Here is a 52,762-nt window from a genome sequence, read left to right on the forward strand (position 1 = left end):
GGCGAGCGTCCCCGCGCCCCTGGAAGCGAGCTTCGCTCGCCCAGGGGCAGGGGAAGGCGCGCGCAGCGCATGCCTTCAGGGGCGCGGGGAACTGCGCGACCAGCCCCCACCGGCCCGCACCCGACGACGCACCGAAAAGGCCCGCCCCCCGAATCGGGAGACGGGCCTCGGAGAAGGCTCGGGTCAGTGCGAGTGACCGTGGCCGTGACCGGCCTCGGGCTCTTCCTCGGCCGGCTTCTCGACGACCAGCGTCTCGGTCGTCAGCAGCAGCGAAGCGATCGACGCGGCGTTCTCCAGCGCGGAGCGCGTCACCTTGACCGGGTCGATGACGCCGGCCTTGACCAGGTCGCCGTACTCGCCGGTCGCGGCGTTGTAGCCCTGGCCCTTCTCCATCTCCTTGACCTTGGAGACGATGACGTAGCCCTCCTGGCCGGCGTTCTCACCGATCCAGCGCAGGGGCTCGACGACGGCGTTGCGGACGACGGAGACGCCGGTGGCCTCGTCGCCCTCCTTGCCGAGGGAGCCCTCGAGGACCTTGGAGGCGTGCACCAGAGCGGAGCCACCACCGGAGACGATGCCCTCCTCGACCGCGGCGCGGGTCGCGGAGATGGCGTCCTCCAGACGGTGCTTCTTCTCCTTGAGCTCGACCTCGGTCGCGGCACCGACCTTGATCACGCAGACGCCGCCGGCCAGCTTCGCGAGGCGCTCCTGGAGCTTCTCGCGGTCCCAGTCGGAGTCCGTGTTCTCGATCTCGGCCTTGATCTGGTTGACGCGGCCGTCGACGTCGGCCTTGTTGCCGCCACCGTCGACGATCGTGGTGTCGTCCTTGGTGATGGTGACGCGACGGGCGGAGCCGAGCACGTCCAGACCGGCCTGGTCCAGCTTGAGGCCGACCTCTTCGGCGATGACGGTGGCACCGGTGAGGGTGGCCATGTCCTGGAGCATCGCCTTGCGGCGGTCGCCGAAGCCGGGGGCCTTGACCGCGACGGCGTTGAACGTGCCGCGGATCTTGTTCACGACCAGGGTCGACAGGGCCTCGCCCTCGACGTCCTCGGCGATGATCAGCAGCGGCTTGGAGCCACCGGCCTGGATGACCTTCTCCAGGAGCGGCAGCAGGTCCTGGATGGACCCGATCTTGCCCTGGTGGATCAGGATGTACGGGTCGTCGAGGACGGCCTCCATACGCTCCTGGTCGGTGACGAAGTACGGGGACAGGTAGCCCTTGTCGAAGGCCATGCCCTCGGTGAAGTCCAGCTCCAGACCGAAGGTGTTGGACTCCTCGACGGTGATGACACCGTCCTTGCCGACCTTGTCCATCGCCTCGGCGATGAGCTCGCCGACCTGGCTGTCCTGGGCGGACAGACCGGCGACGGCCGCGATGTCGGACTTCTCGTCGATCGGGCGGGCCGTGGCGAGCAGGTCCTCGGAGACGGCCTTGACGGCGGCGTCGATGCCCTTCTTCAGGGCGGCCGGGGAGGCACCGGCGGCGACGTTGCGCAGACCCTCGCGGACCAGGGCCTGGGCCAGCACGGTGGCGGTGGTGGTGCCGTCACCCGCGATGTCGTTGGTCTTGGTCGCCACCTCCTTCACCAGCTGGGCGCCGAGGTTCTCGTACGGGTCCTCGACCTCGACCTCGCGGGCGATGGTCACACCGTCGTTGGTGATGGTGGGGGCGCCGAACTTCTTGTCGATGACGACGTTGCGGCCGCGGGGGCCGATCGTCACCTTCACCGTGTCGGCCAGCTTGTTGACGCCGCGCTCAAGGGCGCGACGGGCGTCCTCGTCGAACTTCAGGATCTTCGCCATGGGAGCGTTTCAGCCCTCTCGGAAAACTAGGGTGAAGCATGGTGTGAAAACGAACCGCGCCCCCGACCCCGGCTCATGTGAATCGCGGGTGCCAGGGGCGCAGATCGAAAGCAGAAGCAATGTCGCTTCGGTGAAGCCGGTAATCCGAAAGTGGACTACTTCTCGACGATCGCGAGCACGTCGCGGGCCGAGAGGACGAGGTACTCCTCGCCGTTGTACTTGACCTCGGTGCCGCCGTACTTGCTGTACAGCACGATGTCGCCGGTCTTCACGTCGAGCGGAAGACGCTCGCCGTTCTCGAAGCGGCCCGGGCCCACGGCGAGGACGACGCCCTCCTGGGGCTTCTCCTTCGCGGTGTCCGGAATGACCAGGCCAGAGGCGGTGGTCTGCTCGGCGTCGAGCGGCTGGACCACAATGCGGTCCTCGAGCGGCTTGATGGCAACCTTGGAGCTGGTGGTCGTCACGATCCGACCTCCCCCTTCGGAGATCTCACGGGGTTAACTGTCTGAGGTGGCGACCAGGTGGATCCGTCGTCGCGGGTGCCGGACCTGCCCGTCGCTGTTGGCACTCTCCTACGGGGAGTGCCAGAGCCGAGACTATGACCGCGATTAGCACTCGGTCAAGCGGACTGCTAATCGAGCTCTTCGCGCGGCGCCCTTTCCGACCGCCGCGACGCCCCCTCGACGCCCCCGCCGACGGCCACCGACGGGCCACGGATCGGTCTCGGTCGGGGAACGTACGGGTGGAGGCCCGGGTTCCGTACGAGAGTCCTGGCATGACCGGTCACCACCACACCCCGAAGTCCCTGGCGGGCGATGCCGCGCTCGCGCTGTTCGTCCTGTTCACGGACGCGATCGGCTGTCTGACCGTGGTCGTCTGGTCCTGGGGGGCGCACCTGTCGTCCAGGGGATTCGCCCTGTGGGTCCTGCTGCTCGCCGGGCTGATCCTCGCGTCGTCGTTCGCCTTCCGGTTCGGGCGTGTGCCGCTGCCGGTCACGGCGGGGATCCAGGTCGTCGCGGGCTCCCTGGTGGCCTTCGGCGGTCTGCTGCTGCTCTTCGGGGGGAACTGACGTGCTGGAACGGCCGGACGAGGACTGGTTCGCGAGCGGCTGCCTGCTGGCCCTGGTGCTGCTCCTGGAGGCCGGCTACCTGGCCCTCGTGATGTTCTCCCTGATGCTGCGCGGCCTCGGCGGCACGGACCCCGGGTCGGCGAAGCCGGGGAGTCCGCCGCCCGCTCCGGACTGGACCGAGGTGTGGTGCTGGGGCGGCGGCGCGGGGGCGGCGCTGTTCTTCGGGGCCGTGTTCCTGTGGCTGCGGCGCCCGTGGGCCGCGTCCTTCCAGCTGTTCGCGGCCGTGTGGGCGGCGACCTTGGCGGCCGCCGCCTGGCAGCGGGTTCAGACGTAGTCCTCCAGGCGGGCCACGGTGAACCCCTGTTCCTGGACGCGCCGCAGCATCCGCGAGGTCATCTCCGTCAGGGTCGTGCCCTTCAGCTCCTCGGGGCCGCGGAAGTGGGCCAGGATGATGTCGCCGGGGCGCAGCCGGTCCCCGTCGGCGTAGCGCAGGTCGTTGATCTGCATCGAGGCGCGCCACAGGACGATCGCGTCGATGCCGCAGTCGCCGGCCGCGCGCAGGGTGTCCGCGTCGTAGTTGCCGTAGGGCGGGCGGAACAGCCGCGGGGCCGCTCCGAAGCGGGACTTGAGCCGGGTCTGCTGGCCGCAGATCTCGGCGTGCTGGTCGACGTAGCCGAGGCCGGGCAGGAAGGGGTGGGTCAGGGTGTGGTTCTCCACCTGGGCGCCGAGCCGCCGCAGCCTGCCGAAGTGGTCGTAGCCGGCGCCCGCCGCGGCGTCGGCGAGGAACATCGAGATCGGCAGCCGCAGTTCGCGGACCATGTCGACGAAGCGCGGGTCCTTCTCGGCCCCGTCGTCGAAGGTGAGGAAGACGACCTTGTCGCGGGTGGGTACGTGGTCGATGACCGGCGGCACCGTGCCGGGGGCGCGGGCCGCGAGCGCCCGGTGCGGCCGGGGCGCCGGGGCCAGCGGGGCGGCCAGGCCCCAGCGGCGGTGGGCGTCGGGCGCGGGCGCGCCGGCCGCCGGGGCCGGTTCGGGCCTGCGGACCTTCTGCGCCGCCTTCCGGCCCATCCGCTCGATCGGGTCGACGGACTGCGCGCACCCGGTGAGCAGCGCGGCGGCCAGGGCACAGACGATCGCCGCCCGTGCCCCCGGCCGCCGGACACCGCCCCCCGCCCCATGAGCTGTCACAGGTAGTCCTCCAGGCGTGCCACCGCGTACCCCTTGTCGGTGACGTACTTCATGAACGTGCGGATCATGTCGGGCATCGTGCCCTTCCAGTCCTCGCGACCGCGGAAATGCGTGAGGATGATGTCGCCCGGATGGATGTCGCGGTCCCACTCGCGATAGTCCATTCGGTCCACGAAGACCTCGGCGTTCCAGATGGGCGCGTACTTCACGCCGCAGGACTTGGCGGCCTTGAGGGTGGCCTGGTTGTAGTTGCCGTAGGGCGGGCGGAAGAGGGCCGGGCGCTTGCCGTAGTGCTTCTCGATGACGTCCTGCATGCCGCAGATCTCGCGCTTCTGTCCCGCGTAGGACAGGCCCGGCAGGTAGGGGTGGTGGAGCGTGTGGTTGTTCAGGCCCACCCCGGCCCTCTGCATCGTCTTGAAGTACCCGTAGTCCTCCTTGGCGAGGTAGTCGCTGAGGAAGGCGGTGTACGGGATCTTCAGCTCGCTCATCATCTTCACGAACGCCGGGTCCTTCTCGGCGCCGTCGTCGATCGTGAGGAAGACGATCTTCTTCTTGGTGGGGATCGTGGTGAAGACCGGGGGCAGGCCGAGTTCCTTCTGGCCGTCGACCTCGAACCCCTTGCGCGGCTCGATGTGCGGCTTGTGCGCGGGCGGGGCGGGCGCGGTCAGCGGCGGCTTCGCCAGACCCCAGCGCTTGGCCGCCGCGACGACACGGGCGCGTTCGGCCTTGAGGCGGGTGGCGTACGAGTCGAGGGCCTGGGCCGGCGGAGCCTTCAGCGGCTGCTGGCCGGGGGCCGGCGGCACGGCCTTCTCACCGCCGCCGACGGTGCAGCCGGAGGCGAGGGCGCAGGCCGCCAGGGCCGCGACCGAGACCCGTCGCACTGTCCCTCTTCTGCCGCTTTTCTCATTTTGTCTTACTAGTTGCATGGCGCCGGATCCTTGCAGCTCAACGCCCTGGTCAGGGGCCGACACCGCCGCCGGGCGCGCACCATCCACCGACTGGCCCACAATGGGCCGGGTGAACGACCCCGCTTCCCTCGCCGCCCTCCTGACCCCCGCGGGACAGGCCCTGCTCGACACCCTGCGCGACCACGACCCGGCGCAGGAGCTCGCGCTCGCGACCCGGCTGCGCCGCGAACACCCGGCCGACCTGGTCTCGGCCGCGCTCGCCCAGGCCCGGCTGCGACAGCGGGCGGCGGCGAAGTTCGGGGCACGGGACGCGGCCCGGATGTACTTCACGGCGAACGGCGTCGAGCAGGCGACCCGGACGAGCGTGGCCACCTACCGCGCGGAGTCCTTCAAGGCGCTGGGCGTACGGTCCGTCGCCGATCTGTGCTGCGGCATCGGCGGCGACGCGATCGCGCTGGCCCGCGCCGGGATCTCCGTCCTCGCCGTCGACCGCGATCCGCTGACCTGCGCCGTCGCCCGCGCCAACGCCGAGGCGCTGGGGCTCTCCGAGCTGATCGAGGTGCGGGAGGCGGACGTCACGGAGGTGGAGACGGCGGCGTACGACGCGGTGTTCGTCGATCCCGCGCGCCGGGGCGGCCGCGGCCGCATCTTCGACCCCGAGGCCTACTCCCCTCCCCTGTCCTGGGCCGTCGCCGCCGCGCTGAAGGCGCCGCGCGCCGCACTGAAGATCGCGCCCGGCATCCCGCACGAGGCGATCCCGGACGCGGCCGACGCCGAGTGGATCTCGGACGGGGGTGACGTGAAGGAGGCCGTGCTGTGGTTCGGCACCGCGCCCGGGAGGATGCGGGCCACACTGCTGCCGGGCCCGCGGGCGCTGGCCGGGCGCGGGCTGCCCGATCCCGAAGTGCGGCCCGTGGGGCGGTACTTGTACGAGCCCGACGGAGCCGTCATCCGGGCGCACCTGGTCGCCGAGGTGGCCGAGCAGGTCGGCGGCGGTCTGCTCGACGAGACCATCGCGTACGTCACGGCGGACGAACTGCGGCCGACGCCGTACGCGGCCGCGTACGAGATCACCGACCAACTGCCCTTCAACATGAAGAAGTTGAAGGCGCTGCTGCGGGAGCGCGGGGTCGGCGTGCTCACCGTGAAGAAGCGCGGGTCCGCCGTGGAACCGGAGGAACTGCGCCGCAAGGTCATGCCGAAGCCCTACGGCAAGGCTTCGGCGACGGTGTTCCTGACCCGGGTCGCGGGCGCCCCCACCATGTTGCTGGGCCGGAGCACCCGCTGAGGTCTCGGGGCTCCGCCCCGGCCCCCGCTCCTCAATCGCCGGAGGGGCTCGATCTGCCGAGCAGAAACTCCCGCTCCCGCTCATTGCGGGCCAGCGCCGCGGCCCGCACAAACTCCGCCCGCGCCTCCTCCGCCCGCCCGAGCCGCTCCAGCAGATCCCCGCGCACGCTCGGCAGCAAGTGGTAGTCGCGCAGGGCCGGTTCACCGGCGACGGCGTCCACGATCGTGAGCCCCGCCGCCGGCCCCTCGGCCATGGAGACGGCCACGGCCCGGTTCAGCTCGACCACCGGTGACGGGGCACGCACGGCGAGCAGGCCGTACAGGGTGGCGATGCGCGGCCAGTCGGTCTCCTCGTACGTGTGCGCCTGCGCGTGACAGGCGGCGATGGCGGCCTGGAGGACGTACGGGCCGGGCCCGCCGCCCGTGAGGGTCGCCTCCGCGCGGGACAGGGCGGTGAATCCGCGGCGGATCAGGAGCTGGTTCCAGCGGGTGCGGTGCTGGTCCTTCAGCAGGACGGGCGCGCCGTCGGGCGTCGTGCGGGCGGCCGCGCGGGACGACTGGAGTTCGAGCAGCGCGGCCAGGCCGTGCACCTCGGGCTCCTTCGGCATCAGCGACTGCAGGACGCGGGCCAGCCGCAGGGCGTCCTCGCACAGCCCCGGGCGGAGGTAGTCGTCGCCCGCCGTGGCCGCGTACCCCTCGTTGAAGATGAGGTAGATGACTTCGAGGACCGAGCCGAGGCGGGCCTCCCGGTCCGGTCCGCAGGGCACCTCGAAGGCGATGTCGCGGGTGGCGAGGGTGCGTTTGGCGCGCACGACGCGCTGGGCGACGGTCGCTTCGGGGGCGAGGACCGCGCGGGCGATCTCGGCCGTGGTGAGGCCGCCGAGCAGGCGCAGGGTGAGGGCGGCGCGGGCCTCGGCGGACAGCACCGGGTGACAGCTCATGAAGACGAGCCGGAGCAGATCGTCGTCGATGTCGTCGGGATCCGGGACCGCTTCCTGCTCGTACGCGAACGCGGTCGCCCGCCCGACCTCCTCCAGCTTGCGCGCGTAGTTCTCCCGCCGCCGCACCAGGTCGACGGCGCGGCGCCGGGCGGTGGTCGTCAGCCAGGCGCCCGGGTTGTCCGGGACGCCCGTGCGCGGCCAGGTCTCCAGCGCGGCGACCAGGGCGTCCTGCGCCAGCTCCTCCGCGATGCCGACGTCCCGGACGAGCCGGGTGACGGCGGCGATGATCCGCGGCGCCTCCATCCGGAAGACGGTCTCCACGGTCTCCGCCGTCCCCGCCGTGTCCGCCGTGTCCGCCGTGTCCGCGAGGTGGGCCGTGCTGTCGTCGCGTCGCTCTGTCACGGCCCACATCAGACACCCGGGAGCGGCCCGGGCCAAGGGGCTCAGCCCTCGGCGAGCTGGCGGACCTCGCAGGTGACGGTCCAGAACTCCTCGTGGACCTGGAGGAACCGCTTGGCCCACTCGACGGCCTCGGCCATGTCCTTGCACTGCATGAGGGCGTAGCCGCCGACGACCTCCTTGGACTCGGTGAACGGGCCGTCGGTGACGGAGGTGCGGCCGCCCTCCCAGTGCACCCGCTTGCCCTGGGCCTGTGGCAGCAGCCCGGCCGTGTCGAGCATGACGCCCGCCTTGGTGATCTCCTCGAGCAGTTCCTCCATGCGCCGCCCCAGCTCGGGGCTCGGGCCCTCGGCGGGCGCGGTGGACTCGTCGATGTGGATGAGGGAGATGTAGCGCGGCACGGTGACTCCTCGGTTCGGCGGGCCGGTCCTTCCCGGTCCCTTCACCCTTGCGTCGAACGGGCCGGGCCCGGATCGACACCCGCGAGGATTTTTCTTCGGGAAGTTTCCGGGCCGCTAGCGCAGCGACTCCCACAGCTCCTTCGCCTCGGGTTCGTCGGCCACCACCCGGTTGTGGTCGGACGGCGCCTGCACCACGGGCATCATCACCGTCTTCACCGAGTCGCCGGACAGGTCCTGGAGGCTGCGCGCCAGGCCCGACAGCTTGCTCAGCGAGTCGAGGCCGGTGTCCGTGGTGAGGGCGCCCGTCGCCGCGTCGGCGACCTGGTAGAGGCGGGTCGGGCTGGTGAGCAGCCCGGAGCCCGAGACCTGGTCCGCCAGCGCCTTCACCAGCTGCTGCTGGAGCTTGATGCGGCCCAGGTCGCTGCCGTCGCCGACGCCGTGCCGGGTCCGGGCGAAGGCGAGCGCGGTCTTGCCGTCGAGGTGGTGCGGGCCGGCCTCCAGGTGGAGCTGGCTGAGGTCGTCGTCGATGTCCTCGTCGGTGGTGATGTCGACACCGCCGAGCGCGTCGATGAGCTCCGCGAAGCCCGCGAAGTCGACCTCCAGATAGTGGTCCATGCGCACCCCGGTCATGGTCTCGACGGTCTTCACCGCGCAGACCGGACCGCCCAGCGAATAGGCGCTGTTGAACATGACGTTGTACGCGACCGCCGACGTCCCGCCGGACTCCGTCGGGCACGAGGGGCGTTCCACGAGGGTGTCGCGCGGGATGCTGACGACGGTGGCCTCGGACCGGTCGGCGTTCAGGTGCAGGACCATCGCGGTGTCGGACCGCGCGCCGCCGCTGTCACCGCCGCCGAGCTTCTTGTTCTCCTTGCCCGTGCGCGAGTCGGAGCCGAGGACGAGGATGTTCAGGACGCCCTTCTCGACCGGTTCCTGCGACGCGGAGGCCGACGGTGCGGGCGAGGGGTCCGTCCGGTCGGCGCGGGCCGGGCGGTTGTCGCCGAGCGCGCTGTCGATGTCGACGCTGCGGATGTTGTGGTCCAGGTGCCAGTACACCCAGCCGGCTCCCCCGCCGCCGAGCACGAGGGCGCAGCCGAGCACCACACCGGCGGCCTTCACCGCACGCCCACGGAACCGTTTCTTCTCAGTCACTCAGGGAACGTAAGTCCGAATTATTACAACGGTAAACCTCTCGCCCCGACTCTTCGGAAAATCTCAGAAAATCTCGGATACACACCACCGCGAAACGGCCCTTATCGGGCCGCCGCCGTGCGCCGCGGCTCAGGCGGTCTCGAACCGCCAGCGGTGCACCGCCCGCATCACCAGCTCCCCGTCCGGCTCGGGCAGTTCGGGGAGTTCGGCGTCGTAGGCGGCGTCCCACCACGTGATGACGAGGACCCGGTCCTGGGGCGCGCGCAGCGTCTCGCGGCGCAGCGGCGCGCGCTCGGACGACAGCGTCTGCGCCTTGGCCCAGGCGAGCAGGTCGTCGCCGCGTCCGGCGACCGCCCGGGCCTCCCACATCAGGGCGACGCTCACGAGTAGAGGTTCTCCTTGCTGACCTCGTGCACGTGGTCGTGGCCGTGATGGTGGCCCGGCACGTGCGTCTCGGTCACCGGCAGCGAGGAGTCGGCGGACAGGTCCCACGAGGAGGCCGCCCGGTTCCTGGCCACCATCTCGGCGCCCAGCGCGGCGACCATCGCGCCGTTGTCCGTGCAAAGCTTGGGGCGCGGCACCCGCAGCCGGATCCCGGCCCGCTCGCAGCGCTCCTGGGCGAGGGCGCGCAGCCGCGAGTTGGCCGCGACGCCGCCGCCGATCATCAGGTGGTCGACGCCCTCGTCCTTGCAGGCGCGGACGGCCTTGCGGGTCAGCACGTCGACGACGGCCTCCTGGAAGGACGCCGACACGTCCCGCACCGGCACGTCCTCCCCCGCGGCCCGCTTGGCCTCGATCCAGCGGGCGACGGCGGTCTTGAGGCCGGAGAAGGAGAAGTCGTACGCGGGGTCGCGCGGGCCGGTCAGTCCGCGCGGGAACGCGATGGCGGTCGGGTCGCCCTCCTTCGCGTACCGGTCGATGACCGGGCCGCCGGGGAAGCCGAGGTTGAGCACCCGGGCGATCTTGTCGAAGGCCTCGCCCGCCGCGTCGTCGATGGTCGCGCCCAGCGGCCGCACGTCGGAGGTGATGTCGGTGGACAGCAGCAGCGACGAGTGGCCGCCGGAGACCAGCAGCGCCATCGTCGGCTCGGGCAGCTTCCCGTGCTCCAGCTGGTCGACGCAGATGTGCGAGGCGAGGTGGTTGACGCCGTAGAGCGGCTTGTCGAGCGCGTACGCGTACGCCTTCGCGGCGCTCACGCCGACCAGCAGGGCACCCGCGAGACCGGGCCCGGCCGTGACGGAGATGCCGTCGAGGTCCTTGGCGCTCACCCCCGCGTCCTTCAGGGCGCGCTGGATCGTCGGGACCATCGCCTCCAGGTGCGCGCGGGAGGCGACCTCGGGGACGACGCCGCCGAAGCGGGCGTGCTCGTCGACGCTGGAGGCGACGGCGTCGGCGAGCAGGGTGGTGCCGCGGACGATGCCGACGCCGGTCTCGTCGCAGGAGGTCTCGATGCCGAGGACGAGCGGTTCGTCAGCCATGGTTCTTCTCTTCAGTCACGGTGGTGGTGGTCAGGCGCATCACGAGGGCGTCCACGTTGCCCGGCTGGTAGTAGCCGCGGCGGAAGCCGATCGGCTCGAAGCCGAAGCGCTCGTAGAGCTTCTGCGCCCGGGTGTTGTCGACGCGGACCTCGAGCATCACCTCGGCGGCCTCGAAGGCGGTGGCGTGCCGCAGCAGTTCTTCGAGCAGCCGGGCGCCGAGGCCGGTGCCCCACTGGTCGCGGGCGACGGCGATGGTCTGGACGTCGGCCAGGTCGTCGGCGGCGGCGAGCCCGCCGTAGCCGAGCAGCCGGTCCCCGTCGTACGCGACGACGTAGCGGCGCGTCGACCCGACCCCGCGCGCGTGCGCGAGCTCGGACCAGAACATGCCGCGCGACCACGCGTCGTCCGGGAAGAGGTCCTTCTCCAGGGCGAGCACGGGATCGATGTCCCACCAGCGCATCTCGCGGATGTCGACGTCCACAGTGGTCACTGGGGGGTGACCACCTTGTAGTTCTTGGGGACCTGGGCGTCGGGCCTGCGCAGGTACAGCGGCCGGGGCTCGAGCAGCTCCTCGCCCGCGGCCAGCCGCTCGGCGGCCAGCGCGGCGAGCGCGGCGGCGCTGACGTGCTCGGGGCCGTGCGGGTCGGGGAAGACGTCGGGGTAGAGCAGCGCGCCCGCGCCGACCACGGGCAGCCCCGCGACCTGCTCGGCGATGTCGGCGGGCCGGTCGACGGCCGCTTCGGTGGTGCGGGTGCGCGGGTTCTCGTAGCGCGCCCAGTACACCTCCTTGCGGCGGGCGTCGGTGGCGACGACGAAGGGGCCCTCCACCTGCGCCTCGAACGCGAGGCCGTCCAGCGTGCACACACCGTGCACGGGCACGCCGAGCGCGAGCCCGAACGTGTCGGCGGTCATCAGGCCGACCCGCAGTCCGGTGTACGGTCCCGGGCCGACGCCCACGACGATCCCGGTGACGGCGTCCAGCTTCAGCCCGGCCTCCTGGAGCACCCGGTCGACGGCGGGCAGCAGCAGCTCCCCGTGTCTGCGGGCGTCCACCTGGCTCGACTCCGCGACGACGGAGGAGCCGTCGTGCAGGGCGACGGTGACGGCGGGGGTGGCGGTATCCACAGCGAGCAACAGCACGCGAACAGCCTACGACCACACAAGAGCGGACACGTCCGGACCGCCGACAACCAGGGGAGCGCCCGCTCCCGGCTGCTACCGTCACCTGGAGAAGTCGAACACCGAGAGGCAGGCACCTGGTGGCACGGAGCAGCACCGGATTCGTGACCGCGCTGACGGCGGGCGCGCTCGCCGTGGTCGGCTTCCTCGCCTACCAGGCCTCGGCCAGCGCTCCGGCCGATCCCGGCAAGTCGCCCTCCGCCACCTCGTCCTCCTCGGCGTCCGCCACCCCGAAGAAGAAGGCCGACCCGAAGGCGCTGCCCGCGCAGTCCGGCAAGGGCGAGCGGGTCGTCTACGCGCTGGACGCGGACCGCGTCTGGCTGGTGGGCGGCAACGGCAAGGTGCAGCGCACGTACGAGGTGACGCCCGGCACCCTCGACCCGGCGCCCGGCAAGTACACGGTGGACTCGCGCTCGGGGGCCATCCCGGGCACGGACGGCACGCCGGTCGAGCACGTGGTCCGCTTCGCCAGTACGAACGGGGTGGTGATCGGGTTCAGCGCCGCGGTCGACGGCTCCACGCCCGAGCCCGACCCGACGAAGCAGACCGGCGGCATCCGCGAGTCGCGGGCCGACGGCAACGCGATGTGGGAGTTCGCCACCGTCGGGCGGCTCGTCGTCGTGGTGCCCTAGGGCCTGTCCTCGGCGGAGTTCGCCGGCGCGACGGCGCGGGCCGGCGGCGTCGACACCAGCCGTGCCGCCGCGCAGGAGGCCAGCAGGTCCCCCATCGACACCCCGCGCACCACGTCCCGTCCGGCGCGCGGCAGCGGCGCCGTACGGGTCTCTACGTCACGTTCCGATGTCGTCATGGACGCCTCCCGGGGCCGCCTCGGCGATCGAGGTTAGGTAGACCTAACCAAGACGTGCTTCCATGTGAACACGCCGAAGGGGCGTCGCGCAACATGTTGCCGACGCCCTGTCGGGATGTCCGGAGGAAGCCGCCCGGGGTGCGGGTTCAGCCCGCCAGCGACGCCAGGTCCGCCTCGGTCCAGCGCGCCCCGATGCCGTGCAGCGTCACCACGCGCACCTCGTCGGTGGTGTCGCCGGTGGCCCTGTCGATGAGCACGTGCAGCCGGTCGTCGGAGAGCTCCTCGACCTTGCCGTCGCCCCACTCCACGACGACCACGGAGTCCGGGAGCGAGACGTCGAGGTCCAGGTCCTCCATCTCGTCGAGACCGCCGCCGAGCCGGTAGGCGTCGACGTGCACCAGCGCCGGGCCCTCGCCGAGCGGCGGGTGGACGCGGGCGATCACGAACGTCGGCGAGGTCACCGCGCCCCGCACGCCCAGGCCCGCGCCGAGACCGCGGGTCAGGGTCGTCTTGCCGGCGCCGAGCTCACCGGTGAGCATCACGAGGTCGCCGGGGCGCAGCCGGGTGGCCAGGGCCAGGCCCAGCCTTCCCATCGCGTCCGGGGAGCTGACGGTGACCGTGACGGTAGAAACGGGTGCGCCGGGAGAGGCGGGGGTCTCGGGGGTGGCGGGTTCAGCCGCCGGGTCGTGCGGTGCTGCCGGTGTCTCCATAGATCCCCACGGTAGCGGCTGCCGATACCGCTCCCGTACGGGCCAGGAGATCGGCCAGCCGGTCGGTGACGACCTCCGGGTGCTCCAGCATCACCAGGTGCCCGGCGTCCGGCACGAGCACGAACTCGGCGTCGGGCAGCAGCTCCGCGATCGCCTCGCTGTGCCCGCTCGGCGTCACCAGGTCCTGCTCCCCCGCGAGGACGAGGGCGGGCACCTGGGCGAAGCGGCTCAGCGCGGCCGTCTTGTCGTGCTCCTGGAACGCCGGGTAGAACTCGGCGACCACGTCGATCGGCGTGCCCTCGATCATCCGCTCGGCGAACCGGGCGATCGCCGGGTCGACGTCCCGGGTCGCGAACGAGTACCGCTTGATGATCCCCGCGAACAGGTCGGCGGTGGCCCTGCGGCCGCGCTCGACCAGTTCGGCGCGCTGTCCGAGGACCTTGAGGACGCCGGGCAGGACCCGCCGCACCACGTTCACCCCCGCCACCGGAAGTCCGTAGTTCACCTCGCCGAGCCTCCCCGACGACGTGCCCACGAGCGCCACGCCGACGACCCGGTCGCGGACCAGCTCGGGGCACTGGTCGGCGAGCGCCATCACGGTCATGCCGCCCATGGAGTGACCGACGAGGACGACCGGCCCCTCGGGCGCCGCCGCGTCGATGACCGCCCTGAGGTCGCCGCCGAGGGTGTCGATGGAGACCGGCCGGCCGCTCTCCGTCTGCTCCACCCCGCGTCCGGAGCGGCCGTGGCTGCGCTGGTCCCAGTACACGCACCGCACGACACCGCGCAGGGCCGCGCGCTGGAAGTGCCACGAGTCCTGGTTCAGGCAGTAGCCGTGGCTGAAGACGACGGTGACCGGCGCGGGCGCCTTGCGGCCGAACAGGCGCCGTCTGCGGGTGCCGGTGGTGGCCTCCGGCGCCGCTTCGTCGATCTCGTCGGTCTCGTAGTACAGCTCGGTGCCGTCCGCCGCGTACGCCTTGCCGGGCAGGCCGCGCAGCGAGCCGTAGGGCCCGGACGCGTCCAGCGCGAGCCGGGCCTTCCTGCGCATCCCGCGCCCCACGGTGAGCCGCTCCACGGCGACTCCGGCGGCGGCGCCCGCGGCGACCACCCCCACCGCGGCGCCCGCGAGGCCGGCCCGCCGCCAGCTCCCCGAAGCCGCCGCGGCAGCCTCGGTGACGGCCGCCGTGGCCTGTGCGCTGGTCTCGCTCACGTGCCGCTCCCTCGCTGTGCGCGCCGCTGCTCCGCAGTGCTGTGACACCCGGTTCCCCCGGGGTTCCCGGTCGGTTCGAGATTCACACGGCGGGGGTCCGTCCGGCCCGCTCCCCCGCTGCCCCGTCGACCGCCTCGTCGACATAGACGCGCGGGACGCGGGAACCGATCCGCGTGACGATCTCGTACGCGATGGTGCCCGATGCCGCCGCCCAGTCCTCGGCGGTCGGCTCCCCGGCGTCACCGGGGCCGAACAGCACCACGTCGTCGCCCGCGGCCGGCTCGTCACCGCCGAGGTCGACGACGAACTGGTCCATCGCGACCCGGCCCGCGACCGTGCGCCGCTTGCCGCCGATCAGGACGGGGCCGGTGCCGGAGGCGTGCCGCGGGATGCCGTCCGCGTAGCCGAGCGGCACCAGGCCGAGGGTCGTGGGGCCCGGCGTGACGTAGTGGTGCCCGTAACTGACGCCGAGGCCGCCCGGCGCGTGCTTCACGAGCGCGAGCGACGCCTTCAGGGTCATCACCGGGCGAAGACCGAAGTCCTCCGGGGTGCCCAGCTCGGGGCTGGGCGAGATGCCGTACATGGCGATGCCCGGCCGGACCAGGTCGAAGTGGGTCTCGGGGAGGGTGAGCGTGCCCGGCGAGTTGGCGATGTGCCGCACCTCGGGGGTGACGCCCTCGGTCTCCGCGTACCCGACCATCTCGCGGAACTCGGTCAACTGCGCGGCGATCGAGGGGTGTCCGGGCTCGTCGGCGCAGGCGAAGTGCGACCACAGGCCGGTGACGGTGACCAGGCCGGCGGCCTGCGCGGCGAGCGCCTCGCGCACCAGCTCCGGCCAGTCCGCGCGCAGACAGCCGCCCCGCCCGAGGCCGGTGTCGGCCTTGAGCTGGACGCGGGCGGTGCGGCCCAGCTCCCGCGCGGCGGCGGTCACTTCGCGCAGCGCCCACAGGCCGCCCACCGACATGTCGAGGTCCGCCTCGACGCCCTCGCGCCAGGGTCCGCCGGGCACCCAGAGCCAGCACATGATGCGGCCCTCGACACCGGCCGCGCGCAGCGAAAGGGCCTCTTCGGGGGTGGCGGTGCCGATCCACTCGGCACCGGCCTCCTTGGCGGCGCGGGCCACCGGGAGCATCCCGTGCCCGTACGCGTCGGCCTTCACGACGGCCATGAACGCGGCCCCCGGCGCGTGCGCGCGCAGGGACCGCACATTGGCCTTGAGCGCGGCCAGGTCGATCTCGGCGCGGGCGCGAAGCGGGGCAGTCACGTTCTCGTTCATGGTGCGCCCAGTGTCTCAGAGGGGTGCGACAACTCCCCGGAGAGTCAGGTGCCGGGCTTGCGGCCCCACACGTAGACCCGGTCGCCGCCCTTGAGGACGCCCCACAGCCGCTTGGCGTCGGAGAGCCGCAGATTGACGCAGCCGCGCGAGCCGGGCGGGCTGTAGACATTGCCGTAGATGCCGTGGAACGCCTGGCCGCCGCTGAAGAACTGGCTGTAGGGCATCGGACTGTTGTAGATCGACGACCAGTGGTTCTTGTGCCGCCAGTAGACCTTGTGCCAGCCGGTGCGGGTGCGGTTCCCGGCCCGGCCGCTGCGGATCGGGACCGGCCCGTAGACGATCTTCTTGCCCTTGCTGACCCACATCAGCTGGCGCGGCAGGTCGACACAGGCGAGCCGGTACGCGCGCGTGGGGCACTTCTTCGCCGCGTTGGGGTTCTTGCGGGCGCTGATGGCGCGCATCCGGCCCCAGGTGACGGGTCCGGCGAAGCCGGCGTTCGGGCGGATGCCCTGCTTGGTCTGGAAGGCGCGGATGGCCCGGCAGTCGGCGGGCGACTGTTTTCCGTCGGCCTTGCGCTTCAGCCAGCGTTCGACCTGGCGCTGATAGGGCCCCGTCTTCTTGGTGCAGGCGGCCGCCGCGAGCGGTCCCGGGGCGCCGCCGGACGCCGCCGGGTACGGCACGTCGCCCGGCGGCACGTACTCGATGAGCGCGTCGGACCCGGGCGGCGCGGGCGGCGGCTCGGTCGCGTCCTCCTCGGCGGTGGGCCGGTAGACGTGCGGGGGCAGCGTCTGGTCGGGGGTGTCCTGGGGCCAGTCCCGGTGCGGGGCGAGCCGGACGCCGGGGACGAGGCCGGCCTCCGGGGCCGGTGCGGGCGCCGAGGCCGCGGGCGGCACCGGTGGCCCGGGGTGCGCGAGGGCCTCGCCCGCGGGCAGGGCCACGGCGAGGGCGAGCAGCGCGGCGAGTCCGCCGCGCACGGAAGTGCTGGTCATGGGCATGAGGGGAACCCGGCGCCGCGCCGGTTCCCGGTCAGCCGCGCGGCACGGAACCCGAAAAGCGGTTGATCGGCCTACGCGTCCCTACGTATCGTAAGCAAAAACCTAGGGGTCATAGTTTCTGACGAAGGGGTCGTAGGAAGATGATGGCCAGAGCGGGCCTGACCAGCGAGCGGGTGGTGGCGGCCGCCGCCGACCTCGCCGACACGGTCGGCTTCGAGAACATCACCATCGCGGCGCTCGCCCGCGGCTTCGGCGTGAAGGACGCGAGCCTGTACGCGCACGTCCGCAATCTCTCCGACCTGAGCGAGCGGGTCGCGGTCCTCGCGGGCCTCGACCTCGCGGACCGGATCTCGGACGCGCTGGCGGGCCGCGCCGGGCGCGACGCGCTGCTCGCCTTCGCGCACGCCTACCGCGCCTTCGCCCGCGAGCACCCCGGCCGGTACGCGGCGACGCAGGCGGAGCTCGGCCCGACGGCGCTCGACGACCACCCGGGCCTGCGCCGCAATCTCACCGGCCCCTACGCCCTGCTCCAGGGCTACGGCCTGGCGGAACCGGCGCTGACCGACGCGGTCCGCCTGCTGCGCAGCACCTTCCACGGCTTCGTCGCCCTGGAGCTGGCGGGCGGCTTCCGGCACAGCAGGGACGTGGAGCGGTCCTGGGCGGCCGCCCTGGAGGCGCTGCACGTGGCGCTCTCGAACTGGCCGGAAGGAGACGGCAGTTGATCACCGCGAGCACACTGCGCGTCCCCGGCGCGACCCTCCACCACGAGCTGCGCGGCAGCGGCCCCGTCCTGCTCCTGCTGCCCGGCGCGGGCGGCGACGCGGCGGTCCTCGACCCGGTCGCCGACGCGCTGGCGGACACCTTCACGGTGCTCACCCACGACCCGCGCGGCTACTCGCGCAGCGCCCTCGACGGCCCGCACACCGAGCAGCTGGTGGAGGTCCACGCCGACGACGCGCGCCGCCTCCTGGACGCCGTCTCCCCCGGCGAACCGGCGTACGTGGCCGGGGCGTCGAGCGGTGCGATCGTCGCCCTCGACCTGCTCGCCCGGCATCCCGGCCGGGTCCGCCGGGCGGTCGCGCACGAGCCGCCGTCGTGGTCGGTGCTCCCCGACGCGGCGGAGCAGCTGGCGTTCTTCGACGAGGTGCACGAGCTGTTCGCGCGGGACGGCCCGGAGGCGGCGGGCGCGCGTTTCCTGCGCGGCATCGGCGGCGCGATGGGAGCGGCCACGTGGATGCGGGGGCCCGGGCTGCCGCCCCGCACCCGGGAGATGCTGCGGCGCCTGGCGGTGAACGCGCCGCTGGCCGTGGAGTTCGAGTACCGCAGCTTCGCCGCGTACGTCCCCGATCTCGACGCCCTCGCGGCGGTGCGGGACCGGCTGACGCTCGCGTACGGCGCCGCGACCCGGCCGCACCTCCCGCACCGGCCGGCGGCGCTGCTGGCGGCCCGCCTCGACCGGGAGCCGGCGGTGTTCCCGGGCGCCCACAATGGCTGGTCCACCCACCCTGCCGAGACCGCCGATCTGCTGCGCGCCCTGCTCCTGGGGGAGACTCGGTGACATGCGCACTGCCTATGACGTGGAAACGGTCCGGTCCGCCGAACGCGCGCTGATGGCACGCCTCCCGGACGGCGCCCTGATGCAGCGCGCCGCCGCGGGCCTGGCCGTGGCCTGCGCGGACCTGCTCGGCAAGGTGTACGGATCCCGGGTGGCCCTGCTGGTCGGCTCCGGCGACAACGGCGGGGACGCCCTGTACGCGGGCGCCCGCCTGGCCCGTCGCGGCGCGGGCGTCACGGCCCTGCTGCTGTCCCCGGACCGGGCGCACGCGGGCGGCCTCGCGGCCCTGCGCGCGGCGGGCGGCACGGTGGCCGACGCCGAGTCCGACGCCGCCGAGGAGACGGTGTCCCGGGCGGACCTGGTCCTGGACGGCATCGTCGGCATCGGCGGCCGGGGCGGGCTGCGCCCCCGCGCGGCCCGGCTCGCGGAGGCCGCGCGGGGACTCGTCGTGGCGGTGGACCTGCCGAGCGGCGTGGACGCGGACACCGGCGAGGTGCACGGCGACGCGGTGCGGGCGACGGCGACCGTCGCCTTCGGCGCGTACAAGCCGGGCCTGCTGGTCGATCCGGCGCGCGAGTACGCGGGCGCGCTGCGCCTGGTGGACATCGGCCTTGAGCCCCCGTACGAGCGGGCCGCGCTGGAGGCGCTGCACCACGCGGACGTGGCGGCGCTGCTGCCCGAACCGACCGGCGAGAGCGACAAGTACCGGCGCGGTGTGGTCGGCGTGGTGGCCGGCTCGGAGCGCTACCCGGGCGCGGCGGTCCTGGCGGTGGCGGGCGCCCTGCACGGCGGCGCGGGCGCGGTGCGCTACGTGGGCCCGGCGGCGGACGCGGTCCTCGCCCGGTTCCCCGAGACGCTGGTGTCGGCGGGGCCGCCCGCGAAGGCCGGGCGCGTCCAGTCGTGGGTCATCGGCCCCGGTCTGGGCGACGACGCCACTGGGCTGCTGGACGTCCTGGACTCCGATGTGCCGGTGCTGATCGACGCCGACGGGCTCCGGTTCGCGGACGCGCGCACCGTCCGCGCCCGCACCGCGCCCACCGTGCTCACCCCGCACGCCGGGGAGGCGGCGGCGCTCCTCGGCGTCGCCCGCGACGAGGTCGAGGGTCAACGCCTGTCCTCCGTACGGGCGTTGGCGGAGCACTACGCCGCGACGGTGCTCCTGAAGGGCTCGACGACTCTGATCGCGCCCCCGGACGCCGCGGCCCCGGCCCGCGTGAACCCGACCGGCACGCCCTGGCTCGCCACCGCGGGCAGCGGCGACGTCCTGTCCGGCCTGACCGGCTCCCTGCTGGCGGCGGGCCTGCGCCCGCTGGACGCCGCCTCGGTGGGCGCCTACCTCCACGGCCTGGCGGCCCGCTTCGCGGCGGACGGGGCGCCGGTGACGGCCCAGGACGTGGCGGGGGCCGTCCCGGCGGTGTGGCGGGACGTGCGGGGGGCCTAGCCGGCCCCCCGACGTGGTCACGGTGGACGGGCACCCGCCGTCACGCGGTGTTGTTGGCCAGGGCCAGCAGGCGGGAGCGGCCACCGCTGATGCGGTCGCGGTCGACGTACCCGGAGATGCCGCGCACCGAGCCGGTGGCCGTGTACTGCCAGACGGTCCAGAACGGGAAGCCCGACGGGATGCGGGGGCCGCCCGCGGAGGTCCAGTGAGCCACCCACAGCGGGCTCCTGGCGGAGAGGCCGGCCCAGCCGCCGGTGCAGAGGTCCCACCAGCTCGCGCTGGTGTAGACCGCGACGTCGCGGCCGGTACGGGCCCTGTACGTGTCGGCGAAGTCGAGGATCCAGGACCGCATCGCCGCGCGCGTCTTGCCGTAGCAAGAGCCCTCGATGTCCAGTACGCCGGGGAGCGTCATGTTGTCGCGGGACCAGGCGCCGCCGTTGCCGACGAAGTGGTTCGCCTGCGCCGCGCCCCCGGACGCGTCGGGCCGCGCGAAGTGGTACGCGCCCCGGATCACGCCCGCGTTGTGGGCGCCGCGGTAGTTGGTTCCGAACGTGGGGTCCTTGTACGTGGTTCCCTCGGTCGCCTTCATCCAGGCGAACTCGATGCCCGCGCCACGGACCGCGCTCCAGTTGATGCCGCCCTGCCAGCTGGAGACGTCCACACCCACGGAGTTGGCCAGGGGGTTCGCGTCCGGCTTCACGTCAGGGCTGAACCGGCGTGTGTCCGCCTTGAAGTCCTTGGCGTCCTGGACATAGCCCACGCCCATGTATCCCATGCCCGGCGGAATCGCGCCGTTCGACGGCAGTGGCGTCGAGGAGGCCGTGCCCGACATCAGGCCGAGGGTCAGTGCGGCGCTCACGCCGACGACACCGGCCGCGGTGAGCGTTCGCTGTGCGGATCTGAGAGAGAGACTCCGGGGGAACAAGGCATCCTCCTGCTTGGTGGGGGGTGAGATGCGGTGGTGACGAGTGGTCCTTCGGCGGGTGGATCCGGGCACGGCAGACAGCGAGGAGGCATGCGTCGGACCGGGAGCGGTCGACTGCACGCTTCTTGCAGAGGGATCTACGCGCGCCTAGCTGACGCGAACACGACACAGCTGGTCAGGGAGTGAGCGCGCGTGAAAAGTTCTCCGCTCCGGTGAGCTGCCACGGAGCCGGATCCATATCAGCAGTACTTCTTCAAGTGCCACAAGCGGAACGTCGGTTGGCGACACAAGACAGCGAGCCGATCGGCGCGAAAACCGCGCGGAACCCGCTTGGGACAGCCAGCCGTGACACGGCGGAGGGGGGACACCCTGCTCATGCCCACGACGAAGCGGAATCCAAACCGCTGCGGGGGAACGGGTCCGACGAGCTCGCTCTCAGCGGAACGGCGCGAGAAGCCCCACCGGCCGTCAGCCACCCGACAACCGCCCGACAGCCACCGTCACCCTTCGGCCACCACCACGGAGGACGCCACCCCCGCGTCGTGGCTCAGCGACACATGAAACGACCGCACCCCCAGCTCGGCCGCCCGCGCCGCCACGGTCCCGCTCACCCGCAACCGCGGCTGCCCGCTCTCCTCGACGTACACCTCGGCGTCGGTCCACCGCAGCCCCTTGGGCGCACCCAGCGCCTTGGCCGCCGCCTCCTTGGCCGCGAAACGGGCGGCGAGCGAGGCGATCCCGCGCCGCTCACCACTGGGCAGCAGCAGCTCGCCGTCCGTGAACAGCCGCGCAGCCATCCCCGGCGTACGCTCCAGCGCCGCCGCGAACCGCTCGATCTCGGCCACGTCGATCCCGACCCCGATGATGCTCATGCCGAGCACCTTACGGTCGAGAACTCAGCCGGCGTCCACGAAGAGGTCCGCGGCGTCGGTGGCGTGAACGGCCCGCCGGGCCCAGACGGTGAGCCGGTGGGAGGAGTACCGCCGGCCGCCACCCACGCCCTTCCTGGACATCCCCTGCCTGGCTGTCATCCAGGCCCAACTCGCCGCGTTTCGAACGCTCTTCCGTAAAGTGGAGTCCGTGGCCCTGGACGCCGGACGTTCACGTGCCGTCATCCACACCCTGGCCAAAGAGCTGTGAGGCACGCCGTGACCACCACCCCCACCTTCGTCGCCGCCCTCAAAGCCACCCCGTGACCGACGACACCCCGGAGGCCTGGCACGCCCGCCTCGGCTGGACGTACGGCCTCCTCGCGGAGAACCCCGCGCAGCGCGCGACGGCGCTCGCGCAGCTGGACGCGGCGCGGGCCAGGGTTGAAGCCGCGCTGGACCAGGTCAACGCGCGGTGGTTCAGGACGCGCCGGCTCGGCCCCGACGGGCAGTACCGGAACACAGGCTTCCGGAGGGCGCTGGACGCCTACCGGCGCGCCACGGAACACAGCCTCCCCGGCGGCCTGTGGGGCACGGGCCCCTGGACCGACATCACCATCTGGCCCGGACTGCCGTACGCCCTGGTCTTCCTGGAGTGGGAGGCGCGCCATCCCCAGGAGTGGACGGAGCGCGCCAAGGCCTGGGGGACGAAGCAGAGCCTCATCCGCGCGCTGGCCGTCACCGGTCACACCGAGCCGGTCCGCGCGCAACTCACCGAGCTCGTCGAGCTGGCCGTCCTGCGGGCCTACCGCTGCAAGGACCGCGAGTACATACGTGTGGCGCGCGCCGTCGACAGCCCGGACCTGCGCGCCAGGCTCGCCCGGGCCGCCGCCTCGGACGAGCCCTGGGCGCGCACCCACGCCGGCTACGTCCTGTGGGCGCTCGACCACCCCGGCACACCGGCGATCACCCGGCACGCCTGGCGCGCCTGGCTCTCCGGCACCCCCGACTGCCGCTGCCCCGCACACCACGACTGACCTACTCCACGGTCACCGACTTGGCCAGGTTGCGAGGCTGATCCACCTCGTTCCCCCGCGCCGTCGCCAGCTCGCACGCGAACACCTGCAACGGCACCGTCGCGACCAGCGGCTGGAGCAGGACCGGAGTGACGGGCACCCGGACCAGATGGTCGGCGTACGGGACGACCGCCTCGTCGCCCTCCTCCGCGATGACGATGGTCCGCGCCCCGCGCGCCCGGATCTCCTGGATGTTGGAGACGATCTTGTCGTGCAGCACCGAGCGTCCGCGCGGCGACGGGACGACGACGACCACCGGCACCCCGTCCTCGATCAGCGCGATCGGCCCGTGCTTCAGCTCCCCCGCCGCGAACCCCTCGGCGTGCATGTACGCCAGCTCCTTGAGCTTCAGGGCGCCCTCCAGGGCCACGGGATACCCGACGTGCCGCCCGAGGAACAGCACGGTGTCCTGCCCGGCCAGCGACCGCGCCAGCTCGCGCACCGGCTCCATCGTCTCCAGGACCCGCTCGACCTCCTCGGACATCCGGCCCAGCTCCCGTACGACGGCCAGGATCTCGTCGCCCCACTTGGTGCCCCGCACCTGGCCCAGGTACAGCGCGACCAGATAGCACGCGACCAGCTGCGTCAGGAACGCCTTCGTCGAGGCGACGGCGACCTCGGGACCCGCGTGGGTGTAGAGGACCGCGTCCGACTCGCGCGGGATCGTCGACCCGTTGGTGTTGCAGATGGCGAGCACCGTCGCCCCCTGCTCGCGCGCGTGCCGCAGCGCCATCAGCGTGTCCATGGTCTCGCCGGACTGCGAGATCGCGATGACCAGGGACCGGGCGTCGAGGATCGGGTCCCGGTAGCGGAACTCGCTCGCCAGCTCGACCTCGCACGGGATCCGGGTCCAGTGCTCGATGGCGTACTTCGCGATCAGACCGGCGTGGAACGCCGTCCCGCACGCCACGATGACGACCTTGTCGACCATCCGCAGCACCTGCGCCGGGATCCGCAGCTCGTCCAGCGTGAGCTGCCCCTCGGCGCCGATCCGGCCCAGCAGCGTGTCCGCGACGGCCTTCGGCTGCTCGGCGATCTCCTTGAGCATGAAGTAGTCGTAGCCGCCCTTCTCGGCGGCCGAGGCGTCCCAGTCGATGTGGTATTTGCGCACATCGGCGGCCCGCCCGTCGAAGTCGGTCACCGTCACCGCGTCCGGCCGCAGCTCGACGACCTGGTCCTGCCCCAGCTCGATCGCCGAGCGGGTGTGCGCGATGAACGCCGCCACGTCCGACGCCAGGAACGCCTCGCCCTCCCCGACGCCCACCACGAGCGGCGAGTTCCGGCGCGCGCCCACCACCACGTCCGGCGCGTCCGCATGCACCGCGACCAGCGTGAACGCGCCCTCCAGACGACGGCAGACCCGGCGCATCGCCTCCGCGAGGTCCCCCGCGAACTCCTCGCCCAGCAGGTGCGCGACCACCTCGGTGTCGGTCTCGGAGACCAGCGTGTGACCGCGCTCGGCCAGCTCGTCGCGCAGCGCCGCGAAGTTCTCGATGATGCCGTTGTGGACGACGGCGACCCGGGACGCGTTGTCCAGATGCGGGTGCGCGTTGGCGTCCGTGGGGCCGCCGTGGGTGGCCCAGCGGGTGTGCCCGATGCCCGTGGACCCGGCCGGCAGCGGCCGGTCGACCAGGGCCTTCTCCAGATTGGCCAGCTTGCCGGCCTTCTTCACGGCGGCCAGCGATCCGTCCGCGAGGACCGCGATCCCCGCCGAGTCGTACCCCCGGTACTCGAGGCGCTTGAGCCCGGCCAGCACCACGTCATGAGCCGACTGTGAACCTACGTATCCCACGATTCCGCACATACGTCGCAGGGTAGGCCCGCGTCCGCCCCGATCAGTGGCCCCACGCGATCCGGTCCCGCGCGTCCTGCACCATGTGCAGGTACTCGGCCTCCTCGCAGCGCGGCTTGCTGCCCATCTCGTACAGGTCGAGGCAGTCGTCGAGGTCCTCGCCTATGTCCTCGTCGGGCAGCTCGTCCGCCAGCTCACTGCGGACCCGCCCCGCCCACTCCTCTTCCTCCTGACCGGCTCCCACCCACGTACGGACGAACGCGGGCACCCGGAGTACGGACATCACGTCTTACCTCCCGCCCGGCGGGACCGGCTCTGTCCCGCAGGTCTTCGGAACGTATCGCCGCCCCCACGGAAGGTCCATAGGTGTGCACGACATGTGACGGCGGGAAGGTGAAGGGCCACCCGGCGTGACGCACCCCACCTCCACGTCGCGCCACACAGCCGTAACAATGGACTGTGATCTCTCCGGTCTCCGAAAACCTGCGGAGCGCCCACCGGCACAGGCCGGAGGCGACTCCCTACGTCGACCTCACCCGCGGCGAGTGGAGCGCCCTGCGCGACAAGACTCCACTGCCCCTCACCGCCGAGGAGCTGGAGCGGCTGCGCGGCCTCGGTGACGTGATCGACCTCGACGAGGTCCGCGACATCTATCTGCCGCTCTCCCGCCTGCTCAATCTGTACGTCGGCGCCACCGACGGACTGCGCGGCGCGCTCAACACCTTCCTCGGCGACGCCGGCAAGAAGGGCTCCCAGTCCGGCACGCCCTTCGTCATAGGGGTCGCGGGTTCGGTGGCGGTCGGCAAGTCGACCGTCGCCCGCCTCCTCCAGGCGCTGCTGTCCCGCTGGCCCGAGCACCCGCGCGTCGAGCGCGTCACCACCGACGGCTTCCTGCTGCCCACCAAGGAGCTGGAGGCCCGCGGCCTGATGGCGCGCAAGGGCTTCCCCGAGTCGTACGACCGGCGGGCCCTCACCCGGTTCGTCGCCGACATCAAGGCGGGCAAGGACGAGGTGACGGCGCCCGTCTACTCGCACCTGATCTACGACATCGTGCCGGACGAGCGACTCGTCGTGCGCCGCCCGGACATCCTCATCGTCGAGGGCATCAACGTCCTGCAGCCCGCCCTGCCCGGCAAGGACGGCCGCACCCGGGTCGGCCTCGCCGACTTCTTCGACTTCAGCGTGTACGTGGACGCCCGCGAGGAGGACATCCAGCGCTGGTACCTCAACCGCTTCAAGAAGCTGCGCGCGACGGCCTTCCAGAACCCGTCCTCGTACTTCCAGAAGTACACGCAGGTCTCCGAGGAGGAGGCGCTCGACTACGCGCGCTCCACCTGGCGCACCGTCAACCGGGTCAACCTGCTGGAGAACGTGGCACCCACGCGCGGACGCGCGAGCCTCGTCATCACCAAGGGCCCCGACCACAAGGTGCAGCGGCTGCGGCTGCGCAAACTGTGACCCGCGCGTCCGGCCGGGGCTGTTAGAAAGACGTCATGCTGCATCTGCGCCTGATCACCCCGGCCGACGCGACGGACGACGTGGTGCGCCTGATCGAGAAGACGGTCGGCACCACCCACCTCGCGGTGCTGCCGGGCGCGGCCCGCGACCCGGCGGGCGATGTCGTCATGTGCGATGTCGCCCGCGAGGCAGGCGACGAACTCCTCGCTCGGCTCCGGGAGTTGGGCATCGCCGAGTCCGGGGCGATCACCGTCGAGAACATCGACCTCTCGCTGTCGCTGCGTGCCGACAAGGCGGAGCGGGACGCACCGGGCGAGGGCGCGGACGCGGTCCTGTGGGACCAGCTCACCGAGGCCACGCACGAGGAGTCCACGCTCTCCTTCACCTACGTCGCCTTCATGCTGATCGCCACCATGATCGCTGCCTGCGGTGTGGTACTCGACAACGCGATCCTGATCGTCGGCGCGATGGCCGTCGGCCCCGACTTCGGCCCCGTCGCCGGGCTGTGCACGGCCCTGGTGCGCCGCGCCCCGCGACTGGCCCTGCGGGCGCTGATCGCACTGCTCGTCGGCTTCGCGGTGTCGATGGTGGTGGCGGTGGGGTTCAGCTACTTCATGGACGCGGTCGGCCTGTTCAGCCGCGCCCAGTTGGAGGCGGACCGCCCGAACACCAGCTTCATCTTCAATCCGGACTGGTTCTCGTTCGTGGTGGCGGTCCTGGCGGGCGCCGCGGGCACCCTCTCCCTCACCTCGGCGAAATCGGGCGCCCTGGTCGGCGTCGCCATCTCGGTGACGACGGTCCCGGCAGCGGCCAACGCGGCGGTGGCCTTCAGCTACAGCGAGTACAAGCAGGCGTGGGGCTCGACGGAACAGCTCCTCCTGAACCTGCTGGGCATCGTCCTCGCGGGCACGCTGACGCTCGTCATCCAGAAGATCCTCTGGCGGAGGGCGAGGAGAAGCGCCCCGTGAGGGGCGCGGGGAACTGCGCGACCAGCCACAACGAAAGCGGCATCCGGCACCGCACAGTCCCCCGCAGCCGCCGAACCGCTACCCCAGCACCGACTTCACGACATCGGCAAGCCGCCCGGCGACAGCGCGGGCCTGCTCGATGTCAGCGGCCTCGACCATCACCCGCACCAGCGGCTCGGTCCCCGAAGACCGCAGCAACACCCGCCCGGTGGCCCCGAGTTCCCCCTCGGCGTCCGCCACGGCGGCAGCGATCTCCGGCGCCGACCCGACCCGCGACTTGTCCACGTCCGGCACATTGATGAGCACCTGCGGCAGCCGCTCCATGACGGACGCGAGATCCTGGAGCGAACGCCCGGTCTGCGCGACGCGCGCGGCGAGCAGCAGCCCGGTGAGCGTGCCGTCACCGGTGGTCGCGTGGTCCAGGACGATCACGTGCCCGGACTGCTCACCGCCCAGCGCGTACCCGTGCTCCTTCATGTTCTCCAGCACGTACCGGTCGCCCACCGCGGTCTGGACGAGCGTGATGCCCGCCCGCTCCATGGCCAGCTTCAGGCCGAGGTTCGACATGACGGTCGCGACAACGGTGTCGTGGCGCAGCGCACCGCGCTCCTTCATCGCCAGCGACAGCACGGCGATGATCTGGTCGCCGTCGACCTCGGAGCCGGTGTGGTCCACGGCGAGGCAGCGGTCGGCGTCCCCGTCGTGCGCGATGCCGAAGTCGGCGCCCTGCTCGATGACGGCGGCCTTCAGCAGGTCCAGGTGGGTCGAGCCGCACCCGTCGTTGATGTTGAGCCCGTCGGGGTCGGCGCCGATGGTGATGATCTCGGCCCCGGCCCGGGTGAACGCCTCGGGCGAGACCCGCGAGGCCGCGCCGTGCGCCTCGTCGAGGACGATCTTCAGCCCTTCGAGCCGGTTCGGCAGCACGCCCACCAGGTGCGCGATGTACTGGTCGAGCCCCTCGTCGTACGACTTCACCCGGCCGACGCCGGCGCCCGTCGGACGGTCCCACGGAGCGCCGGTGCGGTGCTCCTGGTAGATCGTCTCGATGCGGTCCTCCAGGGCGTCGTCCAGCTTGTGGCCGCCGCGCGCGAGGAACTTGATGCCGTTGTCCGGCATGGCGTTGTGGCTCGCGGAGAGCATCACGCCGAGGTCGGCGCCCAGCGCGCCGGTGAGATACGCCACGGCGGGGGTCGGCAGCACGCCGACGCGCAGGACGTCGACGCCCGCGCTCGCCAGGCCCGCGACGACCGCGGCCTCCAGGAACTCGCCCGAGGCCCGCGGATCTCGGCCGACGACCGCGACGGGCCGGTGCCCCTCGAACGAACCGGCCTCACCGAGTACGTGCGCCGCGGCGACCGACAGACCGAGCGCCATCTCGGCGGTCAGGTCGGCGTTGGCCACGCCGCGCACACCGTCCGTGCCGAAGAGTCGTCCCACTTGGTGTCCTCCGAACTGAAAACAAGTCGACCATAAGCCGAACGCCCCGGCAGCACGCGAAGTGCCGCCGGGGCGAACGGGAAAAACAAGCAGGCAGCGAGCTTTAGCGCTTGCTGTACTGCGGGGCCTTGCGGGCCTTCTTGAGACCGGCCTTCTTGCGCTCGACCGCACGGTCGTCACGCTTGAGGTAACCGGCCTTCTTGAGGGCCGGACGGTTGTTGTCCACGTCCGCCTCGTTCAGCGCGCGGGCCACGCCGAGGCGCAGGGCACCGGCCTGACCGGAGACGCCGCCACCCGAGATGCGGGCGATGACGTCGTAGCGGCCGTCGAGCTCGAGCACCTTGAAGGGCTCGTTGACTTCCTGCTGGTGGACCTTGTTCGGGAAGTAGTCCTCGAGCGTGCGCCCGTTGACCTTCCACTTGCCCGTGCCCGGCACGATGCGGACGCGCGCGATGGCGTTCTTGCGACGGCCCAGGCCGGCGGCGGGCTGCGGGTCGCCGAAGCGCGCCGGGTTGGACTCCGAGGTGTACTCGCCCTCGACAGGCGCGTCCGACTCGGTGGTGTAGCTCTCGACGTCGACGATCTCGGTCTCTTCGACCGGCGTCTCGGCAGTGGTCTCGGCCACGATTCTCCTCAGATTCTTTTCTGTCTTTGGGGGTGTGGCCGGAACTACTGCGCGACCTGGGTGATCTCGAACGGCACCGGCTGCTGGGCAGCGTGCGGGTGCTGGTCGCCCGAGTAGACCTTCAGCTTCGAGATCATCTGACGGCCGAGCGTGTTCTTCGGGAGCATGCCCTTGATGGCCTTCTCGACGGCCTTCTCGGGGTTCTTCTCCAGAAGCTCGTCGTAGCGGACGGAGCGCAGACCACCCGGGTAGCCGGAGTGGCGGTACGCCATCTTCTGGGTCTTCTTGTTGCCCGACAGGTGCACCTTGTCGGCGTTGATGATGACGACGAAGTCGCCCATGTCCATGTGCGGGGCATAGGTCGGCTTGTGCTTGCCACGGAGGAGGGTCGCGGCAGTGGTGGCCAGACGGCCCAGGACGATGTCCTGCGCGTCGATGACGTGCCACTGGCGAGTCACATCGCCGGGCTTAGGGCTGTACGTACGCACTTAGCAGCCTTCTTCTTCAGTGGATGGGTGCTGAAACATGGCATCACTGAAGCGATCGTGCAGCTGGGGACGACAGTGCCGGGTTCAGCGCCCGTATGCCGCCCACTGGTAACTGCTCCAGGGAACCCGTGTACGGATCTCTCACTTGAGAATGAGCGAGCCAATACACATAACGACTAGGCACGATACCCGCGGGGCCCCGCACGGGTCAAAACGCGCTCCGACTCCCGGCACTCATGTGCCACGTTTAAGATGCGCCCCATGAGCTTCGGGCAGGGGGGACCCCCGTGGGGGCCCAATGACAACGGAAACGCTCCGGACTGGGCGGCGCTCGCCGAGGCCTCGGAAACACGCGCGCGCAAGCGACGCTGGCTGCTGATCGGCGCCGCCGTGGTGGCCACGATCGCCGTGGGGTCGGCGGTGGCCTGGGGAATCGTCTCGGCGAACAAGAGCAGCAACGCCGGCAACAAGCCGGCCGACCAGCTGCCGAGCACCGCGGACATCCCGAGCGAGGAGAAGAGCGCGCAGCCGTCCTTCGCGCCGACGTCCGCGCCGCCGCCGCTGGATCCCAACGACTTCATCGACAGTGCGGCCAAGGACACGGCCCCGCTCACCGCGGACACGCTGTTCCCCGGCAAGACGCTCACGTTCGGTGGCCACACCTATACGAAGGGCGCCACGAGCCGCATCGCCGACTGCACCGCCGCGGCACAGAAGGGCCTGGCCGGCGTCCTGAAGAAGAACGGCTGCACCCAGGTCATCCGCGCGACCTACTACAAGAGCGGGTCGGCGGTCACCATCGGCGTCGCGGTCTTCGACAACAAGAAGCAGGCCACGAGCGCCAAGGAGCAGTACGACTTCGACGGCGGCGTCCTGTCGCTGCCCGGCTCCGGCGTCCCCACGTTCTGCCGCACGACCGTGTGCCGCCAGACCGCGAACGCGGTGGGCCGCTACGCGTACTTCACCAACGGCGGCCGCACCAACGGCACGGACGCCACCAAGAAGGACAGCGTCCTGTTCGCGCTCGGCGACGACCTTCAGGAGTACACGTTCCAGAAGATCAAGCAGCGCGGCGAGGTCCAGGCCTCGGCGGCCGCCCGGGGCTGAGCGCAGCGGCGCTCAGTGCGCGGTCCTGACCCAGATCCGGTACCGGCCGGTGCCGGCGGAGTTGCGGAACGGCAGGGCGCCCAGCAGCCGGTAGTGGGCGTTGCCCCTGACCGCGGCCGCGACGATGTCGTCGACCCGGGGATTGGTCAGTCCGTCGAGGACGATCAGGTCGAACGCGCCGTCGCGGACCGCGGAGCGGTAGGCGTCGTCCCCGGCGTGGTACCCGCCCTTCCTGTCCTTGTACTCCATGCCGAAGACGCTCTGCCACTGCCGGTGACTGGTCTTCCCGCGCAGGTAGTAGGCGGGCACTTCGGGCGTCGAGCTCAGATAGCGCCCCTCCGCGTCCACCCGCGGGGAGATCGTCCGGATCATCCGCGTGGAGTCGGGCCAGAGGCCGAACCGCCAGTCCGCCTGCTGGATGCCCAGACAGAGCGCCGTCGTCCACAGCAGTATGCCGAGCTGGGGATGGCGGAAGTGCGCGCCGATCAGCCGGGTCACACCGACGCCCGCCATCGGCGCCGCGAAGAACAGCCCGAACCCGATGTGCTTGAACAGCGACACCACGGTCGCCAGATGGATCTGGTAGGCGGGCGCGAGCAGCGCGGTGCCGCACAGCAGCAGCCCGAGCAGCACCCGCCAGCTCCGGCCCGGGTTGCCGAGCCTGCGGGCGAGCGGCGACTCGTTCAGCCGGCTGCGCCACACGTACGAGACCGCGCCGCCGACCGCGGTGAGGAACATCAGGCCACCCCACTCGGCGGACTGTTCGAGCAGGTAGCGGGTGCCGTCGCTGCCGTGGACACGGTTGGTCGTGGTCTGCTGGACACCGGCGAGCAGATCGGTGGCGTGCGCGCCCGCGGCGAGCAGGCCGCCGGTGCTGAGCGCCAGCAGCAGCACCCGGAGGATCGCGGATCCGGCGCCGCGCCGCGGCCACGCCGTGAGCAGCGCGAGCCCCAGAATCGTCGGCAGGTACAGGGCGGACGCGTACTTCACGCCGACGGCGAGCACGGCGACGGGCGTGGCGAGCAGCACCGCGACGGCGGGCAGCCGGTCGGTGCGCACCACGATCCAGGTGGCCACCGCGAGCAGGAACAACGCCATCGCGTCGTACGTCGCGTAGTGCCCCATGACGATCGTGGACTGCATGACGGCGAACAGCCCGGCCGCGGCGAGCGCCGCCCGCTCGCTGAAGAGGCGCCGCGTGATCGTGTACAGCAGGCCCGTGGTGCACAGCATGAGGACGAGGCTCAGCGAGCGCGCCCCGGCCAGCCCGAACCGCCCGTCGACCACGGCCGCGAGCACCGGGTACAGCTGCGGCGAACCCGAGAAGTAGGCCGCGTAGTCCTTCGGCAGCGGGGTGCCGTGGAGCAGGTGCGCGATCTCGGCGTGCCCGGCGGTCAGATACAGCGCCTCGTCCTGGAACGCGGTGTTGGACAGCCGCAGCGACAGGACCGCCTGGATCGCCATGATCAGGAACAGCACGCCCCGGCTGACCCAGGCGCGGCGGCCGCTGGCGGCCATGTCCCAGCCGGCCTCGGGCGTCTCGGGTATCTCGTAGCCCGGCTCGGGTGCGACGGCCGCCGGCGGCGGCGTCACGGTCCGTAGCGCGTACGTCTCGTCGTCGGGTCTGCGCGGCGACGGCACGCGGAACGGCTCCGGCAGGAAGGAGGCGCCGCCCGCGTTCATCGCGGATTCCGGACGTCGAAGCCGAAGCGGTCGTCGGCGGCGAGCTTCCTGAACAGTTCGAGGCCCGACGGGCTCGCCTCGAGCCGCCAGTCGGCGCGCTTGTCGTAGTTGAACCAGACGAACCCGATGACGTCGTCGTCGCCCTCGACGCCCTCGAACAGGTGGCGCACGTCCGCGGGGCGCCGGGCCCCCGGGTCCGCGGCGGTCTCCAGGAGCAGCACCGGCTTCGCGGTGAAGTCCCGGACCTCCCGGATCGTGCGGCCGAAGACGGCGTCGAACGAGGTCGCCCGCGGACCCGAGAAGTAGCCGACCAGGCCCACCCAGTCCACGTACGCGTCACCCGGGTAGTAGGGCTTCAGCCGCACGTCCGGCATCGGCTCGACGACGTTCGGCGACCAGGCCCAGATCACGTTCGTGGCACCGGCCGCGGCGAACGTGTCGTGGATGTGCCGCCAGGCGGCGACGTACTGCCGCGGGGTGACGTGCCGGGTGCCCCACTTCTCCCAGGGGCCGTTCATCTCGTCGGCGAAGTCGATGACGACGGGCAGGTTCAGCTTCCGCACCGCGGCCGCGTACGACTTCAGGTACGTGTCCTCCTTGCCCGCGGCGATGTCGGCGAGCGTCACGTCGAAGGGCTCCCAGGACATCAGCGTCAGCGCGCCCGTGCCCCAGGCGTTGCGCACCCCGGCGGCGTTGAAGCCGTCGCCCCAGGCCGCGTAGTACTCCACGAGGTTGGGCCGCTTGCCGGTCATGCTCGTGTACGCCTCGACGGGCTTCATCGAGGTCGGGGCGCCGTCGACGGCCGCGCCGAAGTACTTCCCGGCGGGCTCGATCAGCGGGGCCACGTCGTACGGCGCCCGCGCCTCGGCCGGCGCCGACGGACCGCCGTCACCGCCGCGCGGACCCGAACCGGCTCTTTCCGTACCGGAGTTGCCGCCGCCCAGGGAGCAGCCGCCGAGCGCGAGGACCGCGGCCAGGACGAGCCCCGTGCCGCGCAGGGCCTTCCGAGTCGTACGCGTCGGCATCACGTGGCTCTCTCCGCTCGGGGCTGCACGAGGACCCGGCCCACGACGAGGGCGTAGAACAGGCCGGAGGACAGGATCAGGGCGAAGTCGGGGGCGTTCATGGTGAGCATCCGCCAGACCGCGGCGCCCACCCACAGCACCGCGGTGCCGCCGCTCCACACCCACATGCCGATCCAGAACCTGCGGGTCCTGTCCGTCTTCGCGCCGGAGGAGCCGGTGGCCCGCCAGCCGACGCGGTTCTTGCGCAGGATGTCCCAGATGGCGAAGACGTGCGCCCAGCCGTACATCATGCGGGCGGCCCAGGCCTCCAGGCGGTAGGGCGTCCGGTGCCACATCGGGAAGACGATCGTGGTGTAGACGATGCTCGGGAGCACCAGGTGCAGGTTCTCGACCAGCAGCTTGCCGGGCAGGACGAGCAGCAGCACCAGCGGCACGACGGGGGCGGCGAAGGTGAACACCGCCGTGTGGATGTAGTAGAGGAACCCGGACAGGTAACAGAGCCGGGTCGACAGGCTGATCCTCTGCTGCCAGAACTTGGCGCTGCCCAGCAGGCTCATGGAGCCCGAGCACCACCGGTACTGCTGGTTGAAGAAGGCGCCCGCGCTGTCCGGGCACACCCCGGTGGACAGGGCGACCGGCACGTACCGCAGGTCCCAGCCGAGGCCCCGCAGATCGAACCCGGTGTGCACGTCCTCGGAGTGCTCGATGAGGGTGCTCCCGCCGTTGGCCTCCAGGGCGGTCCGCCGGTACACGGCACAACTGCCCACGCAGATGGCGCCGTCACTGCCCTGCCGGGACACCTGCACCGACCGGTAGAACAGCTCCTGCACGGCACCGGCGCCGCGCTCTATCCAGTTCTGCGAGTCGAGCACCCGGAAGTACTGCGGGGACTGCACGATGCCGACGCGGTCGTCGGACTCCAGGTAGGGCAGCAGTTCCTGGAGCAGATCGGCGCGCGGGGTGAAGTCGGCGTCCAGGATCAGGATGTACGTGCCGTCGGAGCGGCCGAAGCCGAAGTGCAGATTGCCGGCCTTCTTGAACCAGCCCCGGTTCTCCCGGGTGCCGTACCGGAACCCGAAGTCCCGTGCCATGGCGGCCAGTTCGGGGCTCGCGCCGTCGTCCAGGACGAACGGTACGCACGCGCCCGGGTAGCGGTCGGCCATCGCCCGTACGTGCCGCCAGGTGTTGTGGAGCACCTGGATCGGCTCCCCGCACACCGGCAGGAAGACGTCGACGGACGGATGGCTCTCGGGCCGCCAGCTCCGCACCAGCCGGCGGTGGTGCTTGAGGTCGAAGTCCCGGGAGAAGCCGTTCACCCGCAGCGACACGAGGTAGTAGACGACGGTGAACAGCAGCAGCGGCGAGTACGCCCACAACAGCGGTGCGGACCAGGCCAGTTCGACCTGGCTGACCGCCAGGCAGCAGAAGCTGACGAGCGAGCCGAGCGTCAGGACCCACAGCCGCCGACGGGCATAGGAGTACTTCTCCCTGTCCGAGGGCGGCAGCGGCAGCAGCCCGAAGTGCTCGACGTCATGCCGAGGTGCGGCGCGGCGTCCCCTGGTCCGCACCGAAGTGAATGAAGCCATCGACGGAAACCCCCCAGGTCCCGCGCAACCACATTGTCACCCGACCACCCCATTCGTTTCCCCGTGGCCGGATCGCGGAAGCATATCCAAGTTGCCTGGGATGTACACGAGTTACGTCAGCAACAGCCCGCCCCCGGCAGCGTCCGCTTGTTGCGCGCCTCGCGGTTGCGGGCGGCGAGCAGCTCGTCGGCCGGGTAGCCGACCTCCTCGAGCGTGAGCCCGTGCGGCCGCACCACGTGCACGGCGGAGTCCCGCACCCCGGCGGCGAGCACCTTGCCCGGCCAGTCCGGTCCCCGGTGTCCGTCGCCGACGAACAGCAGCGCGCCGATCAGCGAGCGCACCATGTTGTGGCAGAAGGCGTCGGCGCGCACGGTCGCGGTGATGATCCCGTCGTCCCCGCGCACGAGGCTCAGCGCCTGGAGGGTCCGGATGGTGGTGGCACCCTCGCGCCGCTTGCAGTACGCGGCGAAGTCGTGCTCCCCGAGCAGCTCCGCCGCGGCCGCGTTCATGGCCTCGACGTCCAGCGGCCAGTCGTGCCACAGCACATGCCCCCGCAGCAGCGGGTCGACGCCGCCCGGGTGGTCGGTCACGCGGTACGCGTAGCGCCGCCACACGGCGGAGAACCGCGCGTTGAACCCGCTCGGCGCGGGCGCCACGGACCACACCCGTACGTCCTTGGGCAGCCGTCCGGCGAGCCGCTTCAGCAGCTTCTCCTCGTGCTCGGCCCACACGCTCTCCGGCAGGTCGACGTGCGCCACCTGCCCGCGCGCGTGCACCCCGGCGTCGGTGCGTCCGGCCACGGTCAGCTCGTACGTCGTCTCCGACCGGGTCACGGTCCGCAGCGCGCTCTCGATCTCCCCCTGCACGGTCCGCCGCCCGCCGGCCTGCTTGGCCCACCCGGAGAAGTCGCTGCCGTCGTAACTCAGGTCGAGCCGTACCCGCACGAACCCGTCTGCTGCTTCATCACTCACCCGAAGATCCTCTCAGCAACACGAAGCGGGCCCGCCCCCTAGGGAACGGACCCGCTACGAAGCGCCCCTAAGGGGCGCGGGGAACTGCGCGATCAGCCACGGAGGACCCGCAGCCGCGAACGCACAGCCCCCGGCAGACGACTAGGCGTCCTTGGACTCCTCAGCGGCGGCCTCGGCCGGCTTGGCGTCCTCGACGACCTCGGCGGCCGGAGCGGCGGCCTCGGTGTCCTTGGCGGCACGCTTGGTGGCGGCCTCGGCCTCACCAGTGGCCTGCTGCGCGACCGTCAGGGCCTCGACCAGCTCGATGACAGCCATGGGCGCGTTGTCGCCACGGCGGTTACCGATCTTGGTGATACGGGTGTAACCACCCGGACGGTTCTCGTAGCGCGGGGCGATCTCGGTGAAGAGCGTGTGGACGACGCTCTTGTCCGTGATGACCGTGAGCACCTGACGGCGGTTGTGAAGGTCGCCCTTCTTCGCCTTGGTGACCAGACGCTCCGCGTACGGGCGCAGACGACGGGCCTTGGCCTCGGTCGTCGTGATCTTGCCGTGCTCGAAGAGCGACTTCGCGAGGTTCGCGAGGAGCAGCTTCTCGTGCGCAGCGCTGCCGCCCAGACGGGCACCCTTGGCGGGCTTCGGCATGATGTTTCTCCTTGGTGTCTGCCCCGGCCGTATCAGGTACCGGAGTCAGTGTCCGAGCAGACGGCCGTCTGTCGGAGATCCGAGCGCCCCTTTCGAGGCGCCCGGAGGATCCGCGCCCCGTCAGGGGCGCGGGGAACTGCGCGACCAGCCACGACGGACCGGCAGTCGAAGAACCGGCTCCCAGCGGAGCGGCTCAGTACTGCTCGGTCTCGACGAAGCCCGCGTCGGCGTCGTCGTCGGCACCGAAGGCGTCGGCGGCGGCGGTCGGGTCGAACCCGGGAGGCGAGTCCTTCAGGGCGAGACCCATGCCGGCGAGCTTGGCCTTGACCTCGTCGATCGACTTCGCACCGAAGTTGCGGATGTCGAGCAGGTCCGCCTCGGAGCGGGCGACGAGCTCACCCACGGAGTGGATGCCCTCGCGCTTGAGGCAGTTGTACGACCGAACGGTGAGCTCGAGCTCCTCGATCGGCAGCGCCAGATCGGCGGCCAGGGCGGCGTCCGTCGGGGACGGACCCATGTCGATGCCCTCGGCGTCGATGTTCAGCTCGCGGGCGAGACCGAACAGCTCGACCAGCGTCTTACCGGCAGACGCCATGGCGTCACGGGGACGCATGGCCTGCTTGGTCTCGACGTCGACGATCAGCTTGTCGAAGTCGGTGCGCTGCTCGACACGCGTGGCCTCGACCTTGTACGTGACCTTGAGAACCGGCGAGTAGATCGAGTCGACCGGGATGCGCCCGATCTCCTGACCGACCTGCTTGTTCTGCACCGCGGAGACGTAGCCGCGACCGCGCTCGACGGTCAGCTCCATCTCCAGCTTGCCCTTGCCGTTGAGCGTGGCGAGGACGAGGTCGGGGTTGTGCACCTCGACACCGGCCGGGGGCGCGATGTCGGCGGCGGTGACCAGACCCGGGCCCTGCTTGCGCAGGTACATCACGACCGGCTCGTCGTGCTCCGAGGAGACGACCAGCTGCTTGATGTTGAGGATCAGGTCGGTGACGTCCTCCTTGACGCCCGGCACGGTGGTGAACTCGTGCAGGACACCGTCGATGCGGATGCTGGTGACAGCAGCGCCGGGGATCGACGAGAGGAGGGTGCGGCGGAGGGAGTTGCCGAGGGTGTAGCCGAAGCCCGGCTCCAGCGGCTCGATCACGAACCGGGAGCGGAACTCGTCGACGACCTCTTCGGTCAGCGAGGGACGCTGAGCAATCAGCATGTTGCGATCCTTCAGTCAGGGGCACCCACTATTTGATGCCCTGAGGTAGTACAAGGGTACGGGCGGCACGACCCGAAGGAGCCGTACCGCCCGAAAACCTCAGACCAAGCAGTCGTACGTCAGATCAGACGCGGCGACGCTTGGGCGGACGGCAGCCGTTGTGCGGGGTGGGCGTGACGTCCTGGATGGAGCCGACCTCAAGACCGGTCGCCTGAAGCGAACGGATGGCGGTCTCGCGACCCGAACCCGGGCCCTTGACGAACACGTCGACCTTGCGCATGCCGTGCTCCTGCGCGCGGCGGGCGGCCGACTCGGCGGCCATCTGCGCGGCGAAGGGGGTCGACTTGCGCGAGCCCTTGAAGCCCACGTGGCCGGCGGAGGCCCACGAGATCACGTTGCCGGTCGGGTCCGTGATGGACACGATCGTGTTGTTGAACGTGCTCTTGATGTGCGCGTGGCCGTGAGCGACGTTCTTCTTTTCCTTGCGGCGCACCTTCTTGGCAGCGCCCTGACGTCCCTTGGGGGGCATGTCGTTCTCCTACGGGAGGTGGTCGGTCCTACAGCGAAGACCGCTGAAAAGCGTCCGCTGAGGACTACTTCTTGCCCGGCTTCTTCTTGCCGGCGATGGCGCGACGCGGGCCCTTGCGGGTACGAGCGTTCGTGCTGGTGCGCTGGCCACGGACCGGCAGACCACGACGGTGGCGCAGACCCTGGTAGCAGCCGATCTCGACCTTGCGGCGGATGTCGGCCTGGATCTCGCGACGGAGGTCACCCTCGGTCTGGAAGTTCTGGTCGACGTACTCGCGGATCTTGACGAGGTCTTCCTCGCTCAGGTCGCGAACACGGATGTTGCGGTCGATACCGACCGTGTCCAGCGTCAGCTGGGCGCGCGTACGCCCGATGCCGAACACGTAGGTGAGGGCGACCTCGATGCGCTTGTCGCGCGGGAGGTCAACGCCTTCAACGCGTGCCATTCATGGCTCCTGTTGATATTCGGAGGTCTACAGCAGAACCGGTCCCAGGCGCCGTATGAGGTACGAACTGGGTCCTCAGCCTCCGACTGAGGGTGTCGCCACGGTGGAGTGATCCACCGCCGACGGGCTCTGCATATGTACTCAATGTGTTGCGTGCGTCGCGCGAATCTCTGCGAACGAACTGCAGTAAGTCGTGCGTCAGCCCTGGCGCTGCTTGTGGCGCGGGTTGTCGCAGATCACCATGACCCGGCCGTGACGGCGGATCACCCTGCACTTGTCGCAGATCTTCTTGACGCTCGGCTTGACCTTCATGGGTGAGGTTCTCCGGGTCAGTTGCCGGCGGCCCGCAGGAAGCGGGACTCGGGCAAGATCTACTTGTACCGGTAGACGATCCGGCCACGCGTCAGGTCGTACGGAGACAGCTCCACCACGACCCGGTCGTCAGGGAGGATACGGATGTAGTGCATGCGCATCTTGCCGCTGATGTGTGCCAGGACCTGGTGGCCGTTCTGGAGCTCGACCTTGAACATGGCGTTCGGAAGAGACTCGACGACAGTGCCCTCGATCTCGATGGCACCTTGCTTCTTGGCCACGCTTCGCCCTTCGAATCGACTACCTTGATCGACTCCCGCTTCGCATGCAGACATGCCAATACACGAGAGCCGACGCGTCAGTCTACGTCAGTACCCCCGGAAAGACGAATCCAGGGATTCTCCCCTACCAGAGAGATCACTAAGCCCGCCACTCGGGCGTCTTTTCACTTCACCCCAACGGGTCGGGCGCCGCCGTGATCCCCATTTCCGCCAGCTTCGCCTTGCCTCCATCGGGGGCCGTCAGTACGAGCGGGCCCTCCTCGGTCACCGCGACCGAGTGCTCCCAGTGCGAGGACCAGGTGCCGTCCGTGGAGACGACCGTCCAGTCGTCCTCCAGGACCGCGGTGCGCGGGGTGCCCAGGGCGACCATCGGCTCGATGGCGAGGCAGAAGCCGGGGACCAGCTTCGGGCCCTTTCCGCGGCGCCGCTCGACGTAGTTCAGCAGGTGCGGGTCCATGTGCATCTCGGTGCCGATGCCGTGGCCGCCGTAGTCCTCGACGATGCCGTACTTGCCGCCGCCGGGCTTGGGCTGGCGGCGGATGTACGTCTCGATCGCGCGGGAGATGTCCACCAGGCGGTTACCGGCCTTCATGGCCGCGATACCGGCCCACATCGACTCCTCGGTCACCCGGGACAGCTCGATCAGCTCCGGAGCGTGACCCGAGCCGACGAACGCGGTGTACGCGGCGTCGCCGTGCCAGCCGTCCACGATCGCGCCGCAGTCGATGGAGATGATGTCGCCGTCCTCCAGGACGACCTTCTCGCTCGGGATGCCGTGGACCACGACCTCGTTCTTCGAGGTGCAGATGGTGGCGGGGAAGCCCCCGTAGCCCAGGAAGTTCGACTTCGCGCCGTGCTCGTCGAGCACCTTGCGGGCCACCTCGTCCAGGTCCCGGGTGGTGGCGCCGGGCACGGCCGCCTCACGGGTCGCGGCGTGGATCGCCGCGACGACAAGCCCCGCCTCCCGCATCTTGCGAATCTGGTCGGGGGTCTTGATCTGCACCATGGGGGCCTGCGCTCTCCGTCATCCGATACGTGGTGTACGTACACCAACACTAAGGCCGCGGCCCCCCGGACGGGGAACCGCGGCCTCAGCCACGTACAACAAGGGGCGTCAGCGGCCCAGGGCCTCCATGGCCCGCGCCGTGACCTCCTCGACCTTGCCGAGGGCGGAGATCGTCACGACGAGCCCCTGCTCCCGGTAGTAGTCGATGATCGGCTCGGTCTGCGTGTGGTAGACCTCGAGCCGCTTGCGGACGGTCTCTTCCTTGTCGTCGTCGCGCTGGTACAGCTCCCCGCCGCAGACGTCACAGACGCCCTCGGCCTCGGGCTGCTTGTACACGACGTGGAAGACGTGCGCAGAGTCGTTGCGGCAGATGCGGCGGCCGGCGATGCGCTTGACCACCTCGTCCTCGGGGACCTCCAGGTCCAGAACCGCGTCCAGCTTCACGTCGTCGGCCTTGAGGGCGACGTCGAGCGCCTCGGCCTGCGAGACGTTGCGAGGGAAGCCGTCGAGCAGGAAGCCGTTCACGGCGTCCGGCTGCTCCATGCGGTCCTTGGCCATCCCGATGGTGACCTCGTCCGGTACCAGCTGGCCCGCGTCCATGTAGGACTTCGCCTGCTTGCCGAGATCCGTGCCCTTGCTGATGTTGGCACGGAAAAGGTCGCCCGTGGAGATGTGCGGGATCGACAGGTTCTGGGCGAGAAACGCGGCCTGCGTTCCCTTGCCAGCACCGGGCGGCCCGACGAGGACGATTCGCATCAGCGGAGGAACCCTTCGTAATTGCGCTGCTGGAGCTGGCTCTCGATCTGCTTCACCGTCTCCAGACCAACACCCACGATGATCAGGATGCTGGTGCCGCCGAAGGGGAAGTTCTGGCTTGCCCCGAAACCAACCAACGCCATCGTCGGTACGAGAGCGATCAGACCCAAGTACAGCGAACCCGGCCAGGTGATCCGGTTGAGCACATAAGAGAGGTACTCAGCGGTCGGTCGGCCAGCCCGGATGCCCGGGATGAAGCCACCATACTTCTTCATGTTGTCCGCGACTTCCTCGGGGTTGAACGAGATCGCCACGTAGAAGAACGCGAAGAAAACGATCAGGAGGAAGTACGTGACGATGTAAATCGGGTGATTTCCCTTGGTCAGGTGGTCGTCGATCCACAGCTTCCACCCCGAGTTGCCGCCTGCGAACTGGGCGACCAGGGCCGGGATGTAGAGGAGCGACGAGGCGAAGATGACAGGGATCACACCCGCCTGGTTCACCTTGAGCGGGATGTACGTAGACGTACCGCCGTAGGACCGGCGGCCGATCATGCGCTTCGCGTACTGGACCGGGATACGGCGCTGGGCCTGCTCGACGAAGACCACCAGGCCGACCATGACCAGGCCGACGAGGATGACGGTGCCGAACTCGATCCAGCCGTCGGCCAGGGAGCCGGTCTGCTTGATGGCCCACAGCGAGGCCGGGAAGCTGGCGGCGATCGAGATGAACATCAGGATCGACATGCCGTTGCCGATGCCGCGGTCGGTGATCAGCTCACCGAGCCACATCATCACGCAGGTGCCGGCGGTCATGACGATGACCATCGTGACGGTGATGAAGATCGACTGGTCGGGGACGATCTGGCTCGCGACGGAGCAGCCCTGGAAGAGCGCGCCGGTCCGGGCGGTGGCCACCAGGCCGGTGCCCTGAAGGATGGCGAGAGCCACGGTCAGGTAGCGCGTGTACTGCGTGATCTTCGCCGTACCGGCCTGACCCTCCTTCTTGAGGGCCTCCAGACGCGGGATCACCACGGTGAGCAGCTGCAGAATGATGCTCGCGGTGATGTACGGCATGATGCCGAGCGCGAAGACCGTGATCTGGAGCAGCGCGCCACCACTGAACATGTTGACCAGGCCGAACAGGCCGGTCGTGGAGCTGGACTGGTCCATGCACGTCTGGACACTCGAGTAATCCACTCCGGGGATCGGCACATGCGCGCCGAGCCGGTAGATCACGATGATGCCCAACGTGAAGAGCAGCTTCTTGCGCAGGTCGGGCGTCTTGAACGCCCGGGCGAACGCGGTGAGCACGGTGCCTCCTGCGACCCCCGCGCGCGTGCGTCAGAGGTGACGGTCTTGAGGATTCGACGAATACGTAACGGTCAAGGTCCGCGATTGGTGCCGGGGGCACGCAGATCCCAGAAATTAACAGCGGACGCCACCTTACCGGCGTACCTGCCCCCCTAGGAACGACCAACCGGGGATACCCCTTTTGTGGGGTATCCCCGGTCGGGATCGCTCACGTCATCGAGACGTCGTCCGATGGACTCAGACGAGCTCGGTGACCGTACCGCCGGCGGCGGTGATCTTCTCCTTGGCGGAGCCGGAGACGGCGTCGACCGTCACCTGCAGCGCCACGGAGATCTCGCCCTGGCCGAGGACCTTGACGAGGCTGTTCTTGCGGACAGCACCCTTCTCCACCAGACCCTCGACGGTGACTTCGCCACCCTCGGGGTACAGCGAGGCGAGCTTGTCCAGGTTCACGACCTGGAACTCGACCTTGAAGGGGTTCCGGAAGCCCTTCAGCTTCGGGAGACGCATGTGGAGGGGCATCTGGCCACCCTCGAAGCGCTCCGGAACCTGGTAACGGGCCTTCGTGCCCTTGGTACCACGACCGGCCGTCTTACCCTTCGACGCCTCACCGCGACCGACACGGGTCTTCGCGGTCTTGGCACCGGGGGCCGGACGGAGGTTGTGGATCTTCAGCGGGTTGTTCTCCGCCATGATCAGACCTCCTCAACCGTCACGAGGTGGCGGACGGTGTGCACCATGCCGCGGAACTCGGGGCGGTCCTCCTTGACGACCTGCGTGTTGATGCCCTTGAGACCAAGGGAACGCAGGGTGTCACGGTGGTTCTGCTTGCTGCCGATGTACGACTTCACCTGCGTGATCTTGAGCTGCGCCATTACGCACCAGCCCCGGCACGCGCACGGAGCAGAGCCGCGGGGGCGACGTCCTCGAGGGGCAGACCACGGCGGGCCGCGATCTCCTCGGGGCGCTGCAGGCCACGGAGGGCCTCCACGGTCGCGTGCACGATGTTGATCGCGTTGTCGGAGCCGAGCGACTTCGACAGGATGTCGTGAACGCCGGCGCACTCGAGCACGGCGCGCACCGGACCACCGGCGATAACACCGGTACCCGGGGACGCGGGCTTGAGCAGCACGACGCCGGCAGCCTTCTCACCCTGGATCGGGTGGGGGATGGTGCCCTGGATACGGGGGACCTTGAAGAAGTGCTTCTTGGCCTCCTCAACACCCTTGGCGATGGCGGCCGGCACCTCCTTGGCCTTGCCGTAACCGACACCCACGGTGCCGTCACCGTCGCCCACTACGACGAGCGCAGTGAAGCTGAAGCGACGACCACCCTTCACAACCTTGGCGACGCGGTTGATCGCGACAACGCGCTCAACGTACGCGGTCTTCTCGGCGGCAGCAGCGCCACCGTCGCGACCCTTCCGGTCCCGCCGCTCGCCGCCACCGGCACCGCCACCGCGGCGCTGGGGTCCAGCCATTGGAATTACCTCTCTCTGTTTCCGCTAGCTACGGAACCGGCTCAGAACTTCAGGCCGGCTTCGCGGGCGGCGTCCGCCAGGGCAGCGATGCGCCCGGCGTACTGGTTACCACCACGGTCGAACACGACAGCCTCGACACCGGCGGCCTTGGCGCGCTCGGCGACCAGGGCGCCGACCGACTTGGCCTGCGCGGACTTGTCGCCCTCGCCACCGCGGATCGAGGTGTCCAGGGTCGACGCCGACGCGAGGGTGTGACCCTTAACGTCGTCGATGACCTGGGCCACGATGTTGCGGTTCGAGCGCGTCACGACCAGACGCGGACGCTCGGCCGTACCCGAGATGTGCTTACGGATACGGATGTGGCGGCGCTTGATTGCCGCACGCTTGTAAGCGTCGCCCTTAGCGATCTTCTGACCGTATGCCATGGCTTACTTACCCGCCTTTCCGACCTTGCGGCGGATGACTTCGCCTTCGTACTTGACGCCCTTGGCCTTGTACGGGTCGGGCTTGCGCAGCTTGCGGATGTTGGCCGCAACCTCGCCGACCTTCTGCTTGTCGATGCCCTCGACCGAGAACTTGGTCGGCGACTCGACCTTGAACGAGATGCCCTCGGGCGCCTCGACCGTGATCGAGTGGCTGTAGCCGAGCGAGAACTCCAGGTTGGAGCCCTTCGCCAGGACGCGGTAACCGACACCGCTGATCTCGAGCTTCTTCACGTAACCCGTGGTCACGCCGGTGATCATGTTCGCCACCAGCGTGCGGGACAGGCCGTGCAGGGCCTTGTTCTGACGCTCGTCGTTGGGGCGGGTGACGTTCAGGACGCCGTCCTCACCCTTGGCGATCTCGATAGGCGCGACGATGGTGTGGTTCAGGTTGCCCTTGGGGCCCTTCACCGAGACCGTCTGGCCGTCGATGGTGACGTCCACGCCGGCGGGAACCGTGATGGGGAGCTTGCCAATACGCGACATAGCTGTTTCCTCCGTTCCCTTCCGCTACCAGACGTAGGCGAGGACTTCCCCACCCACGCCCTTCTTGCCTGCCTGCTGGCCGGTCAGGAGACCGTGCGACGTGGAGATGATCGCCACGCCGAGGCCGCCGAGGACCTTGGGCAGGTTGGTGGACTTCGCGTAAACGCGCAGACCCGGCTTGGAGATGCGCTTGATGCCGGCGATCGAACGCTCACGGTTCGGGCCGAACTTCAGCTCGAGGACGAGGTTCTTGCCGACCTCGGCGTCCTCGACCTTCCAGCCGGTGATGAAACCCTCCTGCTGGAGGATCTCGGCGATGTGCGACTTGATCTTGCTGTGCGGCATAGCCACGGTGTCGTGGTACGCCGAGTTCGCGTTCCGCAGACGCGTAAGCATGTCTGCGATCGGATCAGTCATGGTCATGAATTGGCCTTCGGCCTCTCTCGCCGGGGTTTCCTGTATGCGCCATCCCTCTCCCCACACAGGGGCGGGACGGGTGCGGCGCGGGGACCTACGGCGTAGTAAGTCGGTCAGGGCGGCAGAAGCGCCCAACCCTCCTAGCCTAAGCCATGAGAGCGGGGGCCACTGCCGACCCTTTACTTACCGAGAGATCCAAGCAGTCCCGAAAAGTGGGGACTACCAGGAGCTCTTGGTCACGCCCGGCAGCTCGCCACGGTGAGCCATCTCACGAAGGCACACGCGGCACAGGCCGAACTTGCGGTAGACGGAGTGCGGACGACCGCAGCGCTGGCAGCGGGTGTACGCACGCACGCCGAACTTGGGCTTGCGGGCAGCCTTCGCGATGAGAGCCTTCTTCGCCATCTCGCTTACGCCTCCTTGAACGGGAAGCCGAGGTGACGAAGGAGCGCGCGGCCCTCAGCGTCGTTGGTCGCCGTGGTGACCACGGTGATGTCCATACCCCGGACGCGGTCGATCTTGTCCTGGTCGATCTCGTGGAACATGACCTGCTCCGTGAGACCGAAGGTGTAGTTGCCACGGCCGTCGAACTGCTTGGGGGACAGACCACGGAAGTCGCGGATGCGCGGCAGCGCGAGCGACAGGGTGCGGTCCAGGAACTCCCACATGCGGTCGCCACGAAGCGTGACGTGGGCACCGATCGGCTGGCCCTCACGCAGCTTGAACTGCGCGATGGACTTGCGGGCCTTGGTGATGGCCGGCTTCTGACCCGTGATGGTGGTCAGGTCGCGGACAGCACCGTCCATGAGCTTCGAGTCACGCGCAGCGTCACCGACACCCATGTTGACCACGATCTTGACCAGGCCGGGGATCTGCATGACGTTCTCGTACGAGAACTCGTCCTGCAGCTTGCCCTTGATCTCGTCGCGGTACTTCTGCTTCAGACGCGGGGAAGTGGTGGTCGTCATCAGATGTCCTCACCCGTCCGCTTGGCAACGCGGATCTTGTTGCCTTCGTCGTCGAAGCGGTAACCGACGCGCGTCACGACCTTGTTGCCGTCCTTCTCCACGACCAGCTGGACGTTGGAGACGTGGACGGGGGCCTCGGTGGTGACGATGCCGCCGGCCTGCGAGCCGGAGGCGGTGGGGCCGGCCTTGGTGTGCTTCTTGACCCGGTTGACACCCTCGACCAGGACGCGCTCGTCGCGCGGGTAAGCGGCAATGACCTTGCCCTGCTTGCCCTTGTCCTTACCGGTGATGACCTGGACCAGGTCGCCCTTCTTGATCTTCATGCTTACAGCACCTCCGGCGCGAGCGAGATGATCTTCATGAACTTCTTCTCGCGCAGCTCACGGCCCACCGGGCCGAAGATACGGGTGCCGCGAGGGTCGCCGTCGTTCTTCAGAATGACGGCGGCGTTCTCGTCGAAGCGGATGTACGAGCCGTCCGGACGGCGGCGCTCCTTGACGGTGCGAACGATGACCGCCTTGACGACGTCACCCTTCTTCACGTTGCCACCGGGGATCGCGTCCTTGACGGTGGCGACGATGACGTCACCGATGCCCGCGTAGCGGCGACCCGAGCCACCGAGAACACGGATGGTGAGAATTTCCTTCGCACCCGTGTTGTCGGCGACGCGCAGTCGCGACTCCTGCTGGATCACGTCTATCTCCTGTTTGTCTGCCGGTTCCCCCGGGGCAGTCCAGCGAACTGCACTGCCCCGGGAGCCTGGCGGAACGAACTCTGAGGGGGATCCCCGTCAGAGAATCTTGCGAATTACTTGGCCTTCTCGAGGATCTCGACGACGCGCCAGCGCTTCGTCGCCGACAGCGGCCGGGTCTCCATGAGGAGGACACGGTCGCCGACACCGGCGGCGTTCTGCTCGTCGTGCGCCTTGAGCTTGTTCGTACGGCGGATGACCTTGCCGTACAGCGCGTGCTTGACGCGGTCCTCGACAGCGACGACGACGGTCTTGTCCATCTTGTCGCTGACAACAAGGCCCTCACGGGTCTTGCGGAAGCCGCGGGCGGCAGTCTCTTCAGTCACAGTCTTCTCGCTCATCAGGCGCTCTCCACCGTCTCGATGCCCAGCTCGCGCTCACGCATGAGGGTGTAGATCCGCGCGATGTCCTTGCGGACGGCCTTGAGCCGGCCGTGGTTCTCGAGCTGACCGGTCGCCGCCTGGAAGCGGAGGTTGAACAGCTCTTCCTTGGCCTCGCGGAGCTTGTTGAGAAGCTCCTCGTTGCCCAGCTCGCGCAGCTCGGACGCCTTGGTCCCGGCCGACATCACGCCTCACCTGCTTCGCGCTTAACGATCTTGCACTTCATCGGCAGCTTGTGGGCCGCACGAGTCAGGGCTTCACGCGCGATCTTCTCGTTGGGGTACGACAGCTCGAACATCACGCGTCCGGGCTTGACGTTGGCGATCCACCACTCCGGCGAACCCTTACCGGAACCCATGCGGGTCTCGGCAGGCTTCTTGGTGAGGGGACGGTCCGGGTAAATGTTGATCCAGACCTTGCCGCCACGCTTGATGTGACGCGTCATGGCGATACGAGCGGCCTCGATCTGACGGTTCGTCACGTACGCCGGGGTGAGGGCCTGAATGCCGTACTCACCGAACGCAACCTGCGTGCCACCCTTGGACATACCGCTGCGCTTCGGGTGGTGCTGCTTGCGGTGCTTGACCCTACGGGGGATCAGCATTTCGGTCAGGCCTCCGTTCCGGTGCTCTCAGCCGGAGCGGCAGCGGCGGGCGCGTCGGCCTTGGGGGCCTCGGCGGCCGGAGCCGTCTGCTGCTGCGGCTTGCGACCGCGACCGCCACGCTCGCCACCACGGCCACCACGGCCGGCCGGGCGGTCGTTGCCGCCACGGGCCGGGCGGTTGCCGGCGCGGGCAGCGGCGTTCTCGGCGCGAACCTCGGCGATGTTCTTGACGTCGCCCTTGTAGATCCAGACCTTCACGCCGATGCGGCCGAAGGTCGTCTTGGCCTCGAAGAAGCCGTAGTCCACGTTGGCGCGGAGCGTGTGCAGGGGCACACGGCCCTCGCGGTAGAACTCCGAACGGGACATCTCGGCACCGCCGAGACGACCGCCACACTGGATCTTGATGCCCTTGGCGCCCGCCTTCATCGCCGACTGCATGCTCTTACGCATGGCGCGACGGAAGGAGACGCGGGAGGACAGCTGCTCCGCGACGGCCTGGGCCACGAGCTGAGCATCGGTCTCGGGGTTCTTGACCTCGAGGATGTTCAGCTGGACCTGCTTGCCCGTGAGCTTCTCGAGGTCACCGCGGATGCGGTCGGCCTCGGCGCCACGACGGCCGATGACGATGCCGGGACGAGCGGTGTGGATGTCCACACGCACGCGGTCACGGGTGCGCTCGATCTCCACCTTCGAGATGCCGGCGCGCTCCATGCCGGACGTCATCATCCGACGGATGGCGACGTCTTCCTTGACGTAGTCCTTGTACAGCTTGTCGGCGTACCAACGCGACTTGAAGTCGGTCGTGACACCGAGCCGGAACCCGTGCGGGTTTACCTTCTGGCCCATTACCGGGTTCCTTCCTTGCTGCTGACGACCACGGTGATGTGCGAAGTCCGCTTGCGGATCCGGTAGGCACGGCCCTGGGCACGCGGACGGAACCGCTTCAGGGTCGGGCCCTCATCGACGAACGCCTCGCTGATGAACAGCGACGAAGCGTCCGGGTGGTCGTAGTTGTGCGCGGCGTTGGCAATGGCGCTGTCCAGCACCTTGCCGACCGGCACGCTCGCGGCCTGCGGGGCGAAACGCAGGACCGCCTGAGCCTCCGTGGCATCCATGCCACGGATGAGGTCCACCACGCGGCGGGCCTTCATGGGCGTGACGCGGATGTACCGCGCCTGGGCCCTGGCTTCCATGGTTGTCCCTTCGGTGTTAGTCATAGTCGATTCCACCCCGCGTTAGCGGCGCTTCGACTTCCGGTCGTCCTTGACGTGACCCCGGAAGGTGCGCGTCGGCGAGAACTCGCCGAGCTTGTGGCCGACCATCGACTCGGTGACGAACACCGGGATGTGGGTCTTGCCGTTGTGCACCGCGATGGTGTGACCCAGCATGCTGGGGATGATCATCGAGCGACGGGACCAGGTCTTGATGACGTTCTTGGTACCGGCTTCGTTCTGTACGTCCACCTTCTTTACGAGGTGGCCGTCGACGAAGGGTCCCTTCTTGAGACTGCGCGGCATCTAAACCCGCTCCTAGCGCTTCTTGTTCGACTTGCGGCGGCGGACGATGTACTTGTTGCTCGCCTTGTTGCGATCACGAGTACGACCCTCCTTCTTGCCCCACGGCGAGACCGGGTGACGACCACCGGAGGTCTTGCCTTCACCACCACCGTGCGGGTGGTCAACCGGGTTCATCACGACACCACGCACGGTCGGGCGGACGCCCTTCCAGCGCATGCGGCCGGCCTTGCCCCAGTTGATGTTGGACTGCTCGGCGTTGCCGACCTCGCCGACGGTGGCGCGGCAGCGCACGTCGACCAGGCGGATCTCACCGGACGGCATACGGAGGTGCGCCATGGCGCCCTCCTTGGCCAGCAGCTGCACGGAGGCACCCGCGGAGCGGGCGAACTTGGCGCCACCACCGGGACGGAGCTCGATCGCGTGGATCGTGGTACCGACCGGGATGTTGCGGAGCGCCAGGTTGTTACCGGGCTTGATGTCGGCCGCCGGGCCGTTCTCCACCACGGCACCCTGCGCGAGACCGCGCGGGGCCAGGATGTAGCGCTTCTCGCCGTCCGCGTAGTGCAGGAGGGCGATGCGGGCGGTGCGGTTGGGGTCGTACTCGATGTGAGCGACCTTGGCCGGAACGCCGTCCTTGTCGTGCCGACGGAAGTCGATCACGCGGTAGGCGCGCTTGTGTCCGCCACCCTGGTGGCGAACGGTCACGCGACCGGAGTTGTTACGACCGCCCTTGCTGTGCAGGGGGCGGACCAGCGACTTCTCCGGCGTGGACCGCGTGACCTCGACGAAGTCGGCGACGCTGGAGCCACGACGGCCCGGCGTAGTCGGCTTGTACTTGCGGATTCCCATTTCTCAGTCCTCGTCCGATATTCGGACCGGGCGCTCCGTTAGGAGGCCTGGCCGAAGATGTCGATACGGTCGCCCTCAGCAAGGGTCACGATCGCGCGCTTGGTGTCGGCACGCTTGCCGAAACCGGTGCGCGTGCGCTTGCGCTTGCCCTGACGGTTGATCGTGTTGACGCCGGTGACCTTGACCGAGAAGACCGCCTCGACGGCCTGCTTGATCTGGGTCTTGTTGGCGCCGGGGGCCACGATGAACGTGTACTTGCCCTCGTCGAGAAGCGCGTACGACTTCTCGGAGACGACCGGCTTGACGAGAACGTCGCGCGGGTCCGTGAAGGACTTGCTCAGCGGCGTGGGCTCGACAGCGATCTTGCCCTCGGTCGCGATGCGCTTCGCCTTGGCGACGCGCGCGGCCTTGGCGGCCTTGGCGGCCTTCGAGGCGATGCTCGGGTGACGCGTAGCCATCAGGCCTCGCTCCCTTCGGTGTCAGCGGCCTTGGGGCCAGACACGAAGGACTCGAAAGCGGCCTGGGTGAAGACCACGTCGTCCGAGACGAGAACGTCGTACGTGTTCAGCTGGCCCGGCTCCAGGATGTGGACCTGGGGCAGGTTGCGGGCGGAGAGCCACGCGGCCTCGTCGGCGCGGTCGGCGACCAGGAGCAGGTTCTTGCGCTCCGAGATCTTGCCGAACAGCGTCTTGGCGGCCTTCGTGGAGACCTCGCCCTCGACCACGCCGGAGACGACGTGGATGCGAGCGTTGCGGGCCCGGTCGGTGAGGGCGTGACGCAGCGCGGCAGCCTTCATCTTCTTCGGGGTCCGCTGCGAGTAGTCACGCGGCACGGGACCGTGCACGACGCCACCACCGGCGAACTGCGGCGCGCGGGTCGAGCCCTGACGGGCGCGGCCGGTGCCCTTCTGGCGGTAAGGCTTCTTGCCACCACCACGGACTTCGCCACGGGTCTTGGTCTTGTGCGTGCCCTGGCGGGCAGCGGCCAGCTGCGCGACGACGACCTGGTGAAGCAGCGGAACGCTGATCTTCTCGACGGCGAAGATCTCCGCGGGGAGCTCGACCGTCCCGGTCTTGTCGCCTGCCGGCGAAAGGATGTCAACAGTGCTCATCGGTTACCTCAGGCCCCCTTGGCCGCAGTGCGGACCAGGACGAGGCCGCCGTTCGGACCGGGAACCGCGCCCTTGATGAGCAGCAGACCCTTCTCCGCGTCAACGGCGTGGACGGTCAGGTTCTGGGTGGTGACCCGCTCGTTGCCCATACGGCCCGCCATGCGGAGGCCCTTGAACACACGGCCGGGGGTGGCGCAGCCACCGATCGAGCCCGGCTTGCGGTGCACGCGGTGGGCACCGTGCGATGCCTTGCCACCGGCGAAGTTGTGACGCTTCATGACACCGGCGAAGCCCTTGCCCTTGCTCTTGCCGGTCACGTCCACCTTGATGCCGGACTCGAAGGTCTCAGCGGTGATCTCCTGGCCGAGGGTGTACTCGCTGGCGTCAGCGGTACGGATCTCGACGAGGTGACGACGGGGGGTGACGTCGGCCTTGGCGAAGTGGCCCTTGAGGGGCTTGTTCACCTTGCGCGGGTCGATCTCGCCGAACGCGATCTGGACGGACTCGTAGCCGTCCACGTCGTTCGTGCGGACCTGGGTCACGACGTTGGGGCCGGCCTTGACGACGGTGACCGGAACAACGCGGTTGTTCTCGTCCCACACCTGCGTCATGCCGAGCTTCTCGCCCAGGATGCCCTTGATCTGCTTAGTCATCTTCAGATCACCGGCCCTCAGAGCTTGATCTCGATGTCGACGCCGGCCGGAAGGTCGAGTCGCATCAGGGAGTCAACGGTCTTCGGCGTCGGGTCGAGGATGTCGATCAGGCGCTTGTGCGTGCGCATCTCGAAGTGCTCGCGCGAGTCCTTGTACTTGTGCGGCGACTTGATGACGCAGTACACGTTCTTCTCGGTAGGCAGCGGCACCGGGCCCGCGACCGACGCACCAGTACGCGTCACCGTCTCGACGATCTTCTTCGCCGAGGAGTCGATGACCTCGTGGTCGTAGGCCTTGAGCCGGATGCGGATCTTCTGTCCCGCCATGGCTACTTAGTAGTCCTGTCTCTCGTAACGCTCTGGCTCCTGAGGGCCCTGTTTCACACTTCCTCCGACCCACGCGGTCGGGCGTGTCGCGGTCTCGCTGACAGAAATATCCGTACGGATTTCCCTGCTACAGGAACCGCGGCCCAAGGCCGCAAGGCTGGGGGAAGAAACCCACCAGGCGCCTGGTTGGAGTTCCGCGCTGAACTTCCCGAAAGATTCCCGTACGTCCGCTCCAGCGCTGCCGCAGGCGACAGATGGGGCGACGAGTACTGTGGGACTCGCTTTCGGTCCTCCCGACGGGAGGCGCGCAGCATCGGCACTCAACCGAGCAACCCCGCTAGTCTGCCATACGGGGCATGTCCGGGGCCAATCGGGCCGTAGAGACTACCCCGAGAGTGACGAAGGTCAAACCCGGCCGCTACCGAG

The 52,762-nt window shown here is 69.9% G+C and carries 70 protein-coding genes and 1 pseudogene (1 of these 71 cut by a window edge); 12 read left to right on the top strand and 59 right to left on the bottom strand.

Translation table 11 applies throughout. From position 1 onward, the window contains the following. Nucleotides 1-183: 183 nt before the first annotated feature. Nucleotides 184-1,806, bottom strand: a complete 1,623-nt coding sequence (groL, locus tag ABZ930_RS11695) for a chaperonin GroEL (RefSeq protein ID WP_361545372.1) — start codon at nt 1,804-1,806, stop codon at nt 184-186. 155 nt (nt 1,807-1,961) lie between these two features. Further along, nucleotides 1,962-2,270 (bottom strand): co-chaperone GroES, encoded by a 309-nt coding sequence (gene groES / locus ABZ930_RS11700; protein ID WP_017239619.1) that lies wholly within the window; start codon nt 2,268-2,270, stop codon nt 1,962-1,964. A gap of 311 nt (nt 2,271-2,581) precedes the next feature. Here groES and ABZ930_RS11705 point away from each other — a divergent pair, with 311 nt between their 5' ends. Beyond that, nucleotides 2,582-2,875 carry a hypothetical protein gene (locus tag ABZ930_RS11705; protein ID WP_361545375.1) on the top strand — a complete coding sequence of 98 codons (294 nt, stop codon included), beginning with the start codon at nt 2,582-2,584 and terminating at the stop codon, nt 2,873-2,875. 1 nt (nt 2,876) lies between these two features. After that, nucleotides 2,877-3,209, top strand: a complete 333-nt coding sequence (locus ABZ930_RS11710; RefSeq protein WP_361545378.1) for an inner-membrane translocator — start codon at nt 2,877-2,879, stop codon at nt 3,207-3,209. On the opposite strand, the gene ABZ930_RS11715 is transcribed toward ABZ930_RS11710, so the two are convergent. Further along, a complete protein-coding gene (locus tag ABZ930_RS11715; protein ID WP_361545381.1) occupies nt 3,200-4,063 on the bottom strand; it encodes a polysaccharide deacetylase family protein in 864 nt (287 codons plus the stop codon). The two genes, ABZ930_RS11710 and ABZ930_RS11715, sit on opposite strands and share 10 nt — an antisense overlap. After that, nucleotides 4,060-4,989 (bottom strand): polysaccharide deacetylase family protein, encoded by a 930-nt coding sequence (locus tag ABZ930_RS11720; RefSeq protein ID WP_361545384.1) that lies wholly within the window; start codon nt 4,987-4,989, stop codon nt 4,060-4,062. Before ABZ930_RS11720 ends, ABZ930_RS11715 begins: the two co-directional genes overlap by 4 nt. A gap of 82 nt (nt 4,990-5,071) precedes the next feature. Between ABZ930_RS11720 and ABZ930_RS11725 the strand changes: the two genes are divergently transcribed. Beyond that, a complete protein-coding gene (locus ABZ930_RS11725; protein ID WP_361545387.1) occupies nt 5,072-6,259 on the top strand; it encodes a methyltransferase domain-containing protein in 1,188 nt (395 codons plus the stop codon). A gap of 31 nt (nt 6,260-6,290) precedes the next feature. Here ABZ930_RS11725 and ABZ930_RS11730 read toward each other — a convergent pair whose 3' ends face one another. The 7 genes from ABZ930_RS11730 to tsaB all read right to left on the bottom strand — a co-directional run bounded on the left by ABZ930_RS11730 (nt 6,291) and on the right by tsaB (nt 11,769). After that, nucleotides 6,291-7,502: a sigma-70 family RNA polymerase sigma factor gene (locus tag ABZ930_RS11730; RefSeq protein WP_361545699.1), complete on the bottom strand. Its 1,212-nt coding sequence runs from the start codon at nt 7,500-7,502 to the stop codon at nt 6,291-6,293. A 140-nt stretch (nt 7,503-7,642) separates the two neighbouring features. After that, the gene (locus tag ABZ930_RS11735) at nt 7,643-7,999 is read right to left on the bottom strand and encodes a YciI family protein (protein ID WP_361545390.1); all 357 of its coding nucleotides are present in this window, start codon (nt 7,997-7,999) and stop codon (nt 7,643-7,645) included. A gap of 114 nt (nt 8,000-8,113) precedes the next feature. Further along, nucleotides 8,114-9,118, bottom strand: a complete 1,005-nt coding sequence (locus ABZ930_RS11740) for an LCP family protein (RefSeq protein ID WP_361545702.1) — start codon at nt 9,116-9,118, stop codon at nt 8,114-8,116. A gap of 162 nt (nt 9,119-9,280) precedes the next feature. Continuing rightward, nucleotides 9,281-9,535, bottom strand: a complete 255-nt coding sequence (locus ABZ930_RS11745) for a hypothetical protein (RefSeq protein WP_361545393.1) — start codon at nt 9,533-9,535, stop codon at nt 9,281-9,283. Beyond that, entirely contained in the window at nt 9,532-10,629 is a 1,098-nt protein-coding gene (tsaD, locus tag ABZ930_RS11750) for a tRNA (adenosine(37)-N6)-threonylcarbamoyltransferase complex transferase subunit TsaD (RefSeq protein WP_361545395.1), read from the bottom strand. The genes ABZ930_RS11745 and tsaD overlap by 4 nt, the downstream gene beginning before the upstream one ends. Continuing rightward, nucleotides 10,622-11,089, bottom strand: a complete 468-nt coding sequence (rimI, locus tag ABZ930_RS11755; protein WP_361545705.1) for a ribosomal protein S18-alanine N-acetyltransferase — start codon at nt 11,087-11,089, stop codon at nt 10,622-10,624. Before rimI ends, tsaD begins: the two co-directional genes overlap by 8 nt. A 26-nt stretch (nt 11,090-11,115) precedes the next feature. Beyond that, nucleotides 11,116-11,769 carry a tRNA (adenosine(37)-N6)-threonylcarbamoyltransferase complex dimerization subunit type 1 TsaB gene (gene tsaB / locus ABZ930_RS11760; RefSeq protein ID WP_361545398.1) on the bottom strand — a complete coding sequence of 218 codons (654 nt, stop codon included), beginning with the start codon at nt 11,767-11,769 and terminating at the stop codon, nt 11,116-11,118. Between the two features lie 119 nt (nt 11,770-11,888). Here tsaB and ABZ930_RS11765 point away from each other — a divergent pair, with 119 nt between their 5' ends. Then, on the top strand, nt 11,889-12,440 hold the full coding sequence (locus ABZ930_RS11765) for a hypothetical protein (protein WP_361545401.1): 552 nt from the start codon (nt 11,889-11,891) through the stop codon (nt 12,438-12,440). Here ABZ930_RS11765 and ABZ930_RS11770 read toward each other — a convergent pair. The 5 genes from ABZ930_RS11770 to ABZ930_RS11790 form a co-directional block, all read right to left on the bottom strand. Continuing rightward, nucleotides 12,437-12,616: a hypothetical protein gene (locus ABZ930_RS11770; RefSeq protein WP_361545404.1), complete on the bottom strand. Its 180-nt coding sequence runs from the start codon at nt 12,614-12,616 to the stop codon at nt 12,437-12,439. The two genes, ABZ930_RS11765 and ABZ930_RS11770, sit on opposite strands and share 4 nt — an antisense overlap. Nucleotides 12,617-12,762: 146 nt before the next feature. After that, nucleotides 12,763-13,326 carry a tRNA (adenosine(37)-N6)-threonylcarbamoyltransferase complex ATPase subunit type 1 TsaE gene (tsaE, locus tag ABZ930_RS11775; protein WP_361545407.1) on the bottom strand — a complete coding sequence of 188 codons (564 nt, stop codon included), beginning with the start codon at nt 13,324-13,326 and terminating at the stop codon, nt 12,763-12,765. Continuing rightward, nucleotides 13,289-14,536 (bottom strand): alpha/beta hydrolase, encoded by a 1,248-nt coding sequence (locus ABZ930_RS11780; RefSeq protein ID WP_361545410.1) that lies wholly within the window; start codon nt 14,534-14,536, stop codon nt 13,289-13,291. The genes tsaE and ABZ930_RS11780 overlap by 38 nt, the downstream gene beginning before the upstream one ends. 82 nt (nt 14,537-14,618) lie before the next feature. Continuing rightward, entirely contained in the window at nt 14,619-15,812 is a 1,194-nt protein-coding gene (alr, locus tag ABZ930_RS11785; RefSeq protein ID WP_361545413.1) for an alanine racemase, read from the bottom strand. Nucleotides 15,813-15,856: 44 nt separating this feature from the next. Continuing rightward, nucleotides 15,857-16,801, bottom strand: a complete 945-nt coding sequence (locus tag ABZ930_RS11790) for a L,D-transpeptidase family protein (protein ID WP_361545416.1) — start codon at nt 16,799-16,801, stop codon at nt 15,857-15,859. Nucleotides 16,802-16,950: 149 nt separating this feature from the next. On the opposite strand from ABZ930_RS11790, the gene ABZ930_RS11795 reads away from it, so the two are divergent. From ABZ930_RS11795 to ABZ930_RS11805, 3 genes are read left to right on the top strand one after another with little or no spacing between them, the layout of a single operon-like run. Then, on the top strand, nt 16,951-17,529 hold the full coding sequence (locus tag ABZ930_RS11795) for a TetR-like C-terminal domain-containing protein (RefSeq protein WP_361545707.1): 579 nt from the start codon (nt 16,951-16,953) through the stop codon (nt 17,527-17,529). Beyond that, on the top strand, nt 17,526-18,365 hold the full coding sequence (locus ABZ930_RS11800) for an alpha/beta fold hydrolase (protein ID WP_361545419.1): 840 nt from the start codon (nt 17,526-17,528) through the stop codon (nt 18,363-18,365). The genes ABZ930_RS11795 and ABZ930_RS11800 overlap by 4 nt, the downstream gene beginning before the upstream one ends. Nucleotide 18,366: 1 nt before the next feature. Then, entirely contained in the window at nt 18,367-19,803 is a 1,437-nt protein-coding gene (locus tag ABZ930_RS11805) for an NAD(P)H-hydrate dehydratase (protein WP_361545422.1), read from the top strand. 40 nt (nt 19,804-19,843) lie between these two features. Here the strand turns inward: ABZ930_RS11805 and ABZ930_RS11810 are convergent, their stop codons facing one another. The 3 genes from ABZ930_RS11810 to ABZ930_RS11820 all read right to left on the bottom strand — a co-directional run bounded on the left by ABZ930_RS11810 (nt 19,844) and on the right by ABZ930_RS11820 (nt 21,759). Continuing rightward, complete coding sequence (locus tag ABZ930_RS11810) at nt 19,844-20,635, bottom strand: GH25 family lysozyme (RefSeq protein WP_361545710.1); 792 nt, start codon at nt 20,633-20,635, stop codon at nt 19,844-19,846. A gap of 593 nt (nt 20,636-21,228) precedes the next feature. Further along, entirely contained in the window at nt 21,229-21,600 is a 372-nt protein-coding gene (locus ABZ930_RS11815) for a holo-ACP synthase (protein ID WP_361545425.1), read from the bottom strand. A 24-nt stretch (nt 21,601-21,624) separates the two neighbouring features. Further along, nucleotides 21,625-21,759 (bottom strand): hypothetical protein, encoded by a 135-nt coding sequence (locus ABZ930_RS11820; protein WP_361545728.1) that lies wholly within the window; start codon nt 21,757-21,759, stop codon nt 21,625-21,627. 1 nt (nt 21,760) lies between these two features. Here ABZ930_RS11820 and ABZ930_RS11825 point away from each other — a divergent pair. Both ABZ930_RS11825 and ABZ930_RS11830 read left to right on the top strand, forming a co-directional pair. Next, a pseudogene (locus ABZ930_RS11825) lies at nt 21,761-21,868 on the top strand (transcriptional regulator); the annotation flags it as partial. 52 nt (nt 21,869-21,920) lie between these two features. Beyond that, complete coding sequence (locus tag ABZ930_RS11830; protein ID WP_361545428.1) at nt 21,921-22,634, top strand: hypothetical protein; 714 nt, start codon at nt 21,921-21,923, stop codon at nt 22,632-22,634. A gap of 1 nt (nt 22,635) precedes the next feature. On the opposite strand, the gene glmS is transcribed toward ABZ930_RS11830, so the two are convergent. Further along, entirely contained in the window at nt 22,636-24,477 is a 1,842-nt protein-coding gene (gene glmS / locus ABZ930_RS11835; protein WP_361545430.1) for a glutamine--fructose-6-phosphate transaminase (isomerizing), read from the bottom strand. Between the two features lie 31 nt (nt 24,478-24,508). Continuing rightward, nucleotides 24,509-24,748 (bottom strand): hypothetical protein, encoded by a 240-nt coding sequence (locus tag ABZ930_RS11840; protein ID WP_361545432.1) that lies wholly within the window; start codon nt 24,746-24,748, stop codon nt 24,509-24,511. Nucleotides 24,749-24,924: 176 nt separating this feature from the next. Between ABZ930_RS11840 and coaA the strand changes: the two genes are divergently transcribed. Beyond that, nucleotides 24,925-25,923, top strand: a complete 999-nt coding sequence (gene coaA, locus ABZ930_RS11845) for a type I pantothenate kinase (RefSeq protein WP_361545433.1) — start codon at nt 24,925-24,927, stop codon at nt 25,921-25,923. A gap of 35 nt (nt 25,924-25,958) precedes the next feature. Next, complete coding sequence (locus tag ABZ930_RS11850; RefSeq protein ID WP_361545436.1) at nt 25,959-26,891, top strand: DUF389 domain-containing protein; 933 nt, start codon at nt 25,959-25,961, stop codon at nt 26,889-26,891. A gap of 78 nt (nt 26,892-26,969) precedes the next feature. Here ABZ930_RS11850 and glmM read toward each other — a convergent pair whose 3' ends face one another. The 3 genes from glmM to rplM form a co-directional block, all read right to left on the bottom strand. Then, nucleotides 26,970-28,328 carry a phosphoglucosamine mutase gene (gene glmM, locus ABZ930_RS11855; protein WP_361545439.1) on the bottom strand — a complete coding sequence of 453 codons (1,359 nt, stop codon included), beginning with the start codon at nt 28,326-28,328 and terminating at the stop codon, nt 26,970-26,972. 103 nt (nt 28,329-28,431) lie between these two features. Next, on the bottom strand, nt 28,432-28,953 hold the full coding sequence (gene rpsI / locus ABZ930_RS11860; protein ID WP_018528376.1) for a 30S ribosomal protein S9: 522 nt from the start codon (nt 28,951-28,953) through the stop codon (nt 28,432-28,434). Between the two features lie 44 nt (nt 28,954-28,997). Then, nucleotides 28,998-29,441 (bottom strand): 50S ribosomal protein L13, encoded by a 444-nt coding sequence (gene rplM, locus ABZ930_RS11865; protein WP_353944192.1) that lies wholly within the window; start codon nt 29,439-29,441, stop codon nt 28,998-29,000. Between the two features lie 261 nt (nt 29,442-29,702). On the opposite strand from rplM, the gene ABZ930_RS11870 reads away from it, so the two are divergent. Further along, on the top strand, nt 29,703-30,548 hold the full coding sequence (locus tag ABZ930_RS11870; protein WP_361545443.1) for a hypothetical protein: 846 nt from the start codon (nt 29,703-29,705) through the stop codon (nt 30,546-30,548). Nucleotides 30,549-30,560: 12 nt separating this feature from the next. On the opposite strand, the gene ABZ930_RS11875 is transcribed toward ABZ930_RS11870, so the two are convergent. From ABZ930_RS11875 to ABZ930_RS12045, 35 genes are all read right to left on the bottom strand, one after another. Then, on the bottom strand, nt 30,561-32,231 hold the full coding sequence (locus ABZ930_RS11875) for a glycosyltransferase family 39 protein (protein WP_361545446.1): 1,671 nt from the start codon (nt 32,229-32,231) through the stop codon (nt 30,561-30,563). Continuing rightward, complete coding sequence (locus tag ABZ930_RS11880; protein ID WP_361545449.1) at nt 32,228-33,256, bottom strand: glycosyl hydrolase; 1,029 nt, start codon at nt 33,254-33,256, stop codon at nt 32,228-32,230. Before ABZ930_RS11880 ends, ABZ930_RS11875 begins: the two co-directional genes overlap by 4 nt. Continuing rightward, on the bottom strand, nt 33,256-34,842 hold the full coding sequence (locus ABZ930_RS11885) for a cellulose synthase catalytic subunit (protein ID WP_361545452.1): 1,587 nt from the start codon (nt 34,840-34,842) through the stop codon (nt 33,256-33,258). The genes ABZ930_RS11880 and ABZ930_RS11885 overlap by 1 nt, the downstream gene beginning before the upstream one ends. 116 nt (nt 34,843-34,958) lie before the next feature. After that, the gene (truA, locus tag ABZ930_RS11890) at nt 34,959-35,813 is read right to left on the bottom strand and encodes a tRNA pseudouridine(38-40) synthase TruA (protein ID WP_361545455.1); all 855 of its coding nucleotides are present in this window, start codon (nt 35,811-35,813) and stop codon (nt 34,959-34,961) included. A gap of 141 nt (nt 35,814-35,954) precedes the next feature. Beyond that, nucleotides 35,955-36,455 (bottom strand): 50S ribosomal protein L17, encoded by a 501-nt coding sequence (rplQ, locus tag ABZ930_RS11895; RefSeq protein ID WP_361545458.1) that lies wholly within the window; start codon nt 36,453-36,455, stop codon nt 35,955-35,957. Between the two features lie 193 nt (nt 36,456-36,648). Then, nucleotides 36,649-37,671: a DNA-directed RNA polymerase subunit alpha gene (locus ABZ930_RS11900; RefSeq protein ID WP_003966937.1), complete on the bottom strand. Its 1,023-nt coding sequence runs from the start codon at nt 37,669-37,671 to the stop codon at nt 36,649-36,651. 124 nt (nt 37,672-37,795) lie between these two features. Further along, nucleotides 37,796-38,200 carry a 30S ribosomal protein S11 gene (gene rpsK / locus ABZ930_RS11905; RefSeq protein ID WP_003948617.1) on the bottom strand — a complete coding sequence of 135 codons (405 nt, stop codon included), beginning with the start codon at nt 38,198-38,200 and terminating at the stop codon, nt 37,796-37,798. 64 nt (nt 38,201-38,264) lie between these two features. Further along, nucleotides 38,265-38,645 (bottom strand): 30S ribosomal protein S13, encoded by a 381-nt coding sequence (rpsM, locus tag ABZ930_RS11910; RefSeq protein WP_111663858.1) that lies wholly within the window; start codon nt 38,643-38,645, stop codon nt 38,265-38,267. A 198-nt stretch (nt 38,646-38,843) separates the two neighbouring features. Further along, a complete protein-coding gene (gene rpmJ, locus ABZ930_RS11915; protein WP_003974245.1) occupies nt 38,844-38,957 on the bottom strand; it encodes a 50S ribosomal protein L36 in 114 nt (37 codons plus the stop codon). 59 nt (nt 38,958-39,016) lie between these two features. After that, nucleotides 39,017-39,238 (bottom strand): translation initiation factor IF-1, encoded by a 222-nt coding sequence (gene infA / locus ABZ930_RS11920; protein WP_003948620.1) that lies wholly within the window; start codon nt 39,236-39,238, stop codon nt 39,017-39,019. 169 nt (nt 39,239-39,407) lie between these two features. Continuing rightward, the gene (gene map, locus ABZ930_RS11925; RefSeq protein WP_111663857.1) at nt 39,408-40,244 is read right to left on the bottom strand and encodes a type I methionyl aminopeptidase; all 837 of its coding nucleotides are present in this window, start codon (nt 40,242-40,244) and stop codon (nt 39,408-39,410) included. 108 nt (nt 40,245-40,352) lie between these two features. Continuing rightward, nucleotides 40,353-41,000, bottom strand: coding sequence for an adenylate kinase (locus tag ABZ930_RS11930; RefSeq protein WP_111663856.1), 648 nt, complete (start codon nt 40,998-41,000; stop codon nt 40,353-40,355). Then, nucleotides 41,000-42,313, bottom strand: a complete 1,314-nt coding sequence (secY, locus tag ABZ930_RS11935; RefSeq protein ID WP_361545463.1) for a preprotein translocase subunit SecY — start codon at nt 42,311-42,313, stop codon at nt 41,000-41,002. Before secY ends, ABZ930_RS11930 begins: the two co-directional genes overlap by 1 nt. Nucleotides 42,314-42,550: 237 nt before the next feature. Beyond that, nucleotides 42,551-43,006, bottom strand: coding sequence for a 50S ribosomal protein L15 (gene rplO, locus ABZ930_RS11940; protein ID WP_361545466.1), 456 nt, complete (start codon nt 43,004-43,006; stop codon nt 42,551-42,553). A gap of 2 nt (nt 43,007-43,008) precedes the next feature. Beyond that, complete coding sequence (rpmD, locus tag ABZ930_RS11945; RefSeq protein WP_052580766.1) at nt 43,009-43,188, bottom strand: 50S ribosomal protein L30; 180 nt, start codon at nt 43,186-43,188, stop codon at nt 43,009-43,011. Further along, on the bottom strand, nt 43,188-43,793 hold the full coding sequence (gene rpsE, locus ABZ930_RS11950; protein ID WP_111663853.1) for a 30S ribosomal protein S5: 606 nt from the start codon (nt 43,791-43,793) through the stop codon (nt 43,188-43,190). Before rpsE ends, rpmD begins: the two co-directional genes overlap by 1 nt. 41 nt (nt 43,794-43,834) lie before the next feature. Then, nucleotides 43,835-44,218: a 50S ribosomal protein L18 gene (rplR, locus tag ABZ930_RS11955; RefSeq protein WP_018528362.1), complete on the bottom strand. Its 384-nt coding sequence runs from the start codon at nt 44,216-44,218 to the stop codon at nt 43,835-43,837. A 3-nt stretch (nt 44,219-44,221) separates the two neighbouring features. Beyond that, a complete protein-coding gene (rplF, locus tag ABZ930_RS11960) occupies nt 44,222-44,761 on the bottom strand; it encodes a 50S ribosomal protein L6 (RefSeq protein ID WP_361545470.1) in 540 nt (179 codons plus the stop codon). A gap of 24 nt (nt 44,762-44,785) precedes the next feature. Next, complete coding sequence (rpsH, locus tag ABZ930_RS11965) at nt 44,786-45,184, bottom strand: 30S ribosomal protein S8 (protein ID WP_018528360.1); 399 nt, start codon at nt 45,182-45,184, stop codon at nt 44,786-44,788. Nucleotides 45,185-45,397: 213 nt separating this feature from the next. Beyond that, nucleotides 45,398-45,583 carry a type Z 30S ribosomal protein S14 gene (locus ABZ930_RS11970; protein WP_003956452.1) on the bottom strand — a complete coding sequence of 62 codons (186 nt, stop codon included), beginning with the start codon at nt 45,581-45,583 and terminating at the stop codon, nt 45,398-45,400. A gap of 5 nt (nt 45,584-45,588) precedes the next feature. After that, a complete protein-coding gene (gene rplE / locus ABZ930_RS11975; RefSeq protein WP_018528359.1) occupies nt 45,589-46,146 on the bottom strand; it encodes a 50S ribosomal protein L5 in 558 nt (185 codons plus the stop codon). Further along, nucleotides 46,146-46,469: a 50S ribosomal protein L24 gene (gene rplX / locus ABZ930_RS11980; protein WP_016645174.1), complete on the bottom strand. Its 324-nt coding sequence runs from the start codon at nt 46,467-46,469 to the stop codon at nt 46,146-46,148. The genes rplE and rplX overlap by 1 nt, the downstream gene beginning before the upstream one ends. 2 nt (nt 46,470-46,471) lie before the next feature. Further along, nucleotides 46,472-46,840 (bottom strand): 50S ribosomal protein L14, encoded by a 369-nt coding sequence (gene rplN, locus ABZ930_RS11985; protein ID WP_003974257.1) that lies wholly within the window; start codon nt 46,838-46,840, stop codon nt 46,472-46,474. Between the two features lie 113 nt (nt 46,841-46,953). Next, nucleotides 46,954-47,238, bottom strand: coding sequence for a 30S ribosomal protein S17 (rpsQ, locus tag ABZ930_RS11990; protein ID WP_111663851.1), 285 nt, complete (start codon nt 47,236-47,238; stop codon nt 46,954-46,956). Further along, the gene (gene rpmC, locus ABZ930_RS11995; RefSeq protein ID WP_010036720.1) at nt 47,238-47,462 is read right to left on the bottom strand and encodes a 50S ribosomal protein L29; all 225 of its coding nucleotides are present in this window, start codon (nt 47,460-47,462) and stop codon (nt 47,238-47,240) included. Before rpmC ends, rpsQ begins: the two co-directional genes overlap by 1 nt. Continuing rightward, complete coding sequence (gene rplP, locus ABZ930_RS12000; protein WP_055553500.1) at nt 47,462-47,881, bottom strand: 50S ribosomal protein L16; 420 nt, start codon at nt 47,879-47,881, stop codon at nt 47,462-47,464. The genes rpmC and rplP overlap by 1 nt, the downstream gene beginning before the upstream one ends. Nucleotides 47,882-47,886: 5 nt before the next feature. Beyond that, on the bottom strand, nt 47,887-48,726 hold the full coding sequence (rpsC, locus tag ABZ930_RS12005) for a 30S ribosomal protein S3 (RefSeq protein ID WP_111663850.1): 840 nt from the start codon (nt 48,724-48,726) through the stop codon (nt 47,887-47,889). After that, nucleotides 48,726-49,073 carry a 50S ribosomal protein L22 gene (gene rplV / locus ABZ930_RS12010; RefSeq protein ID WP_111663849.1) on the bottom strand — a complete coding sequence of 116 codons (348 nt, stop codon included), beginning with the start codon at nt 49,071-49,073 and terminating at the stop codon, nt 48,726-48,728. Before rplV ends, rpsC begins: the two co-directional genes overlap by 1 nt. Before the next feature lie 42 nt (nt 49,074-49,115). Beyond that, nucleotides 49,116-49,397 carry a 30S ribosomal protein S19 gene (gene rpsS, locus ABZ930_RS12015; RefSeq protein ID WP_111663848.1) on the bottom strand — a complete coding sequence of 94 codons (282 nt, stop codon included), beginning with the start codon at nt 49,395-49,397 and terminating at the stop codon, nt 49,116-49,118. A 12-nt stretch (nt 49,398-49,409) separates the two neighbouring features. Continuing rightward, on the bottom strand, nt 49,410-50,246 hold the full coding sequence (gene rplB / locus ABZ930_RS12020; protein ID WP_111663847.1) for a 50S ribosomal protein L2: 837 nt from the start codon (nt 50,244-50,246) through the stop codon (nt 49,410-49,412). Nucleotides 50,247-50,284: 38 nt separating this feature from the next. Continuing rightward, nucleotides 50,285-50,704: a 50S ribosomal protein L23 gene (gene rplW, locus ABZ930_RS12025; RefSeq protein ID WP_351458233.1), complete on the bottom strand. Its 420-nt coding sequence runs from the start codon at nt 50,702-50,704 to the stop codon at nt 50,285-50,287. Continuing rightward, the gene (rplD, locus tag ABZ930_RS12030) at nt 50,704-51,357 is read right to left on the bottom strand and encodes a 50S ribosomal protein L4 (RefSeq protein WP_351458236.1); all 654 of its coding nucleotides are present in this window, start codon (nt 51,355-51,357) and stop codon (nt 50,704-50,706) included. Before rplD ends, rplW begins: the two co-directional genes overlap by 1 nt. A gap of 8 nt (nt 51,358-51,365) precedes the next feature. Beyond that, entirely contained in the window at nt 51,366-52,010 is a 645-nt protein-coding gene (gene rplC, locus ABZ930_RS12035) for a 50S ribosomal protein L3 (RefSeq protein ID WP_361545479.1), read from the bottom strand. Nucleotides 52,011-52,027: 17 nt separating this feature from the next. Then, a complete protein-coding gene (gene rpsJ, locus ABZ930_RS12040) occupies nt 52,028-52,336 on the bottom strand; it encodes a 30S ribosomal protein S10 (RefSeq protein WP_003948644.1) in 309 nt (102 codons plus the stop codon). A 418-nt stretch (nt 52,337-52,754) separates the two neighbouring features. Then, on the bottom strand, nt 52,755-52,762 hold the end of the coding sequence (locus ABZ930_RS12045; protein ID WP_361545482.1) for a MarR family winged helix-turn-helix transcriptional regulator. The gene runs 445 nt beyond the window's last position; the window shows 8 of its 453 coding nt (coding positions 446-453); its start codon lies off the right edge, out of view; it ends in the stop codon at nt 52,755-52,757.

It is taken from the genome of Streptomyces sp. NPDC046716 (assembly GCF_040645755.1).
GTDB lineage: Bacteria > Actinomycetota > Actinomycetes > Streptomycetales > Streptomycetaceae > Streptomyces.

Bases quoted from the DNA above. Each gene is read 5' to 3' on its own strand.
- ABZ930_RS11770 (WP_361545404.1), bottom strand. From the start codon at position 12,616: ATGACGACATCGGAACGTGACGTAGAGACCCGTACGGCGCCGCTGCCG.
- rpsS (WP_111663848.1), bottom strand. From the start codon at position 49,397: ATGCCGCGCAGTCTCAAGAAGGGACCCTTCGTCGACGGCCACCTCGTA.
- glmS (WP_361545430.1), bottom strand. From the start codon at position 24,477: ATGTGCGGAATCGTGGGATACGTAGGTTCACAGTCGGCTCATGACGTG.
- rplV (WP_111663849.1), bottom strand. From the start codon at position 49,073: ATGGAAGCCAGGGCCCAGGCGCGGTACATCCGCGTCACGCCCATGAAG.
- ABZ930_RS11810 (WP_361545710.1), bottom strand. From the start codon at position 20,635: ATGTCGGGCACGGCCTCCTCGACGCCACTGCCGTCGAACGGCGCGATT.
- rplC (WP_361545479.1), bottom strand. From the start codon at position 52,010: ATGACTAAGCAGATCAAGGGCATCCTGGGCGAGAAGCTCGGCATGACG.
- rplQ (WP_361545458.1), bottom strand. From the start codon at position 36,455: ATGCCGAAGCCCGCCAAGGGTGCCCGTCTGGGCGGCAGCGCTGCGCAC.
- ABZ930_RS11875 (WP_361545446.1), bottom strand. From the start codon at position 32,231: ATGAACGCGGGCGGCGCCTCCTTCCTGCCGGAGCCGTTCCGCGTGCCG.
- ABZ930_RS11880 (WP_361545449.1), bottom strand. From the start codon at position 33,256: ATGCCGACGCGTACGACTCGGAAGGCCCTGCGCGGCACGGGGCTCGTC.
- ABZ930_RS11970 (WP_003956452.1), bottom strand. From the start codon at position 45,583: ATGGCGAAGAAGGCTCTCATCGCGAAGGCTGCCCGCAAGCCCAAGTTC.
- rpsC (WP_111663850.1), bottom strand. From the start codon at position 48,726: ATGGGCCAGAAGGTAAACCCGCACGGGTTCCGGCTCGGTGTCACGACC.
- ABZ930_RS11725 (WP_361545387.1), top strand. From the start codon at position 5,072: ATGGGCCGGGTGAACGACCCCGCTTCCCTCGCCGCCCTCCTGACCCCC.
- rplX (WP_016645174.1), bottom strand. From the start codon at position 46,469: ATGAAGATCAAGAAGGGCGACCTGGTCCAGGTCATCACCGGTAAGGAC.
- ABZ930_RS11795 (WP_361545707.1), top strand. From the start codon at position 16,951: ATGGCCAGAGCGGGCCTGACCAGCGAGCGGGTGGTGGCGGCCGCCGCC.
- rplB (WP_111663847.1), bottom strand. From the start codon at position 50,246: ATGGGAATCCGCAAGTACAAGCCGACTACGCCGGGCCGTCGTGGCTCC.
- rplF (WP_361545470.1), bottom strand. From the start codon at position 44,761: ATGTCGCGTATTGGCAAGCTCCCCATCACGGTTCCCGCCGGCGTGGAC.
- ABZ930_RS11705 (WP_361545375.1), top strand. From the start codon at position 2,582: ATGACCGGTCACCACCACACCCCGAAGTCCCTGGCGGGCGATGCCGCG.
- ABZ930_RS11900 (WP_003966937.1), bottom strand. From the start codon at position 37,671: ATGCTGATTGCTCAGCGTCCCTCGCTGACCGAAGAGGTCGTCGACGAG.
- groL (WP_361545372.1), bottom strand. From the start codon at position 1,806: ATGGCGAAGATCCTGAAGTTCGACGAGGACGCCCGTCGCGCCCTTGAG.
- ABZ930_RS11720 (WP_361545384.1), bottom strand. From the start codon at position 4,989: ATGCAACTAGTAAGACAAAATGAGAAAAGCGGCAGAAGAGGGACAGTG.
- ABZ930_RS11805 (WP_361545422.1), top strand. From the start codon at position 18,367: ATGCGCACTGCCTATGACGTGGAAACGGTCCGGTCCGCCGAACGCGCG.
- ABZ930_RS11815 (WP_361545425.1), bottom strand. From the start codon at position 21,600: ATGAGCATCATCGGGGTCGGGATCGACGTGGCCGAGATCGAGCGGTTC.
- rpsM (WP_111663858.1), bottom strand. From the start codon at position 38,645: ATGGCACGCGTTGAAGGCGTTGACCTCCCGCGCGACAAGCGCATCGAG.
- tsaD (WP_361545395.1), bottom strand. From the start codon at position 10,629: ATGGCTGACGAACCGCTCGTCCTCGGCATCGAGACCTCCTGCGACGAG.
- rplD (WP_351458236.1), bottom strand. From the start codon at position 51,357: ATGAGCACTGTTGACATCCTTTCGCCGGCAGGCGACAAGACCGGGACG.
- rpsK (WP_003948617.1), bottom strand. From the start codon at position 38,200: ATGCCCCCCAAGGGACGTCAGGGCGCTGCCAAGAAGGTGCGCCGCAAG.
- ABZ930_RS11870 (WP_361545443.1), top strand. From the start codon at position 29,703: ATGAGCTTCGGGCAGGGGGGACCCCCGTGGGGGCCCAATGACAACGGA.
- rimI (WP_361545705.1), bottom strand. From the start codon at position 11,089: ATGCGCTGGTGGGACATCGATCCCGTGCTCGCCCTGGAGAAGGACCTC.
- alr (WP_361545413.1), bottom strand. From the start codon at position 15,812: ATGAACGAGAACGTGACTGCCCCGCTTCGCGCCCGCGCCGAGATCGAC.
- ABZ930_RS11930 (WP_111663856.1), bottom strand. From the start codon at position 41,000: ATGCGAATCGTCCTCGTCGGGCCGCCCGGTGCTGGCAAGGGAACGCAG.
- ABZ930_RS11730 (WP_361545699.1), bottom strand. From the start codon at position 7,502: ATGGAGGCGCCGCGGATCATCGCCGCCGTCACCCGGCTCGTCCGGGAC.
- rpsE (WP_111663853.1), bottom strand. From the start codon at position 43,793: ATGGCTGGACCCCAGCGCCGCGGTGGCGGTGCCGGTGGCGGCGAGCGG.
- rpmC (WP_010036720.1), bottom strand. From the start codon at position 47,462: ATGTCGGCCGGGACCAAGGCGTCCGAGCTGCGCGAGCTGGGCAACGAG.
- ABZ930_RS11885 (WP_361545452.1), bottom strand. From the start codon at position 34,842: ATGGCTTCATTCACTTCGGTGCGGACCAGGGGACGCCGCGCCGCACCT.
- rplW (WP_351458233.1), bottom strand. From the start codon at position 50,704: ATGGCTACGCGTCACCCGAGCATCGCCTCGAAGGCCGCCAAGGCCGCC.
- rplO (WP_361545466.1), bottom strand. From the start codon at position 43,006: ATGGCGGAGAACAACCCGCTGAAGATCCACAACCTCCGTCCGGCCCCC.
- rpmD (WP_052580766.1), bottom strand. From the start codon at position 43,188: ATGGCGCAGCTCAAGATCACGCAGGTGAAGTCGTACATCGGCAGCAAG.
- ABZ930_RS11790 (WP_361545416.1), bottom strand. From the start codon at position 16,801: ATGACCAGCACTTCCGTGCGCGGCGGACTCGCCGCGCTGCTCGCCCTC.
- ABZ930_RS11840 (WP_361545432.1), bottom strand. From the start codon at position 24,748: ATGTCCGTACTCCGGGTGCCCGCGTTCGTCCGTACGTGGGTGGGAGCC.
- rpmJ (WP_003974245.1), bottom strand. From the start codon at position 38,957: ATGAAGGTCAAGCCGAGCGTCAAGAAGATCTGCGACAAGTGCAGGGTG.
- map (WP_111663857.1), bottom strand. From the start codon at position 40,244: ATGGTGCAGATCAAGACCCCCGACCAGATTCGCAAGATGCGGGAGGCG.
- rpsQ (WP_111663851.1), bottom strand. From the start codon at position 47,238: ATGAGCGAGAAGACTGTGACTGAAGAGACTGCCGCCCGCGGCTTCCGC.
- tsaE (WP_361545407.1), bottom strand. From the start codon at position 13,326: ATGGAGACACCGGCAGCACCGCACGACCCGGCGGCTGAACCCGCCACC.
- rpsH (WP_018528360.1), bottom strand. From the start codon at position 45,184: ATGACCATGACTGATCCGATCGCAGACATGCTTACGCGTCTGCGGAAC.
- rpsJ (WP_003948644.1), bottom strand. From the start codon at position 52,336: ATGGCGGGACAGAAGATCCGCATCCGGCTCAAGGCCTACGACCACGAG.
- ABZ930_RS11820 (WP_361545728.1), bottom strand. From the start codon at position 21,759: ATGACAGCCAGGCAGGGGATGTCCAGGAAGGGCGTGGGTGGCGGCCGG.
- rplP (WP_055553500.1), bottom strand. From the start codon at position 47,881: ATGCTGATCCCCCGTAGGGTCAAGCACCGCAAGCAGCACCACCCGAAG.
- rplR (WP_018528362.1), bottom strand. From the start codon at position 44,218: ATGGCATACGGTCAGAAGATCGCTAAGGGCGACGCTTACAAGCGTGCG.
- rplE (WP_018528359.1), bottom strand. From the start codon at position 46,146: ATGACGACCACCACTTCCCCGCGTCTGAAGCAGAAGTACCGCGACGAG.
- ABZ930_RS11850 (WP_361545436.1), top strand. From the start codon at position 25,959: ATGCTGCATCTGCGCCTGATCACCCCGGCCGACGCGACGGACGACGTG.